Origin of the sequence: Neobacillus cucumis (assembly GCF_002860255.1) — a bacterium.
GTDB lineage: Bacteria > Bacillota > Bacilli > Bacillales > Cytobacillaceae > Neobacillus > Neobacillus cucumis_A.
Genome location: NZ_PGVE01000086.1, coordinates 1 through 57,671, shown reverse-complemented (window position 1 = coordinate 57,671; position 57,671 = coordinate 1). Strand labels below are relative to the sequence as shown.

Below are 57,671 nucleotides of genomic sequence, written 5' to 3'. Positions count from 1 at the left end.
TGTGAATAAAATCGAAGAATATCTACCCTAAAATGTCCGCTATCGAACGAAGCTAGGAGCAAACATAATTCTTTATGATTAAGATCCCTTTCCTTTGTAGTTCTACGAATACCCTGTGCTTTATTGACCCAGTTGACCCGTTCCAGGGCTGCTTGATATTTTTCGCGAAAGCTTGTAAACGAATAATTTTCTTTTTCTAATCTCTCGATTCGTTTTTCCTGTTCTTCTATCCGACGGTCCAATTCACCATGCAATTCCCGTTTCGACATTTCAGAATAATGGTCCACCTGCGTTTGACAAAAGGTTTTCCGGGCTGAATGAATCGAAAATCCCGCTTCATCTTTCCGTGCCGGATTGGATAATCCGGCACGAATGGCAGCCGATTGTGTGACTTTTGCTAATCTCTCTGCCGCCTTATCTTGGTTCATAAGGTTGGTCGCATGAATCCCACTTCGATAATGCAACGGGTTCATGACCGTCTGGTCTTGTTTTTTCAATCTTCCTTTTAATTTTTCAAGATATAAGACATCCTCCGGATTAGTAATTCGAACCCATCGATCCAAATTTCCTTTTTCATTTAAATGAACAGTTGCCGTTCCATCAGTATTAAGTACGATGTCCTTTCCCCGAAGGCTTAATGCGCCTTCAATCCTGGAACCGATTCTGCGCCCCAATTCAATCGCCAAAATTGCCTGACTCTTGTAAGGAGAATGGCTTTGTTTTAATTCTTCGATGACTGCTTTGCAATCGTCATGGGTTGCCTTTAAGACCGTTGAATCTTTCGCCCGGCGGTAGATTCCGTTTGTCTGCCAGTATTCCTCCATTTTTCGCTTATCCAATAACACGACCGGTGCTTTAAAAACGGTTGATTGGGTACTTGCTTTTGTGAAAAAATCCGCCGCATGTGTATAGGCTTTTTGCGTGAATGAATTTGTGAATTCTTCGCGTATGAGCTGCATCATTTTTTCCTTTTCAAATTTGACTATCTCATACTCGCCAAACTTTTCCGAATACTTATTAACCAATGCATGCATTTTTTCTCGGTATCCGGTATAACTCGTTTTGCTCAAACCGTTCTTCTTTTTCCTCGAATTAGAGAACTTTTCATTTTCTGCCCAGTTAAACAGTTTATCCACTCGTTCGTGAGATTTCTGCAAACGTTTTTCTTTTGTTACTGTCTTTCCCATTCAATCACCTCCCAAAAATAGATAATATACAAATATAAAATCAATTGCTGAAACCCTTGGGAGAGTAAGGCGACGGCCGTCGCCTTACTCTCCCAAGGGTTTTCATTGTTACAAAAATCGTTAACAAATCCAAAATAACCAGTACATATCCTATTGCGCTGGTTATGTTCCACTTTTTATCTGCGATAAAAAGTGCATCATAACCGCGCAAAACCGCTCCGCCATCGGCGTTGCTGCCTCCTCAAGCGCGGATCAGCATTGCTGTTCCGCGACTATCGTCGTTTGCATTTGCCTTGTTCGCGATAAAATCGCGAACACTTCGCTAAAAAACCAAAACAGTATTTACATCATTGACCAGACGATGAGCAGCTATGGATGCCAAGCCCCTCTCCAGAATGGAGTTGGTGCCAAGTTTCATACAGAATCATGAAGATTCCGCCAAACTCACTCTTGAGTCACCTCAAGAGCCGGTGCGTTTCAGGAGACGGTGCCCGATACCCGTGCAAATATTGCTTCCTCAGATTGTGTTACGGTCAATTTCTATAAAAATTTCACACTCTCAAATTATTTATTTAAATCTACGTTTTTCTTATTCTAGAAATCAGCAATTCTTAAAACATGTGAAAGGTGTTTAATAGTCTGAGTATCTTTAACTCTTTCAAATTTTTTCGGTAGTATACCTTTAGGGGCTTGTAAAAGCACTAAGTTATTCCACCGCCCATTCTGTTATGTCTGCAAATGCCACAAATTCCTCTATATCGTAGTCCTCTGTTAACCATAATCCTCCTTCCTCGACTTCCGGTTTCATAATCCTTTTACCTTCTGTCTATTATTCTCTTACTAGCTTTTAAAAATAGCGATCCAAAAAATATCGCAATTTTAATCGCCTCACGGCTAATTTGTAAGCTCACGCTTTACAAAGAATTTAAACCACTCACATTATAACGGGAAAATAAAAAAATGGTAAAAAATACCTTAATTTTTATTTTCCTGCTTTTAATTTATTGGGGGTTAATTAATGAACTTAGATAAACTTTTTAATAAATTCAAGGAAATAGAATATACGGATGATATGTATGGAAACAATATAACCGTTTATCCAAACGCACAGCATGAAAAATACGAGGATGCTTTAGACTTAGAGGGAATTATGACAAGTTTTGGAGATTTACCGGCTTAAGAACATGATCCATATATAGACGACGATAAATGATCGCTAAAAAGAAAACAGCTTTCAAATGAGAGCTGTTTTCCTTCTAGCTTTAACTTTCTTTGTTGCCTGTTTTTCCGATCGGAATATCCTTCCCATTTACATCATCAATAACGGCACCAATTTCTCCTTCAGTATAGGTGTCGCTTACTTGTTCATGTGATGTAGCAATTCCTGATGATAAATCGTCACTTTCTTTGTAGTAGCTGGGATGATAAAAACTCCCCGCAAGTTCCTTTTTCGGATTTGCTTTCTTATTTTCCATCATTGTATTCCTCCTTTATTAAGATTTAATGGTACAACCGTATTTTTTCTAATTTCACATTAATTACTCATAAAAAATTTGATAAGGGAATGAACCATGAAAAGAAAAAAATGATTTTCCATCTCGAGAAGAACCAGAACAAGCTTTACATTATCTTCAAGTTCAAATTAACAGGATTCAGTTGCGGAAGAAGCCGAGGAAGTTTGCTCATAGGGGCATGCACAAAAGCCCCGTGTTATTCAACAGCCCATTCTGTTATGTCTGTAGATGCCACAAATTCCTCTATTTCGTAGTCCTCTGTTAACCATAATCCTACTTCTCGATTTCAGTTACCTCGCCACAATAAATGCACCCCGCCATTATCTAAATTTTTTCTCCTTCCTCGACCTCTGGCTTCATAATTTTTTTACCTCCTGTCTGTGTTTTTCTTACAAACTTTTAAAGAAGGTGATTCAAGAGTTCGCCATTTTAGCGCCTCACGGCTAAGTTGTAAGCTCACGCTTTACAAAGTATTTAAACCACTCACATTATAACGGGAAAATTAAAAATGGCGAAAAATACCATAATTTTTATTTTCCTGCTATAAATTTATTGGGGGTGAATTAATGAACTTAGATAAACTTTTTGATAAATACGAGGAAATAGAATATACGTTAAATGATTTGATAGAATATATGAAGGACATACAATATCCGGATTTAATAGTAGAGGAAAAACAGATACCGCAAGAATTAAAAAAGATAGAAGCTCTTGAAAAAAAGGATATTGCTCCATTAACAGGAGGAGAGAAATCTAGATTGCATGAAAATATAGTAGAATATTACGTTTTCGATAGAGATGAAGACTTTACTCCTCTTATTCCTCAAAAATATGTGTCCTATGAAAAAGAAAAATTAGCGCCTGGTCTTTTTGTTGTAACCTCGGAATACGGAATAAAGGGTCGAAAAGGGGATTATAGATTTACAGAAAAAGTTAATGTTCAAAAAGATAAATCTTATTTTCTTTATGAAAATAATCAATACAGTCAGGTTAATCCTCAAAAACAACAGTGGTTAGATCGCCTAGCAGAGAGGGAAGAACTTCGGAAACAATCTGTTGAATTTATTTATTTTTATAAAGATTTACAGAATGCAATTTGGACAAAAAAATTAAATCCATTTGATAAAGGAAAATTCATATATGGATTTTCTCAAGAAATCAATTCGATGGGAGAAATAGAATTTATTGAAACCATGAATTTCTTTCTAAGGATATCTGAACTGTATTTATTTATTCTTCAATTCTTTGGCTCCATAACTAAAGATGAGTTCAGTTATTTATTAAAAGCCATCGATAGACAAAAAGACCGCAACTATAATTGTTATGAATATATCATGCTAAAAGAGGAAGAACTATTATTTGATTTTGCTAGTGTTTTAAATTTATCAAATGGTGATCCATTTTTCGAAACAAAATTTAAAATGGCTGTGCTTTTAACTCCAAGAGAAGAACGATTAGACATTATAACCACTGCGAATTATCATCAAGGATATGTTTATATCGATGTTGAAAAAGGAATTTGCTACCCGAACTTAGGAGAATTAGATAGACGAATAAACTTGTTTCAACTGGCTGCCAATGCTGAAAGTGAAAGGGAAATCGTTAAAAGTATTATAAAAATAGCCAAACAGCAAAAAAAATAGTTGTAAAATTAAAAACTAAGATTATAATACCTTCAAGGATGACAATTAATTAAAATAGACGGCACTTTTGCGCAATGTATACCTCCTCTAATATTTTCAAGTTATAAAAAAAAGACGGGAAGAAATCTTCTCGTCTTTTTAAATATATCCGTGTTCTTTCATACTGTAAGAATCGGAATCTGAAATAATACAATGATCTAATAATTCAATTCCTAAAATTTTACCGGCTTCATTTAGACGCTTTGTTACCTCTATATCTTCTTTACTTGGTTGGCAATTCCCAGATGGATGATTATGAGCGACAATAATACTTGCAGCGTTTGATAAGACTGCTGTCTTGAACGTTTCTCTAGGATGAACAATGCTTGCATTAATTGAACCCCGATGCGCAACGCTTATATTTGTTACGGTATTTTTAGTTGAAAGAGAAATAACAATAAAGTTTTCACGATCCGCATTTCCTATAAATTCTCTAACCAAATCTACAACATCCAATGGACTTCGAATTGTATTGGTTCGGAATGGATACGTTTTTTCCTTTACCATTTGTAAACTAACTACACTTAATCTTCTCATTCTAGTTTTCTCTTCTTTTACTGCTTGCTGCATTAGAGCAACCTCCTTAAATATTTTCTTGTTTAACTATTAGCTCACGCTAATATCAGTCGCAAGGCTCACACCTAAATTGCGACATTGGTTTAAAGCATCCGAATAATAACGACTTTTTTTTATTTGTGTAAAAAAAACTAAAAAATTTATTCTTGATGCAGTAAATATCAGATATTAGAAGGGATTAAAAAGTGGGAGTAAAGCGATCGTTTATCTGCTGCATGGCGTGAAAACTTCTTGTGGTAAAATTGACCCAATTCACGATGTAATCCTGTATAATAGAAACTAGTTATATTTCCAAGCGAAGTCGTTGCTGATGAGAACGTCAGATTGCTTGTGATGGGGGTATGAGATCATGACTGGTTCATCTGAATCAGCTAACGAAAAAATAATAAAAAGTAAAAAACGTGTCCAAAATCACGGGGAAGTGTTTACACCAATAAGGATTGTAAAGAAAATGCTAGACTTACCTAAAATTCGTGAAGCTTGTCAGAACTTAACATCTACTTTCCTAGAGCCAGCTGCAGGTGAAGGTGTGTACCTAGTTGAAGTTTTGGATAGAAAATTGAAGATGATAGCCAAGAATTACGGTGATGATTTAACACGATATGAGAACTATTCGTTACTTGCATTGTCAACTTTGTATGGTGTTGAATTACTTAAAGATAACGCTCAAAAATGCGTCATGAATATGTTTCAGGTCTATTATGATGCGTATCAGCAACAAGCAAAAGAACATGGTAAAAAAGTGAAAAAAAAGGTCTTAGACAGTGCAAAAGTGATTATCTCTAACAACATTGCACAGGGAAACTTTATAACTAAATTATCTGCAGATGGTAGTCCTATAATTTTTAGTGAGTGGAAACCATCAAAACTCCGTAAAAACTCTAAGACAATTAAGGTTCAACGTACTGAATACACCATTGAGGACATTCTAAATGGCGTAGAGAAAGAAAGCGGAGAGGCTTCAACTCAATCGGTAATAACAGTTCAACTCGATTTGTTCGATGTTGAAGAAGTCTCTAAAATAGAAAAAAAACGAATGAAATACGTTCCTGTAAAGATTACTGATGTCTATAAGGAAGAGATGGAGGAAGTCGATGGATAGAACAATAATTAACCCTTATGAGGAATTGGACTTGAAAATATATGCCTACACCTTACCTGAAGTTCCTTCTCATGAAGGTTACATCAAAATCGGTGATACGAATAGACAAGTCAAAAAACGAATACTCGAACAGATTGGAACAGCGGGGCTTAACCCTAATATTCTTTTTGAAAAGATTGCAAAGCGTTCAGATGGCACATGGTTTCATGATAAGTCGCTTCATCGTTTCCTTCAACAGAATGGGGTTGAGAAAAAGGATTTTAATGGTTATGCAGATGAATGGTTCTATTTTAATGGAACACCCGAAAAGGCAGAAATTCTAACCGACAAGTATATCAATCGTGATTATGATGAAATTCAAATTGATAAAACTGATTCAGACTACTCACTTCGGAATGAACAAAGTAGAGCCGTTCAGCTAACGCTTGATTATTACAATAGTGGACAAGAACCGAGGGAATTTCTTTGGAATGCAAAACCACGCTTTGGGAAAACACTTACTTCATATGATTTTGTAAGAAAAACCAATGCAACAAATGTACTAATCGTAACCAACCGACCTGCTATAGCGAACTCGTGGTTTGATGATTTTAAGAAGTTTATTTCTTGGCAAGAAACAGGAATGAAATTTGTATCTGAAACGGATTCGTTGAAAGATAAGGCATTATCTCGTAAGGATTTCATTGATTTTGTTAACTCTACTGACCATGAGAACCCTTCGCAAATCACTTTTATTTCTCTCCAGGACTTGAAAGGTGCGAAATTTGCAGGTGGTGGCTATGAAAAACTTGAATGGGTTGGTCAATTGAATTGGGATTTACTAATCATTGATGAAGCGCATGAGGGTGTTGATACCGCAAAAACGGACGTGGCTTTCAATAATATCAAGCGGAACTTCACTCTACACTTGTCAGGCACACCTTTTAAGGCATTGGCAAACAACAAATTTAATCAAGACCAAATCTTCAACTGGTCGTATGTAGATGAACAAGAAGCTAAAGAGAATTGGGATTATACAACTGGAAGTAATCCATACGAAAATCTACCAACACTAAGCTTATTCACTTATCAAATGAGCAAGATGATTGAGGAACGAGTGTCTAAAGGCTTAACGTTAGACGATAATAGTAATGTTGATTATGCTTTCGACTTGAATGAGTTTTTTAGAGTTAAAGAAGACGGCAAGTTTGAATATGAAGCAAGCGTGAAAAAATTCCTTGATAACATAGCTTCAGGTAAGTTTCCTTTTGCGACAGATGAACACAGAGGCGAATTAAACCATACTTTTTGGCTTTTACCTCGTGTTAACTCTGCAAAAGCTCTTGAAAAGTTGTTAAAATCTCACCCAGTATTTGGTGAGTATAAGATTGTACTTGCGGCTGGTGACGGAATAAGCGTTGTCAATGATCCAAGCCTTGAAGAAGAAGGACAAGACTACAAGAAGAATGAGAAGAGTTTTGATAAGGTTAAAAAGGCAATTTCTGAAAATGAAAAAACCATAACTTTATCAGTTGGTCAACTTACAACGGGTATTACTATTCCTGAATGGTCTGCGGTGCTGATGCTTAGCAACATAAAGTCGCCTAGTTTATATTTTCAAGCCGCTTTCCGCGCCCAAAACCCTTATGAGTTTGTTCAGGATGGTAAACTTTACAGGAAAGAAAACGCCTATATCTTCGATTTCGCACCGGAACGCACGCTATTACTCTTTGACGAATTCGCTAATAACTTATCAAGTGGTAGCTCGAAAACGGGTGAGGAACGTAAGAAGAAGATTAAAAAGCTATTGAACTTCTTCCCAGTTATTGGGGAAGATGATGAAGGTAATATGCACGAGTTGGACGCAACTGAAGTCTTAACTATCCCTACAAAAATTACTTCAACAGAGGTAATAAAGCGTGGGTTCATGAGCAATCTTTTATTTGCGAATATCGCAGGTATTTTTGGTGGAAATTCACCATTCAAGGAAATCCTAGATAAGATTAAGCCTGAAAAGAATAAGCGATTGACAGATAAAAGAGAAGTCAACGTAACAAAGCCAATGATTGATGATGATGGAAATGTTGATGTTCCTACAGATATTGTTATTAACCATACGAAAGATATTTTCGGAGACGCAATTTATAAGCTTATAGAAACAGCAGATATTCCTGAAATACCTGAAGTTACAACTATCACTACTGAAATAACAGACACTTTAGATAGAGGGTTCAGCAAGTTGAAAGAAACATTCAACTTGAATAAAACTCAAACGGATAAAGCAAAAGATGAGGTAACTTCATCGATTCAAGATGTGGTCCAGAAAAACATAGAAACGTATCACAGTCAACTTAATGAAATCGAACATGAGTTTACGGAACAAATTCAAACCGCTCATGAAGCTCATGACGAATATAAAGTAGACCAATTAAAAAAGGAATTTGAACAGAAAAAGGTTGAAGTTAATAAATCTTTCACTGAAAATCTTAATACAGAAGTAAGCGTAACTGTTGAAACTGCGGTCGAAAAGCAAATTGTCAATGAGGAAGAGAAGAAGAAAAAGACCACTGAAGATGATGTTCGGGATCACTTGCGTGGTTTTGCAAGAACTATTCCTGCATTCCTCATGGCTTATGGTAACAATGATACGACTTTGGCTAATTTTGAAGAAAATATTGATGAACCAACTTTTGAAGAATTAACAAGTATTACAGTTGATGAATTTAGAAAGCTGCGTGATGGCTTTGACTATGTAGACGAAGATGGGAATAACCGTAAGGTGTCTGGTTTATTTAATGAAGTGGTGTTTGACGCAAGTATCAAAGAGTTCTTCAACACGAAGAAAAGATTATCAAACTATTTTGACGAAACGCTTACCGAAGATATTTTCGATTATATTCCACCGCAGCAAACAAACCAAATTTTCACACCAAGAAGAGTTGTGAAGTTGATGGTTGATTTAGTTGCAGAAAATAATCCTGATATTTTTAGTAAATACAATGTTAAGTTCATTGATTTATATACGAAAAGTGGACTTTATATCACTGAAATAGTGAAGCGCTTGAATGAAGGATTGAAAGAACAAATTCCAAATTCCGAAGAACGTATTAAGTGGATTCTCGAAAATCAAGTTTATGCGTGTGCACCAAGTAACATCATTTACAACATTGCGAAAAATTACATTTTTGCTGATGATTTTAAAAACATTTCTGACAAAAATATTGTTGAATGTGATTTAACCAATTATGCAAAAGGTGGTAATTCGCTAAAGAAATTACAAGAAGTTTTTGGAGATGAGAATTTGAAATTTGATGTAATAATTGGAAATCCGCCATACCAAGAAATGGATGCTGGAGCACAAGCAAGTGCTAGCCCAATCTATCACCATTTTGTACGATTGGCAAAAGAACTTAACCCGGAATTAATATCATTTATTATGCCAACACGCTGGTATGTTGGTGGAAAAGGATTAGATGATTTCCGAGACGAAATGTTAAATGACATTCATCTTAAAGAGTTACATGATTGGCTTACACCTGAAGATATTTTTCCTAATACTAATATTAGAGGGGGTGTATGCTATTTCTTATGGGATTCCATGTATAATAATAGAGATAATCTAACTCGAGTTGTAACACATGAAAAAAACACAATTGTTAGTAATACTTCTAGATCATTGAAATATAAAGATTCTGATATCTTAATAAGAGACTCTAGTGCTTTTTCTATACTAAATAAAATTGATTGTAGTGGTAATAACAGCCTGATGGAGTATGTCTCTGCTCGTAATCCATTTGGGTTTTCTACTAACTTTACAAAAAATAGTAAATTTAAAAATGACAGTAATGTTATGAATGAACCAATTAAATGCTATGCTAATAAAGGTATAGTTGGGTATATTGAATTAAATGAGATACGAAAAAATTCAATGTATATTAATAAATGGAAAGTGTTAACACCATATTCTAATAATATAGGAACTGAGTTAAACGATGATAATCTGAATACAATTGTTGCTAGTCCTAATTCAATATGTACTGAAACATATTTAGTAATTGGCGCTGAATTAGAATTAAATGAAAATGGTGCAAATTCTTTAGCTAAATATATGAAAACTAAATTTGTAAGATTTTTGCATAGCTTGGCTAAAAATAGTCAACATGGTACTAGAAATACGTATAGGTTTGTTCCTGTACAAGATTTCGCTGATAATTTAGATATTGATTGGAGTACCCCAATTAATGAGTTAGATCAACAATTGTACAAGAAGTACAACCTAACTTTTGAGGAAATTCAACATATCGAATCGAAAATTAAACCGATGTAAGTAAATTAAAACAGACTAGCACTTGCTAGTCTGTTTTAATTTATACACAATTCCTGCTGTGGCTTAAATCCTTTTGCTTTGATGAAAAGTTAAAATCCATTCTGGACTATTCTGGAACATATTTTGTTTTTATCACTTAATGAAACATGCAAACAGAACATAAAATTTGAAATTATACGTAGGAATCTTGGTTACAAAAATAAAAAAACAGCCTTGTCTTGCTCTGTATTGTGGAAAAGCCAGCTATTCTATATACAAGGTCAGGTAGTATTTTTTTCAAACCCCGCTTCGCTGAAAAAAATCTCCACCCTACCCATGTATATAGAATTTTGAACGGTTTTGGCATTCTCGCCAAGCCGATCAAACCCAAAAACGAGGTTTATCCTCCACCTTGTCAGAGTCTAGTATAACCGTTCAAACCGCTTAGTTTTGTTTCTTAAATAGCGCCAGCCTTCACACCCCAAAAAACAAGGGAGAGAAAAAACAAAACCCAACAAACAAGCCCTATACATTACGCTGGATATTATTTTCTTTTAAATACTCATAAAAAGAGCTACGAGATATCTTGGTGATGCTTATGATTTCTTTTACTGTCTTATTACCTTGCTTGTACAATTCAACTGCATGCATTAAACTATCGTTTTTCTCCGTGTATTTACGCGGTTTCCCTTTGTATTTGCCAGTTGTTTTTGCAATGGCGATACCTTCTTTCTGGCGCTGCAACATTTTTTTTCGCTCTTGTTCAGCTACATAAGCAAGCATACTCAAAAATTGGTCTTCCAATAGTTTTCCTATGCCTCCCATGGCTTTGAATTTTCGGCTATCGAAAATTTCTTGATTAGAAAGTACGACGATATCTGCTTTAATTTTTTTAGTGATTTCGTGCCATTCTTCTTTGATTAAATCATAATCCCTACCCAAACGATCCAAATCATCCAAGTAAAGAATATCGCCCACTTCTAAAGAACCTTTCATAGCTTGATATTGCTCACGGTCAAAATTTTTTCCGGTTGCTTTATCCATAAAAATATTCTTATCTTCAATTCCAAGTTCTTTAAATTTTAGCAGTTGTCGGGTCCAATCCTGTTGCTCCGAGCTGACTCTTCCATAAGCTTTTACAGTCATTTTGAATTCCCCCCTTTTTAAATACTTTTATTAGCTAAAATCCTTTAAATAAATCGGACATCTAAAACGGACACTTTAAGATATTGAATCATCGTTTGAAAATACTGTCCGGATTGGGTGTGCCTTACTGGACACTACTTGGTAATTTCAAGGAAAGAATAAAATTCCTTTTTAGAATAATGTGCTGAATATGGTAACAAGAGTTTCCGAAATTTAATCAAGATAATAACCCAATATATGGAATATAAGAATAATTGTACCCTGAAAGGGTAATTTATTCTATATTATGAAGGATTTCACTTAAACTAAAGTAGCCGGTTAGTGCAAGATAGGAGCATTAACATTAATTCAGAATTAATATTAAAGAAATTGGAAAACCATTTACCAGAGTGTCTGCAATAGAAATACTCATGATTATGATCCAACATCTTTCGATAGGGGTAAATGTAATAAAAGCAAGAAAAAAAAGTTGACTGATATTAATAAGTATCTAATAATTGGAGAGACAAATGATTCCAATTTTTTATTACTTATAGATTTATTATGCATATAATATTGACTAAGGAAAATGGGATTAAAAAGAAAGGGGTATCAAAATGAGCTTAAAAGAATTAGAAGGCTTCTTGAATGACGATAAAAAAGAGGGGGGAGTGGAAATAAATTGGGAAAATCATAAACAAGAATGGTTGAAGTCCCTAGATGAATTTTACACTAATATTCAAACTTGGCTAGCACCGCTTGTTGGAGCGAATTTGTCTCTTCAACTTGAGCCAGATGTTTTAGTGGAAGATAAGATTGGATCATACGAAACAAACAAAATGGTTATTTACATCAAAGGAGAAAAAGTCGTGCTGCAACCAATTGGAACTTTAATCATAGGAGCTAAAGGTCGTATAGACATGATTGGTCCTTATGGTAAAGTAAGATTCATTTACGTTGATAAACGGTCAACTAAACCGAATATTACTGTGAGAATAATTGACTCCGCAATGGAAAAAGCTCTGAAAGAACAAAATCCAGTTGAGGAGAAAAAAGAAGAAGATGTAGAATATGATTGGAAAATAGCAACCATGCCACCAAATATTAAATACATCCCGTTAAACGAAGAAACTTTCTCAAGCCATTTGCTTTCGGTGATTAAATATGCCTAATGGTAGTCATCGATTTTCAGGAGAAAATCAGGAAATCAATGACCTAGCTCTAATGTTTCAGATCAACTATCAAGCAGTTAGTGATTATAAAAGTAAAATTATTAAACAAATTAGAGAGGGTCATGAAGTTCCCGAGGAGTTTCTTTTTATGACGTTTGATGAGGTTGAAATTCAATTTACTAAATTATTGAGAGAGATTGAGAATTCCTTTTGTTTGAACTTAATAGCATCAATAGAAGCCCGTTTTAGAATGGACTATATAGTCCGTGCAACTGATAGATTAAGAGATCAATTGAGTAGGGAATTCAGAAATATATACAGAGAATATGAAGAGAAAGTCGGATTAGAAGAATTGATCTTGGAAAAATGGAAAATTCATTACCCTGAAATTAAGAGTTACATAAGTGCGTATATTGGAGCCTTAAAGTATCGCCATTGGTTGGCGCATGGGCGGTACTGGAAGCCTAAGTTAGGAAGAAATTACGATGCGATTTCAGTATTCCCAATATGCGAGGGAGTCATAGAGAACGTTTCCTTTTGCGTATAACTAGGATTACTCAGACAATTCTTCAAATAAATTAAAACCTATAACATAGAAAATTATCATCTATTGATGTGGTTTTTTTATCCCATAATGTGTGTATTTAATCAATTATCACTTATCAATGCTTTTCTTATATAGGGTATAACTAAAAGAACAAGCAATCCAGTTTAGAAGATTGAGAAATGTTGTACTTAAACGGGTGCTTTACCACAATAACAAATAAAATTAAAAAGCCTAATTTATACAAGTTTTTATACACTACTTACATAAATTAGGCTTTTTTATATTCATACAACATACTGCCATAAACAACATTTTTTAACTGCCAAAAACACCTTTTTATTATTATCTACGTCTTCCTTTTCTTTTTGCAATGCTTTCATATCTCTCTGCTGTGACTTCAGATTGAAGATAATCATCATTTAAAATTTTTAGAAATCTTCTTGAATCTTTCGGTGTAAGATTTATTCTTTGTCCTTGTGGATCTACTTCAATATCTAGTTCGTATTTTTCAATGGTCGTTGCCACTTCATTAAAGCCGTATTTTTCATAAACACCGTTTTTCATAATAGCTGCGAGCTTACGTTTTTGAATGGAATCATTATGAACGAACTGTTGAAGAGATTCATGATCAATAAATGAAAAAGTTTCTCTTATCACGTCTAAGGCTTCACCGAATTTTTCTTCATATTGATCCTCATAACTAAAGATTTTTTCAAAATTGTGGTGTTGTGTAATATATATTTCATCATTCCAGATGAAGCAATCGACATTTTCATCAATTTGAAACACATCATGTTCAATTTTTGAAAACTTGCCGTCTTTGAAAAGGACCGCCTCTTTGAATCCTTTTTTCAGGACTTTTCCCTTGCTGTATTTTCTGAACCATACAAGTTTTTTATCATTCAATTCAATTTTTACTCCATATGCCCATAGACTACTGAATGTTTCAGGATCTGAAGTGAAGGGATCAGAATTATTGTTAATGATTGGATCAAGCATGGTGTTAGCAGCAGAAACAGTATTTAGAGTGATATATTGGACGTATTCATTTGATGAATCATCTATTTCATATTCACGAAATTCTCTGTTTTGGCTTTGTATTGTCGCAAGGTGGTTAATCATAATTTCATTTAATTGCTCTGCGATTTCATGAAGTGTTTCCGCAGTTAACACGTTATATATAAAAGTGTCATTTTCTTTTTTTCTCGTAACCATATAAAGATTAGTTGTTTTATCGACCGCCGGATCATTAAATAATCTTAGCAAAGTGTTAATATCAGTTATTGCTGCCATCCTCATCACCTACATATACGTTATCGTGAATTCTATACAATTTAAGCTTTTTATCTCGTTTGACCGTTGTTTTGGTAATTACGGTGTATTTATCATTGATGTCAAAAATTTTATATCCAAACATAATTAAAATTGGGTTTATATAAAAGATATTTGAATGAATATATACTATTGCTAGCACGAAAATTAATAAAGCAAAAGCAATTGTTTGGTTTAGTTTATCAAAGTTGAAAGATAAAAATGGAATAAGGTAAGTTACAATATAGTTCAGAACATCACTATTTTTATTTATAAAAGTATTCGTTTTTTCATTAATTGGTTGAAATGAACGGACTCTTTTGATTAAGGAAAATAAGATAATATTTGGCATGATGAAAAGAGCAAGCATGATAATCACAAGCCAAAATTTATCATTAGGAATGATATCTTTCGCATTTTCGACACCATTTAGCTTTAAATTTAATATAGCGATAATTAAAAAAAGGGGAGAATAAGAACTTAAAAAAAGGATTAATTTTAACCAATTTCTCATTCTCAACACCCCCAAACTAATTTATATATTTATTGTATCACTTTTATAGGTAATGGATAAGATAGTATTCAATTACTCTCCAAATAATGGACCAGAGCTCAGAATTAAATTCTATTTGAACTTTTCTCTTTGATCGAAAATATACCAGTTTCCGAGAATTGACGCATCCAATTGCTTGAATCATTTTGCAATCGAAATAACAGAATTTATCCAGATTGAAATTATGAATAGCTTGTTTTCCTTTTGGAATCCCTAGAATTAGGTCAATTAGTAAAGGAACGAACCAGCATGACCATATTCCATCCGTCAAAACCGCAGCATAAATCAAGCCAAGATATTGAATCATTATTCGCGCTTCTTTCAGGGAATGACAATATTCCACTAAATGGATTTTTATAAAGGAAGTAAAAATTGTTACTTCTGTGACCGCTCAGAAACATTGTTATGACAGTATTTTGATTTAAAGGTAACAAACGGTAACAGAAAAATAAACATACTGTTACCTTGAAAACCGCTGGGAGAGTAGGGTTGTAGAATAAAAGGTAACAAGTAACAACATTTTAAATTGGAAGTATTCTTGTGGAGAAAATGGTCAGTAAAAATCTTTTATATAAAAATATCATTTTTATATGATACTTTGTTACCGTTAGACAATGAAGCTTACAGCCTGAAAGGATAGCCAGGTAACAAAAAGGTTGCGGAAGGTAACAGAGAGTTGTTACCGAAAACGAGAAACCCTTACGGCTCTAGTAATAACACCGGTAACGAACATCTTGTTACCCGGTGATAAAAAAGACGCACTAGGCGTCTTAAATATTTTTATCAGGATCGTATGAAAAGTCGAATCCCCACTCTTTGAGGATGTCGGGATTCAAAGTATTGCAGCGAATATTGTGCCCATTCTTCTTTACTTGTTTTGAAAGATCGAGGACCCAACCTTTTTCCTTCCAATAATTCTTGATTTCGTTTGCATCTTTACCAAGAAACTGATTGACCGCGTCGACAACAAGACAAAACTCTCCTTTCCGGTCAATCGCAATATAATTAGGCGGCTGCGTGCTGTACCAAATTAAATTACGGTTACCGTCTGCCCGCTCAAGGATTTTGAACAGTTGCTGCTTATTTTTATCAACAGTTGCGTTTTCCAGATTCCGTTTATACAATTCGTCGATGAAAGTTAATTCTAGCCCAAAGTTAAAGAATTTATTCACGAGGACGCCAGCTGTATGAACCACCGCATAATGGGAAGCGAGTGTCTTCGCTACATTGTCGTTTCCAGTAATATAGCGGAATAGCTGTTCCTTCTTCGATGTGTATATTTTCTGTATCCTTGCTAATTCATCCTCGTTCATTTCCTTTAATTTTTCGACGAATACCCTTCCGACCACTCCATAATTTTCTCGCATCGCTTTATAAATCGGGTCGGTTGACGTATCTTCACTTATCGGCGTACCCGTAAGGATGACGACTCGTCTTGCTGTCCCTCCGCTCTCCGTGTAATCAAGCAGACTGCTTTCCCCATTCGAAAGAAGGACGTTTTTCCATGTGCTGTTCGCTTGGAAACCTTTAAGGTTACCCCGCCCTTTCGTTTGACCACCAACGAAGAAATAGACCAATTGTTCGAAGTTGGCAGCATTCTGATTTCTTGCATTTTTGCTATCATCCAACAGGATAGGATAACTGTTCAAGAATTCTGCCTTCCGTTCGATCTGGACAAGATTGTCTGCCCAAGAACCTACAAGTCCAAACTTGCCCCAAACGGTGGCAGCGACTTTCAACAACGTCGACTTCCCTTTACCGGCACGACCGCTGTAATCGATGATAAATGATTCCACATCCAGTAAAGCGACTAGGACGGAAGCAAAGGACCCGAGGATGTAGAAGACATTGTCAGGCACATCCCTTACCTTGCCGAACACTTCTTTTCCCCAAGAGTCGACCGTCCCCATTTCTTGAAAAGCTTCGAGGACTTGTTCAGGTCCTCCTTTAGCTGGCTGCACTTTGACAGCATCATCCAGTATATTTGGATGAATCAGATGACCTTTGATGTAACCAATCCGGCTGGATAAATACCCTTGGGACAATTCGTACTCGTCAATATAACGGTCGAAGTATTGAACCAATTCTTTGCTGTTAACATCTGTTACCGCGAGATCATCATCGGCAAGAAGGATGAGTTCTTTCCGGCTCGAAATCTGAAGAGCGGGGACAATCACGTTTTTCCATGCCCCATGATCATCCCATGAAATTTCGTAGAAGGTTTTCCCTGTTTCGAGGTACTTATACTTCTTCGATAGAATCGGAACCTGACGGCAGATTGGAATCCACACTTCTTTTTTCTTTTCGTACCAAAGCTGGTTACCCATTACACGATAACCAAAAACGATGTCCTGAGACTCACTGAACGTAAAGTCTTTGACTTTAGAAATCTCCATTTTAATTCCCCCTATTTTAAAAGAGGGAACGCCCAAAAATATTTTTCCTTAACTTGAAGGAAAACACAGATTTAGTTAGAATATCATTAATAACAAATTGGTTTTCTTTCAATTCTTACTCTGCAAATCAATGCATTGTTTATTTTCATCGTTTTAAAGTTTCGGGACCCGAGCGTTGGCAGCGCCGGGTTTTTTCATTCCCTTGTCAATTTATTTCTTAAGGAATTTCAGAACTCCTCTTATTAATTTTTTGGGTATCCAGACACGTTATCATTTATACATAAGGTTCATTAGGTTGTTGTTTTAATTTTATAAACCACAGAAACCATTTCTTTTTAAGTGGGCTAATAGGTGCCATGCTTGGTGCCCAAATTTTTAAAAATACAAATCACAAGAAAACACTAGGAATCAAGAAACCTTAATACATCAGTACCTCAGGGTATACCAGGGTACTAGAAAAACAGATGCCAGCAAACTTCAAAACTGCTTGGGGCCTGTGTCTAAGATCTTGCGAGTATAAATTCCACTAATTCCTCCCATATTAATGTTTGTAGCGTAATTAATTAATTTCTTAAAAGTTTTTAATAGTGATTTCTTATTATACTGTTGCAAAATGTTTAGTGAAACCGTTTTGACATTAAGTAAAGATTCTGAAATAAAGAGGAATTTAATAATATAGTCATCTTTAATCAAAATTTTACGGGCTGCTAAATAACGAAGGATCTTCTATTTTATCAAAATAGAGGATCTTTTTATTTATTCATAAATGTAGTAAACTTTTCATATCCAATAATTCACAAAAAGATTACAGATTCTATAGGTAGGGGCAATATAATGGATACGGTTGAAAAAAAGCTAATTGTAAATTCCGACAAAGGAAATCTATTAAGTGAATTAGTATCATCAATGAGTGCGTGTGATCGGTATTATTTCAGTGTTGCGTTTATTAACTTTAGCGGACTACAACTGCTTCTTGATCCACTAAAGGAAGCTGAGAAAAAAGGAATTAAAGGGAAAATCATTACCTCAACTTATCTTAATTTTACGGATGCAAAAGCAATGGAAAAAATAAAAGATTTTTCTCATGTTGATTTAAAGGTATTTGTTACGGATAAAGAGATTGGTTTTCATACGAAAGCTTACATATTTGAATATAAAGATAATTACAAGGTGATTATTGGTTCATCGAATATCACGCAAAGTGCTTTGAAAAGTAATATTGAGTGGAATGTTGAAATTATTACAAAAGAAAATGGTCGGTTTATTCAAGATGTTTTAAGAGAGTACGATAATCTTTGGAACATGAGTGTAGAAGCGGATCAAGATTTTATAAAACGATATGAGGAGTTTCTAAAACGTTTTAAGAATACTCAGAGTACACACCAATTGATTTATGAAAATAAACAATATATTGTTCAGAATAGGATGCAGAAGCGAGCTACCGAAAATTTAGAAAGATTGAGAAGCTTTGGTGAGAAAAAGGCGCTTGTTATTGCTGCGACCGGTACGGGGAAAACCTATATGTCTGCTTTTGATGTGAAGAGCCTTAAACCAAAGAGACTTCTCTTCATTGTTCATAGGGAAGAAATACTGAAAAAGGCAAAAGATACTTTTGAATTGCTTCTTCCAAATGAGGGACTTACTTTTGGTTTGCTAACAGGGAATCATAAGCAAAAAAATGTGGATTACGTGTTCGCTACCATCCAAACTATCTCAAGATGTTTTCATGAATTTGAAAAAGATGAATTTGATTATTTAATCATTGATGAAGCCCATCATGCAACAAGCCCGACTTATCAAGCCGTTTTAAATTATTTCGATCCAAAATTTACTCTGGGAATGACGGCTACACCTGAGCGAAGTGATGGTTATAATGTGTTTGATCTCTTTGATAATAATGTGGCATTAGAAGTCCGTTTACATGAGGCTTTAGAGGACGAGCTGGTTATTCCATTTCATTACTTTGGGATAACAGATATCGAGGGTATTGATTTAAGTAATGTCGATATTGATGATATCGTCGAAATTACAAAGAGATTGAAGGTTAATGAACGTGTAGATTTCATTATTGAAAAAATGAATTTCTATGGGCATGATGGTGATAAAAGAAAATGCCTTGGTTTCTGCGCCAGTATCGAGCATGCTCAGTATATGGCTAGTGAATTTAATAAAAGAGGATATAAAAGTGTTTGTTTACACGGCGGCGATTCATCTGAAAAACGCGAACAATATATTAATAGATTAGAGAATGACCATGATGAGTTAGAATTTATTTTTACCGTTGATATTTTTAATGAAGGGGTCGACATTCCTTCTATCAATACCGTTCTTATGTTGAGACCTACAAACTCACCGATCGTGTTTATTCAGCAATTAGGAAGGGGATTAAGAAAGCATGGTGGGAAAAGCTTTTTAACAGTTCTTGATTTTATCGGGAATCATAATAAGACTTTTCTAATCGCACTAGCCTTAAATGGAAGTCGATACTATGATAAAGAAAGTTTGAAAGTTGCCGTAGCAACTGGTTTTGCCAACATCCCAGGTTGCACCCATATCCAAATGGATAAGATATCACAGGAAAGAATTTTAGCTCAGATTGATAAAGAAAATTTTAATTCTATGAAGTACCTGAAAGAAGAGTACTATGAATTTAAAAAACTCAATCAAGGCCGAACTCCTTTTCTTTTAATGGATTATATGAAATTTGATGGCGCGCCTGACCCGGTTAAATTTATTGATCGTGAAAAAACTTACCTACAATTCGTAGCTAAAGTTGAGAAGGATGATTACCTAAAGAAGCTTTTACTAAGCGATGCATTTGAAGGTACTTTAAAAGAATTATCAAGCAAGCTACCACTTAAGCGAATATATGAATTTGTAGTTATTCGGTATTTACTTGATCACGAGGAAATAAATTTAGAAATCGCAAAGCGTCAAATTTTAAAAATGGTCACTAAAGTTGATGACGACAGTGTGATACATGCTTTTGAATGCTTAAATCAGAACTATTACGACAGTGTTCAACTTAAGAACAAACTCAAATTGGTTCAATATAGCGGTGGAAAATTGGTTAAGACTCCAATTTTTAAAGAGTTATTAACAAAAGATGAATACCGGAAATATATTGAGGATATCGTGAACTACGGAATATTCCGCTACGAAAAAGAATTCAAAAAAGAATATTACGGTGTCCCGCATTTTAAACTTTACGAGCAATATCAAATGGTTGACGCTGCTTTACTATCTAACTATCGTAAAATCCATAGTTCCTTTAGAGGTTCTGGACTTCTTACTAATGGTAATGACTATTTCTTGTTTATTGACCTTCACAAAGAAGAGGATATTAAAGAAAGTATAAACTATAAGGATAAATTTATTGATGAGCAATACTTTCAGTGGCAAACGCCTAATTCTACTTCCCAAAACACTGATAGAGGTCAGAATATTATTCATAATACAAGTCGCGGAATAAAACTTCACCTATTTGTAAGAAAGTACAGAGAGATAGATGGAAAAAATGAGCCTTTCATTTATATAGGAACAGGAGATACTGTCCATTATGAAGGAGAGAAACCAATAACTGTTAAAATTAAATTAGAAAATGAAATACCTTCCGTTTTATATACAGAGTTTATTAAAAAAGTGTAGTCTTCTCAATTTGAGAAGACTATTTTTCTTGGATTAATTGTTTTACAGCAGGTATATCCGCAGGAGCCCATTTAAGCGAATCTAAATTCTCCCTTTTTAACCAAATTAGCTTTGAATGCTCACTTGGTGTTGGAGTTCCTTCTACGATTCTACATTTAATTGAAATTAGATCAATGATGAATGTTTCGTATTCATGGATGAAGCCATTAAAGACTTCTTTAAATGTCGCTATCTTACAACTTAGCTCTTCATCAATTTCTCTTTCTAGAGCTGAATAAATGTCCTCATTTGCTTCTACTTTGCCACCAGGAAACTCCCACCTATTTGGAATGCTCATTTCAGGGGATCTAAGAGCACAAAGAATTTCTTGCTGATCGTTTTCTATAATGGCTGCAACTACTTTTACTTGCTTTTTCATGACTGCCTCCTAAAAATATCTTCCTTAGAATGATACCATTTTTATAAGGAAATATCTCTTTTCGTCCAATCAAAACATGTAATATAATCATCCATTTATCAATTAACGCCTTCGAGTACCATAGAAAGTATAGTTAAAAACTTGAATTATGTATTGGAAAAATAATAACTGTTTTAAGAACATAATTACCGAGGTTTCACAGTTTATAATTAGGCAGTATATTCATCTTAAATACAGATACTTTCTATATTAAATTAGTTATAATAGAGTAAAACCTATTGTTGGAGGTACTTTAACATGACTGTTTATAACAAATTAGTCCGAGACCGCATCCCGGAAGTGATCGAAAACACTGGAAAACAATTTTCCACAAGAATACTAAATGATGACGAATACATAATAGAATTAAAAAAGAAAAGCTTTGAAGAATTAAATGAATACGTCAATGCAGAGAATGATAAAGATGCTATTGAAGAACTAGCCGACTTACTAGAAATTATCCATGCATTGGCTGGATACCACGGAGCATCCTTTGAAGAAGTTGAGAAAGTTCGTCAAAATAAAGCAAAAAAACGCGGGGGCTTCCAGGAAAAAATTTTCTTAATTGAGGTTGAGGATGAGTAAGGTTCAGTTATTTACCAAGGAACTCGGAGTACATTTAATTGATAAAATCGAAGGTGCAGTCACTATTTGTGTGCTTTCATCCTTTGTGATGAAATCCGGGGTTCATTTTTTGAAAAATTCTTTAAAGAATGCAGCTCAAAATGGTGCAGATATAAAAATTTGTACCGGAGATTACCTATACATAACGCAGCCGGAAGCATTGGAAAAGCTGCTTACGATTGATGAACGAATCAAGGTACGAATTTGGAAGAGTAATGGGAGTTCCTTTCATCCTAAAGCCTATCTCTTTCAATCTAATAAACATGACGTTTTGTATATCGGTTCATCCAATCTATCACGATCTGCCTTATACCAGGGTGTTGAATGGAATGTTGGAATTAGTGATGCAAAAGATGTCTTCGAAGAAGCTCAAGCTGAATTTTTAAAACTATTTTATGCGGATCAAACAGTCCCCTTAAATAAAGAAACCCTTGTAGAGTATAAAGAAAGTTATGATGAGTATCATCGAAAGAATCCTAATCTCGCTAAAACGTGGAGTGAACTGGAAGAACTGGAGCTGATGCTCCCAAATAAAAAGGAAGATTCAGAACAGATTGGGACAATCATGGAACCTCCTGCTGAATATGGAGAAATTCAACCCAGGTTTGCTCAGATCGAAGCACTTGAAGAATTAAACAAAACCTTAGAAGAAGAGTACAATAAGGCTCTGGTTGTTATGGCAACGGGATTGGGAAAAACTTATTTGGCTGGGTTCTTTTCAAAAAATTTCAAAAAAGTACTCTTTATAGCCCATAGAGAGGAAATACTTTATCAGGCAAGAGATTCTTTTAGAAAAATCATGCCGGAAAAACGATATGGTATTTATAATGGCAAACTGAAAGAAAGTAATGCCGATGCCATTTTTGCTTCCATTTACACCTTAAGTATGAAGACTCATCTTGAACAATTTAGCCAGGATGAATTTGATCTTATTATCATAGATGAATTTCATCATGCTGCAGCGGATTCTTATCAAAGGGCATTAGATTACTTTCAACCAAAGTTTTTATTGGGAATTACCGCAACACCCGATCGAAATGACAACAAAGATGTTTATGCCATTTGTGATGGAAACGTGGCTTTTCGATTAGATTTCTTAGATGCTATCAATCGGAAATGGTTAGCACCATTTAAATATTTTGGTGTGTATGATGATACCGATTATAGTCAGATCACTTGGTTAGGGAACCGTTATGACGAAGAGGAGTTACTCCAAGCACAATTAAGAGAAGAATTGGCTCTAAAGGTACTTCGTGCATGGGAGGATAAGAAACAGTCCAGAACTTTAGGGTTCTGTTCTTCTATACGACAAGCCGACTTTTTAGCCAATTATTTTAATAAACATGGATATCAAACGATTAGCCTGCATTCCCAGCAGGCCAACGATAACAGAAAACAGGCAATAGCTCAACTTTCAAAAGGAGAGATTGATGCGATTTTTACAGTTGATCTCTTCAATGAAGGAGTCGATATCCCAGCTGTTGATACCCTTTTATTTGTACGTCCTACAGAATCCTTAACAGTTTTCATCCAACAAATTGGAAGGGGACTCAGATTACATTCAGATAAAGAAGCTTGTGTGATCGTAGATTTAATCGGAAATTACCGAAACGCGGATATCAAGCTTAGTCTATTTGATACACAGCCAAGTGAGGGGGGAAAAAGAAATTTTCAACCCACATTGCCCAATTTTTGTGAAATAAACTTAGATTTTCAAGTTATTGACCTGTTAAAAGAAATGTCATTGAAACGGCAGCCAAGAAGGGAAAAGCTTTTTAATGATTATATGGAATTAAAGCGGGAGTTTGGTAGAAGGCCATCCTATTTGGATCTCCATTTAAAGGGTGCATCAGATTCAACGCAATATAAACAAGAATTTAATTCATATTTTGGATTTTTAAAATGGGCAGAAGAATTAAGTGATCGAGAAATAGAAGTTTTTAACCGTTATGAAAATTGGCTGGTGGATGTAGAAAAAACTGGAATGGCCAAAAGTTATAAAATGGTCGTTTTATTAGCCATGCTTAATCGAGGCATATCGAAATGGTATATGCCGATCACACCTAAAGAAATCGCACCATTTTTTCATCGATACCTAATGGAGAAAGAACACAGGAAAATAATAGATTTTTCCGACAAGGCTGCGAGAAAATTATGGAATTATGATGAAAAAGGTGTCAGCAAATTAATTGCTTCCATGCCAATGACCAAATGGAGTGGCAGTTCTAAAGGATTAATTTCATTTGAAAATGAGATATTCAAGTTGAATTTTGAAGTTTTAAGTGAAGATGAAGAAATCCTATTTAATTGGACAAAAGAAATATGTGAATACCGTCTTCATTATCATTTTGAGCGGAAAGCAAACAGCACCCCAACCTTACAATAGGTTGGGGTGTTTTGTTTATAGATAATTAATGCTGTTTAAACTTTAGAAAAAGAATTCATTTTTACACGTAAATAATATTTTTTTCCGCCTGGTGGGAAACCTCTCTAGAAATTATTTCATGTAACCTTAAATTGGTTAAATAATAATGAAGTATATTAGAATTTCAATAGATGGAAAAAATTTCATTACAACGTTATCCATAAAGGGATTTTTATTTTAAAAATATTAAAGAACACTAAAGTACATTAAATAAATTGAAGTAATTCTAGATAAATTGAAGGTAGATTTTGTTATGAACTCATTATTAATCTAGTATTTTTTTATTCTACAAAAATGGTTACAGCTTCCTCAAATGGATATATAATTATTTTGATTAACATATTTTTGGAAAAACAAGGAGTGTTTAACAGATGGGGTTTATGGACAGTTTAAAAGCTAATCTTAAAAATGCAAAAGAAAAGATTGATGAAACAGCAGCACTTGATAGGTCTTTATCAAACAAATTAACTTGTGAGGTTGTAAGTGGAGCTAACCATATCTTTACTAAATTTTTTACAATGGGTAAAACTGCAGATGGTTATGCACTTATAAACAGAAAACATAAAATAAAAATTATTACTTGTATTGATTACTCTGAAACTACCATTGGAAAATCTGCTGGTAAAAAGGTAGCAGGTGCAGTAGTTGGTGGAGTTTTAACAGGTGGCGTAGGGGCAGTAGTTGGAGCATTAGCGGTTGGTAATAATAAAAAGAATACTGTTAAATATGATAAGTTGATAGCAGTAGATGAAAATGGATACACTCACGAAGTAATTTTGAAACCTGCATTAATGCAAAGACAAATTATTAATAATAATTATGTAAATTAGGCCGGTCATTAGATGTAGATTGCTAGGTTTACAGGAGAAGCTCTAATCGAAAAATAGTTAAAATAAAATGATTAACCTTGTATGTGAAAAATGGGTAATATTGTATTAATTGTTCGGAGGAGTTTCTATGATTTCTGAAATAATTTCAAAATATCATTCGCTATCCCAAAATTATCCACACCATAGATTTAAGTCATGGGAACATTGCCACTCTTTTTTCTTCCATCATTATAAAACCTTAAGGAATCAGGAGGTTTTTGATCATGGTAGTTTGCATTTAGCTTTCTATCTTGCAAGTTGGGGGATGTTACGTGGTAGTTCATTTCTTCTGCAAAAAGACTATAAAGTCCATACATACTTTCTCAAAAATATTGTCCTTAATCCTGATTATCATAAGTATTTTACTAAAAGTGATATTGCTTATATAGATTATAAGGATATCGAAGGGATTGACAAGCTTATAACGGATACAAAAAGTGCTTATGAGAATAATATTCATGAAATCAATGGAGATAAGGTTCGAGTTAGTGTAACAAATACGTTAGCATCGAAGATATTACTGGGTGTATTTGGTAATGTACCCGCTTATGACCGGTATTTTAAAGATGCGTTATCTCTTTTTGGAATTAGAGTATATTTTGATGAAAATTCATTGATGGAATTAGCCGAATTTTACAATAGGTTTGTGGATGAATTCCAAGGGTTTAGAGATAATTTTATCCAAGATGGAGTTCATTATACTCCTATGAAATTAATAGATATGTATTTTTGGCAAATAGGGTATATGATGGATCATGCTGAAATGTTTAAAGATGAATTAAAAGAAATTACTAGATTTGCTCAACAATATAAATCAATTAACCGACAAAAAATTGTTAAAAAATCTATACAAAAAACATCCAATAATCCATTAAAGCAAGTTGGACTAACAGATTTGATTCGGAACTATATCTTTCATAAACTCTCTGTAGAAAAGAGGGAAGGGAAAGACTTTCTTGATTTGAGATCAGGTGATATCCATAAGGAAATGGGCTTAATGAACAGAATGCCAGCTGTGTGTAATGCGATGATATCTATTGGAGTCTATCGTTTAAAAATATTAAGTGATACACCAAGCGGGATGAGTTCAACTAAGGTTGTAAGGTATTATTTAAAAGAGTAAGGGTGTTTGAGTTTATTAAAAAAGGGAAAGCTCCAATTATATCCCCCGTTGCATGAGTTTGATTTTGGATAGGGATATAATACATATATATATGGTAAGAGGTGAAATACATGCTCGAAAACTTATTACAAAAGCACATGTTAAAAGATACATACATCGACATTTCGTTTAGTAAATACTTATTGTTTAAAGAAACTAAAAACTATGATGAGTCATACAAAATAGAAATTCTTTCTCGTTTAAATGATTTTTTACGTGGGCAGGAGATTAATGACCTCACGGTTGTAGACATTTTAAAAAAGATACAGAAGGAAAATCCTTCTGCTGGAAGTTTTGTTCATTGGAGTAATACCGGGGACTTGGTTAAGTATGCTGAAGCAGAGCCTGACGAAGTGGCAGAACTTTTGAATCAGTTATTTCATTCATCAAAATCATTGGAAGAGCGGATTGAGCTTTTCCGTGAAAAAGGCAAAGAATATCTTACAAATATATCCTTAGGCGCACCATTGTTCGGTTACTTATTAGCTGCATATGATTACAATAAATATCCCTTGTATAAACAAGAGGTTTTTACGGATTTGAAGAAGTCATTTGGAATTGAGTTGAAACTTGGTTCTGTAGGCCACAATTATCAAACCTTTTTCCAAATGTGTGAAATTGCTTTACACCATCTTAAAGTTAGCTATCCAGATTTAACGATGCTGGATATGCAGGATTTCTTCTTTTGCAGCACGCAATATCCACAAATAATGGTAGAGAGTGCTGTTGAGTACTTACATCAAATGGCAGTCGAACTGGGCGAATTTATGAGTCAACCGGAACGGATGTTAAAGACAATCGCAGAACTGGATTCTGAGCAATTAAACAAACTTCTAGAACAATATCGAAATAGTGAAAAAATCAATCTAATTAAGTTTATGGTTTTAGAGAAAATAATTAGATCAGGTTCCGTTAGTCTTAGTGAAATGGAAGAGATTAAGGATCAAGTTAAGGTTCGATATGACAAAAATATTCTGCAGGCGTGGAATAATTTTACGATTCTTTTTCAACTTTATTATGCTGATAAAAAGCAAAAGGTTCAGGAAGAACAGCGAAAAATTCATCAAGCTATCCGGCAAATGGATGAGTTTAAGGACATGGATTTTGTAGAGGATAAGGTGTTAAACGGCTTTAACTGGAACCAAAACTTTGGAGGGTCAGAGTGCTGGGTCGCTGTTTATGAAAAAGGATATAACAGTCATCGAAGTGCACCTCAATTTTTTGTATCCATTGATGAAAAAGGCATTCGCTATGGCTTACTTTTTGGGGATCAGCATCCAAAAAGAGGACAAGAGGATTTAACCATCAGCACAAGTATTGATTCATTTTCTTACGAGGAATTTCATCAAAAAATGGTCGAAGTACTGGGTGCATTTAAAGGGCAGGAAACATTGGGTGATCGAGAGGACAATAGACTAGAACTGTTGCAGCCTGAGATCAATACTGAAACATGGATTGAGCTCCTTCAAAATAAAGAAGTTTTTAAAGAGAGTGATATGATTTACCTAAACAAAATGTATGAGCTAGGCGGAGAGGCATCTGCTACTATGCTTGCAGCAGCTTTAGGAAAACATTTCTCTTCCTTTAATTCCCCTGTTGTTCAGCTGGCCAAACGAGTCCTTAGAGCGACTGATACAGTTGTGTCAAAAAGGGAAGACGGGACAGAGCGTTATTGGAATGTGATTTTTGATGGTGAATATGAAGAGAATTATTTTAATTGGAGATTAAAGCCTAATTTAAAGGAAGCTATGGCATTATTATCTATAGAACATCCTATTGAATTGGAAAAATACACGAAGGAAGACTTCCTGCAAGAAGTATTTTTCGATGAAAAAGAGTACGAAACCATAACGAATTTACTAAAATATAAGAAAAACATTATTTTTCAAGGCCCTCCGGGAGTGGGGAAGACGTTTGTTTCGAAGCGACTTGCTTATTCTTTAATGGGCGTAAAGGATCCAGATCGGGTAGAAATGGTTCAATTCCATCAAAATTACGCGTACGAAGATTTTATTATGGGCTTTAGACCGGATGAGCATGGATTTTCTCTGCAATTTGGCATCTTTTATGATTTTTGCCAGCGGGCTTTAAACAATCCTGAAAAGGACTATTACTTCATTATTGATGAAATCAATCGGGGTAATTTATCGAAGATTTTTGGTGAGCTTTTTATGCTGATTGAACGGGATAAGCGTGATGAATTTGTTACTATGGGTTATTCAAAAGAACCTTTCACTGTACCAAGCAACCTGTACTTAATCGGTACGATGAATACAGCAGACCGTTCCTTAGCTCAATTGGAAGTAGCCCTCCGCCGCCGTTTTGCATTTGTTACACTTAAACCTAGTTTCAATGAAAAATGGCGTAAAACGATTCAGGAGTCAGGTGTTTCCAATGAAATGATAAATCGGATTTTGTTCGCTGTTGAAAAATGGAATAAAGAAATAGCGGGTGATTTTCAATTAGGTAGAGGATATGAAATTGGCCATTCCTTTTTCACCATGAAACCTGAAAATATGGATGAAGATGTTTGGTACAGTGGAATATTGACCTTTGAAATACGTCCTTTACTTGAGGAATACTTCTTTGACAGACCTGAAGTAATAGAGTCACTGATTGAGGGAATTTAGTATGGAACCTTTGTTTAAAGTTCCAATTCGTAATCTTTTTTGTTTGCTCAGCTATATGAACGAAATGCCCGAATTGGTTAAGAGCTTTAATGACATTGATGAAGATTTGATTACCTATGACTTTATCGTTAAACAGTTTTTGAATGAGGTCGAGTCGATTAGGCGCCGTGGCTTTGTAAAGGATTATGTTAATTTCACAGAAGAGACCAGTCATTTAGGTGGGCGGTTGATGATGACTGATTCGATGTCATATATTGTGGCTCGGCAGCCGATCGTTATCTGTGAGAAGGATCAATATTCAGCCAATATTATGTTGAACCAAGTAATGAAAAGCACATTAACAACCATATGTTTCAATCGTTTTGTTAAAGAGGAGACAAGGAAACTCAGCTATTCCTATTTGGAGCTTCTACCAGAGGTAGATTCACCACCACTTACGAAGGAAGCTTTTTTAAAAATATATTTTGGAAGACATAATTTACATTATAAACGGATGGTTCATATCGCTCGGATATTGCATGAATTGACTATACTCTCCCATAAACACGGGAATTGGAGCTTATTTTCGGCAGAAATTGATGAAAGCTCCCTCAATCAAATTTTTGAAAAATTCCTGTTTCATTTTTACAGAATGGAGCAACGTGATTATCGAGTTTCATCAGAAATAATGCAGTGGCAGTTGGAAGGCAATCAAACACATCTGCCAACAATGAAAACAGATGTTTCGTTAACACATAAAGATGGTAACCAAAAAATAATCATGGATGCCAAGTTTTATAAGAACCTTTTTCAAGAAAACTTTGGGAAGGCCTCCTTTCATAGTCACAACCTTTATCAGTTGTTTACCTATCTCATGCATCAGCCAAAGGAATTAAATTTGCGGGGGATTTTAATTTACCCGTTTAATGGGGTGGAGGTTGATGAAACTTTCCATTGGGATAATCGAATGATGGTTGAGATTTGGACCCTAAATTTAGATGATTCTTGGCATGATATTAGAAGAAAATTGCTTTCTCTTCTATCGCCATTCGAGAACATAAACAAGTAGAACAAAAAGAGAGAGCAGCCTATTTTTTTAAGCTGCTTTACTTTTTTATATAATCAGGCTTACTCACATTTGTTACGGTTCTAGTTTTTTCCTTCCTTAATAGCCCAATTTTTTTAGCTGCTTATTTTTTCCTTCAGAACACCTTTTTTGACCAAATTAACGAGGATTCCTTTATTTTTAAACTTGTTGTAAGCTATTAATCTATTTAAATCCTTTTTTCAAATCTGTGAGACCGTTGCTAAGGCAGGAGGCATTTTTAGCACCAACCTGTGCCAGTGAAAATCAGAAAGATTATGGGTGAATTTTCTTCCTTACAATATGACATTTGTATATTACGTTCTTGCTAAGTGACTTGTACAATAAATATTATCCATTCCATTAGGAGAGAATAAAACTATGGCTAACACACACACTTTTAGCAAAGGCGAGGAAGTCGCGAATTCAATTACTCACGGTATAGGTGCTCTTCTTAGCATGGCAGCCTTAGTACTATTAATTGTATCTTCTACATTATACGGAAACGCTTGGTATATTGTCAGTTTTGCTCTATTTGGTTCTACCATGCTCTTAATGTATACATCGTCAACATTGTTACATGCTTTCCCTGAAGGAAGCAAAGTGAAAGATTTATTTGAAATCTTCGATCATTCTTCTATCTATTTTTTTATCGCTGGAACATACACACCCTACATGTTTTTAGTGGTTAAAGGTTGGTTAGGATGGACTATTTTTGGAATCGTGTGGGGACTAGCGATCGGGGGAACTATTTTTAAATCCTTTTTTGTAAAGAAATTTTTATTTACGTCCACTGCATTGTACGTATTAATGGGTTGGTTGATTGTATTTGCCTGGAAACCATTATCGGAACACATGCCGCATGCTGGTTTAACGTATTTAATTATAGGTGGATTGTTCTATACGTTTGGATCTGTTTTCTACATTTGGAGGGGATTCAAATATCACCATGCTTTATGGCACCTTTTCGTACTTGCCGGAAGTATCATGCACTTTTTCAGCGTAATAACACTTTTGCAAAGATAACAGTTCATTAACTCAACTTTAAGTTACCTTTTTACTCACAAATATAAGCCTCTCTTTTATGGGAGGCTTATATTTGCTTATCAGTAGTGTTATTAAAAATTGGAGATACTGAACAAACTAGGTCAACAAGACTAAATAAATAAAATAAACTTATATTATTCCACATTTATTGTTAGTATTCAGTTGTTATACAATTTTTTTGGACAAACTGGAGTTTTCGGAGGGATCCCTATGTTAGAATTATCTCTTAAACAGCCGGAAAAGCTTCGTATGGTTGTGCATGCTTTATCATCAGAGGTTAGATTGAAAATCATTGTTTTATTAAATAAAGGGAATGTGAATATCAATCAACTGTCAGAAAAGTTAAATATACCTGTTTCAACCGCATCTTCCCACATAAAGGTTCTAGAAGAAGCCGGGTTGATCCAAACTCAACTTCGTCCGGCCAGCAGAGGTGCAATGAAAGTCTGTACTCGCAATTTTGATGATATTCATATCAGTTTAAATGATCCCAAAAGTATAAATACTTATAAAATTTACGAGCTTGAAATGCCGATTGGGCAATATACAGACTTCCATGTTTCACCAACATGCGGTATGGCTAGTCAAGATGGAATTATCATACCGGAAGACGAACCGGTTCATTTCTATCATCCTGTTCGATCAAATGCACATCTTATTTGGACAAGAAAAGGATACTTTGAATATAAGTTTCCTTTAGTTATTCCACCTGGAGCAAAAGTACAATCAGTTGAGATATCCACAGAGGTCTGTTCGGAGGCTCCGAATTATGACCATAATTGGCCATCTGACATCACTGTCTGGTTAAATGGGGTAGAAATTGGGACTTGGACAAGTCCTGGTGATTTTGGGGACCGACCTGGAAAATTAAATCCTAAGGCTTGGGGAGAAACAACCCGCACCCAATATGGATCACTAAAAACGTGGAAGGTGTCGGAGGACAGGACAACAATTGACGACATTTACCTTTCCGATATAACCGTTGAACATTTAAGTATAGTAGAGCGTGAATATATATCTTTTCGAATCGGCATTAAAGAAGACGCCGTTCACAAAGGCGGTATAAACCTTTTTGGCAGTAACTTCGGTGACTATCCTCAGGATATTAAATTAAAGATATCATTCTATTAACATTATCCATACAATAGAGAAGTCTTCTTGTTATAAGAAGGCTTTTTATTATTACAAAAATTTTGTATTAAAACAAAAAATTATTGACAACTTATCTGTGTAAGCGTATTCTTTAAATTAAATTTACAGAAAATTTGTAATAAAACAAAATTTTGACAAATAATTTTTATCAGGTAAAGGAGAAGTTATGACATTTCGACAAGAATACCCCCGTCCGCAATTAACGAGAAAAGACTGGCTTAATTTAAATGGTGAATGGGATTTTGAATTTGATGATGAGAATATTGGATTAGAAGAAAAATGGTTTGCTGAAAAAAGAGAATACAAGCAAAAAATTAATGTTCCTTTTGCTTATCAAACGAAGCTTAGCGGAATTCATGATCCGGCATTTCATGATTGGGTTTGGTATCGCAAAGAATTCGACATTCCCGAATCCATGCTTGGTAAACGAATCATCTTGCATTTTGGTGCAGTAGACTACCGGTCGATGGTTTTCGTTAATGGAAGTTTAGTTGGTTCTCATGAGGGCGGGCACACTGCTTTTTCCTTCGATATAACAACCTATTTAAGAGAAGGAAACCAATCAGTTGTTCTCAGAGTGGAAGATCCTTCGAGAGACGAAACCATTCCGCGTGGCAAACAGTATTGGAATGAAAAATCCGCAGCGATTTGGTATACGCGGACCACGGGAATATGGCAAACAGTATGGTTAGAAGCTGTGGATAAAACACATATAAATAAAGTCAGATTCACACCTGATATTGACAATGGAGATATCAAAATTGAACTAGAGGTATCCGGTGACTATTTAAATAAAGATGTTGAAATTGAGATCACCTTTAAAGAAGAACCTATCGTAAAAGAAACCATAAAAATTTATGAGAGTTTTACAAAAAGATCTATCAATCTCTATAATCGAAAAATATTCAGAACGGGATTCCATCATGCCGGATGGAACTGGACACCGGAAACGCCAAATTTATTCGATGTTACGATCAAATTGAAAGAAGAAGAATCAGTACTAGATAATATCACTTCTTATTTTGGTATGAGGAAAATCCATACGGAAAATGGCATGGTCTTTCTAAATAACAGGCCATATTACCAGAAACTTGTTCTGGACCAGGGGTACTGGCCGGATGGTTTATTGACGGCACCAACAGATCACGACTTAAAGAAAGATATTAAATTAGCAAAAGAAATGGGGTTTAATGGGTGCAGGAAGCACCAAAAGGTCGAGGATCCAAGATTTCTATATTGGGCAGATACTTTAGGGTTTTTAGTATGGGGAGAATGTGCCGCTTCTCCTTCCTTTAGTGAGGATGCTGTGGCACGACTCACGAAGGAATGGATTGAAATTATTGAGCGAGACTACAATCACCCTTGTATCGTAACCTGGGTCCCTATAAATGAAAGCTGGGGAGTTCCTTCTATAAGTACAAATGACCAGCAAAAGCACCATTCACTGGCGATGTATTATTTAATCCATTCATTGGATTCTACGAGATTAGTCATTTCAAATGACGGATGGGAATTAACAAAAACGGACATTTGTGCGATCCATAACTATAATCATGGTCACAAGGACGAAGGTGAAAAATACAATGAGTTTCTTCGTTCGATCTCAACGGTAGAACTTTTACTTCGTTCACAACCAGCGGGAAGAAGAATTTATACAAAAGGGTTCGAACATGGTGGTGAACCCATTCTCTTAACAGAGTTTGGCGGGATTGGTTATAAAGTCGGAGAAGAAAATGGCTGGGGTTATACCACTGTGACCAACGAGGAAGAGTACCTGGCAGATTATGAAAGAGTGTTGAAAGCAGTATATGAATCAAGGTCACTGCATGGATATTGTTATACACAGCTAACAGATGTCGAACAGGAGATAAATGGGATTTTGACATATGATCGCAAGCCAAAGTGTGATTTGCGTGAGATTAATCGAATAAATGACATGTGGCACATCACCCAGCGGTAACGGGCATTATGTATGCAAGAACTGATTACCATAAATCAAACAGATTGTATGGATCTTAAGAGAAAAATTTAGTGATGTTTGAACACCTTTTCTCTTATCTAGTAAAAAATACAGAAAATTTAAAAATTATGTTGAAAACGCTGTCATTTCCTGATATTCTAAATTTATCCAAGTAAACATTTAACGTAATTGTAAGTTTTTTTAGTAAATAATTTACTAGAAAGGTCTAAGAGATGGCTACCATAAAGGATTTAGCAAAATTATCAAAGGTATCAGCTGCCACAGTTTCAAGAGTGTTAAATGGTGATGAAACAATCACTGTTCAGGACCAAACCCGCCAGCGAATCTATCAGGCTGCGAAAGAACTGGGATATAAGACCATCCACGAACGCCGTAATCAACAACAAACTTCAAAAAGTAAAAAGAATCCAGCGATAGGTGTTGTCCTTTTTCTTTCAAATGAAGAGGAGTTGAGTGATCCTTATTTTTTAGCGATACGTCAGGGAATTGAGGAAGAACTCATAAAGCAAGGGATTAGTACAACCACTATGATCCGTTTATATGATAAGGTCGATCATCAGAAAGTTCAGGAACTTGATGGCATGATTATTGTTGGAAGAATAAATGGGGAGGCCTTAAAAAAAATAAGCGGTCATATTAAAAACATCGTTTATATCAATCATTCTCCTGATGAGGATATTTACGATTCCGTTGTTGTCGATTTTCAAAAAGCAACAGAAAAAGCCTTACAGCATATGCTTAAAGCTGGTTATAAACGGATCGGTTATATTGGCGGTGTCGAAAGAGAGCATCTAAAAGAGAGAACAATCATCGGGGAGGATCAACGCATTACGACCTATGAGAAGGTGATGAAATCAGAAGGACTCTATGAACCATCCTATGTTTTCATTGGTGAATATACGATGATGCAAGGATATGAACTGATGAAGAAAGCTCTCAAACAGAACGATGTTCCAGAAGCATTTTTTATTGCGAGCGATCCAATGGCAATTGGAGCATTACGAGCCCTACAGGAATTCGGAATTTCCGTTCCATCCGATCTAGCTATCGTCAGCTTTGATGATATTGAAATGGCAGAATTTTGTAGTACGCCTTTAACATCAGTGAAGGTCCATACAAAAGAGATGGGACAAACTGGGGTTAAATTATTATTAGATCGAATTAATGGAAGGGAACTTCCATTGAAAGTAACGGTTCCTACAGAATTAGTGATTAGACAAAGCTGTGGAACCAATCAGTAGAAAGAAGTACCACTTTAAGGAGGTGATATGGGAGAAGTGACAGTATCTTTTATAAGGTTTAATATCCCTATTGTGACGGCCATCACATGTGATAGGGACATTAAACCAGGACTCAAGGACTAAGTAAATGAGTCTCTATTATTATATAGCAGTCTCATTCTACTAGCAACTTTATGAATGCAGCTTAAATATTTGAGAGAAAACTCCTGAATACAAAGGCGTATTCAAAGTCTTGAGAAGCTTTTTGGAGAAGTGCCAGGGTGGGAAATTTTGTTTTTAGCAAGTATGAAAGACGTACAACCTATCCCCCAGGATAGGCTGTCATCGGATTAGCCTGGAAGATGCAAAGAAGTCAGTCAAGAAGGTCATAGACTAGTAGGGAGATAGATAACTAACACAGTAGTAAATTGGTTCTATGGCTCAAATCGAGCTGTAATAGGAAAGAAATTAATGTAGATCATGCTATTGGAGCTCGTTGGTAAAATCAACATACTTATCCGAGATAACGAAATTGGAATAAAAAGATGAAACTAGAAGGGATACATAGAGGTATCCAAGTCGCACAATCTATTGTTTTTTAAGAATTATCATTCTCAAAAAATAGGAGGTAATTATATGAAAAGAAAATCAAATGTTCTCCTTAAGATTGTTCCAGTATTGTTTGCAGGCATGCTAGCCCTTTCCGGGTGCAGCGGCAGTGGGGAAAAAGCATCCTCAGACGGCAGCGGTTCTGGTAAGACCGTAAACCTGACGATGTCTGCTTGGGGAAATCCAGCAGAATTGAAGGTATATCAAAGAGGAATTGATGCCTATACAAAAGAGCATCCAAACGTAAAAATCAAATTAATTCCAGTGCCTAGCGATGGTTATGAGCAAAAAATATTGACGCAGCTGCAAGGTGGAGATGCCCCCGACGTCTTTTATGTAGGTGACGCGACAATGGCAAAGCTTGCGCAAAACGGTTCTGTTGCGGAGTTAGGTGAATATATGCAGACCAGCGACAGTTACGCTAAGCCAGATGAATATGCTGATGGGTTATGGGGAGCAGCGAAGCAGGATGGTAAATATTATGGTGTACCGGTAGACTGTAACCCCTTGTTACTTTACTACAATAAAAAGATGTTCAAGGATTTAGGAATTAAAACGCCTCAAGAATATTTTGACGAAGGTCAGTGGAATTGGAAAGCTTTTGATGAAGTGACGAAGAAGTTAAAAGACGGTGGCAAAAAAGGCTTTATCGCTGAAAAATGGCTGATGGATACGTGGATTTGGTCAAACGGCGGACGTGCCTATGATGAACAAGGTAATTATGTTCTGGATCAGAATGAAAAAGCACATGAGGCTATTCAATTTATCAGTGACTTAACTAAAAAAGGACAAATTATGTACGCTGGTTCTCTCCCTAAGGGGCAAGGTCTAGATGCCATGTTCATGTCCAACCAAGTAGGTATGGTGGCTGCTGGCCGTTGGTTAACTCCAATGTTCAGTGAAAATAAAAATCTTGATTTCGATTACATTTACTGGCCAACTAACACAGGCAACAAAATGGAGCCCGTACAAATTGGTGTAGCCTATATGGCCGCAAATAAAAAGTCTAAACATGTAGAAGAAGCTATGAATTTCGCAACCTACTATGTTTCCAAAGAAGGACAGAAGGCCCGCTTAGAGGGAAATGGTAACGCGATACCATCAGTTAGCGGGATTGACGATATCGTAACAAGCGATAAAACAGTCGAGCACACACAATACTTAATGGATGGTCGTGAAAAAGGCTATGTGAACGGTGCTCCTCTTATGTTCAAAGGTCAAATACCTGGATTGAATAAAGAAGTAGAAGATCAATACGACTTATTGCTTTTAGGTAAACAAGGTGTAGATAAGACCATCAAGAATATTACCGAGAAAACGAAGCAGTTGACAAGCGAATATCAAGCAGGAAACTAATTTTACCAGAGTAAGAGGGAGGGAATGATCACGTTCTATCCCTTCCCTCTCTCTATTCAAATCGATAGATGACAGACGCTTAATATAGAAGCTTTGGCTGCTGGCGGTCTGATTATCATAAATTGAAGTGGAGGGTGAGTTCCATGCATAAACGTCAAAGGGCGTTAGCAGGATATTTGTTTATTACACCGCAATTGATTGGCCTGCTTGCTTTCTCATTATTCCCAGTTGCTTACGCACTTGTGTTAAGTTTCATGAAATGGGACGGTTTTGGTGCTAAAACCTTTGTAGGTTTCGCCAACTATTCAAAGCAGTTTCATAATCCTGATTTTTGGATGGCAATGAAAAATACGGTGTATTACATGATATTAGTTATTCCCGTTGGAATTGTCATTTCCCTGCTCCTTGCAGTGGCTTTAAACAATGTGAAAGGAAAAGAGATCTATCGTGTGTTTTATTTCATGCCTGTTGTTACAAGCTCTGTTTCCATCGGAGTGATTTGGATGTGGATTCTAAACGGTGACTTTGGAATTTTGAATATACTGCTTTCCCATATTGGGATTGAAGGACCAAAGTGGCTGACGGATACACATTGGGTTATTCCAGCTATAGCCATCCTTAGTATATGGTGGGGACTTGGCAATAACATGGTTATCTTTCTTGCGGGATTGCAAGGAATTTCAAGAAGTTATTATGAAGCTGCCGAAATTGACGGTGCAAACACGTTTCAGAAGTTTTGGCACATTACCCTGCCACTTCTTTCACCAACGACGTTTTTTATTGCCATCATGGCCATCATCGGCTCCTTCCAAGTATTTGATCAGGCCTTTGTTATGACAAACGGTGGCCCAGCGAAAGCGAGCTACACACTCGTTTATCATATCTATCAAAAAGGGTTTATTGACTTCAAAATGGGGGATAGCTCTGCTACAGCCATGATCTTGTTTGTGATTATCTTATTCTTCACACTTATTCAATTCAAAATGTCGAAAAGGTGGGTTCACTATGGCGAATAATGTTGTCACAACACTCGAAAAGAACGCCATTCCAGTTATTGAGGCAAAAGTGAAGAAAAAGGTTAAACCGTCTCAAATCATTCTTCATATTATTTTAACGTTTGGCGCAATCATAATGATCTTTCCATTTCTATGGACCGTAAGCAGTTCCTTAAAAGATATTTCACAAATCTTTCTGGTGCCGCCGGCTTGGCTCCCAAATCCCATTAAGTGGTCGAATTATATTGATTCTTTGACTGCGATGCCATTCGGTTTAGCCTACTGGAACAGCTTCTATATTACTGCTGTCGTTGTTTTGTCTACATTACTAACAGCCTCTATGGCCGCCTATGCCTTTGCGAAAATTGAGTTTAAAGGCGCAAATTTTTTGTTCATTCTTTTCTTAGCAACTATGATGATTCCCAAGCAAGTAACGATGATTCCTTTATATATCATTATGGGGAAAATCGGATGGTTAGATTCCCACCTGTCCCTGATTGTACCGGGTGCTTTATTTAACGCATTTGCCGTATTCTTATTAAGGCAATTTATCATGGGAATACCAAAAGAATTGGAAGAGGCAGCGATTATTGACGGTGCTGGCTACTTTAGAATCTATTGGAGCATTATTTTGCCGCTTATTCGTCCATCCCTAGCGGCAGTTGGAATTTTTGTCTTCTTAGGTTCATGGAATAACTTTCTGGATGCCTTAATCTTCTTAAACACACCTGAGAAATTTACAGTACCGTTGCTGCTAAACACGTTCAAAGGTCTGTATGTTGCTGACTGGGCACTGATGATGGCAGGAACCACCATTTCTGTTATTCCAGTATTGATCATTTATATTGTTGCTCAAAAGCAAATTATTGAAGGTGTCACGATTACAGGAATTAAATAAGAAATTAAAAACTAGTGGTGAGTTATATGAACTTTATGAACAGCAAGGCATATTCCGCATTCGAGACGGCTTCGAATCTTCTTCTGCTTAATTTGCTTTGGCTTTTAATGTGTTTACCTATTTTTACGATTTTTCCAGCAACAGCCGCCATGTTTGCGGTTATTAGGCAATCGGTTTTGTATAAGGATTCCAGTGTGATTAGACCTTTTTTCCGGTTTTTTAAGGAAAATTTCAAGCAAAGTTTTCTGCTAGGGATTATCTGGCTGCTTATTGGTTTTTTATTATATTTTGACTTTAAGTTTATGAACCATGTCGGTTCGATCCGTCCTATGTTGCTGCCGATTCTATTCTTTTTTGGAGTGATTTACTCTTTTTCAACCGTCTTTCTGTTTTCTGTCATGGTCCACTACAAAGCAAATTGGCGTTCAGTCATTAAAAATGCGATCTTCATCTCAATTAGTCATTTTCCGACAACCCTTTTGGGTCTGTTGATTCTAGTTGGAACAGCCATCCTTACAATGGCATTGCCTATTACTGGCGTGATTATTTTTAGTATCAGTACGTATGGATTATTTTCCCTTTGCCATCGTTGTTTTCGGAAAATAGAACGGATTAAGGGGGTAGAATCTGTCAAGGAACCATATGATGTAGAATTTTTAGAAATATAAACATTATTTAGGGAGGATTAAGAAATGGAGAAAATTACTTTTATTGGGGCAGGCAGTACTGTTTTTGCGAAAAACGTTTTGGGAGATTGTATGATGGTTCCTGCCCTTGATGGCTTTGAATTTGCTTTATATGATATTGATGAAAAGCGCTTAAGAGAATCAGAGGCTATGCTGACGAATCTTAGGAATCGTTACAATAAATCCATTAGCATTAAAGCCTATTTAGACCGGAGGGAAGCGTTAACAGGAGCTAAATACGTAATCAATGCAATCCAGGTGGGCGGATATAGGCCAAGTACAGTAATTGATTTCGAAATCCCTAAAAAATATGGCCTTCGCCAGACCATTGCTGATACGATTGGGATCGGAGGTATTTTTAGAGCATTACGTACTATCCCGGTACTATTCGACTTTGCGAAGGATATTGAAGAGGTATGCCCTGACGCTTGGTTCTTAAATTATACTAATCCGATGGCTTCATTAACAGGGGCCATGCTTAGATATACAAATGTAAAAACAGTGGGATTATGTCATAGTGTTCAAGTTTGTACAAGAGACTTGTTTAAGACATTAGAGATGGATCCTGAAGGCGTGGAGGAAAAAATTGCTGGAATAAACCATATGGCTTGGCTGCTGGAAGTGAAAAAGAATGGGAAGGATCTATACCCTGAAATTAAACAGCGTGCATTAGAAAAGCAAAAGTCTAAACATCATGATATGGTTCGTTTTGAACTCATGGATAAATTCGGTTTTTATGTAACAGAATCTTCTGAACACAATGCTGAATACCATCCTTACTTTATTAAAAATAACTATCCAGAACTAATTGAAAAGTTCAATATACCGCTTGATGAATACCCAAGGCGTTGTGAAAATCAAATTAAAGGCTGGGAAGAAATGCGGGAATCTCTTACCACAGACTCAAATCTTTCCCACGTACGTTCATCAGAATATGGTTCAAGAATTATTGAAGCAATGGAAACGAATCATGCCTTTAAGTTCGGCGGCAATGTATTAAACACAGGCGGACTAATTAGTAATCTTCCTCGAAAGGCGGTTGTAGAGGTTCCGTGTATAGCGGACCGAAGCGGCATCATCCCTTGTTATATAGGAGAATTACCTGAGCAGCTTGCCGCTTTGAATCGAACCAATATTAATACACAATTGCTGACCATTGAAGCTGCGGTAACAAGGAAAAAAGAGTACATTTACCAAGCAGCTATGCTCGATCCACATACCGCTTCAGAGTTATCATTAGATGATATTGTCTCATTATGCGACGATTTAATAGAGGCCCATGGCGAATGGCTGCCTGCCTATCAAGATAAAAAACAGGTTATCGCAACGAATTAAGGTTAACAATCTTTTACGGTCTAAGGACTCTCAATTGTATAATTGAGAGTCTTTTGTGACTTGGCGGCATGCATATTGAACTCAAGGATAGTCGGAGTTAAAGAAGGTTTATCCTCTTGTATGAATAAGCAAAAAGTAATTAGTTTAAGGAGTTGTCAATTTTGTTGGAAAATAATAAATTACCTTTATTTATTATTACTGGTGCGAGTGGGACGGGTAAAAGTACAGTGGTTCCATACCTTCGTGAGATGCTGGATCATTTTGATGTGTTTGATATAGATGTCATATCGGAAGATGTTGGTGATTGGCAAAAACTTAAAAATGTTTGGTTAAAAGTTGCAAGTAATATCGCTAAAAGCCATCGAATGACTGTCCTTTGTGGAACGATCATGCCTTGGGATGTCGAAAAATGCGATACTTATCAAGATTTTAGTCATATTTATTATCTAAACCTTCATTGTGATGATGCTACTCGTGAAATACGGTTATCTAAAAGAGGCTGGTCACAGGAACTTATTGAGGAACATAAAATTTTTGCAAAATGGCTGCTTGAGAATGCGGAAAAAGCATATTCTCCACCCATGCCTATCGTCGAATCAAATAGTAATGTGCATGAAGTTGCACTGAATATTAAAAATTGGGTGTTGAATGTTTTGGATAACTAAATTTTCGCTTGTAACAAAAGAAAATTTAGTAAATTTTTAGCTAATTTATACATTAGCAACAAATTGCTTTAGTTCATCAAAGGATATTTCCTCAAGAAGGGAATATTGAAATTTCAAGGAGAGAACTCGATGTTAAAAATTGATAAACCTGGAAAGATTATTATTCTTAACGGAACTCCAAGATCTGGGAAATCGAGCATTGTAGCTGTCATTCAGAATACGTTCGAAGGTGTGTGGATGAACGTAGGGGTCGATCGATTCATGACGATGACCCCCGAAAAATATCAGCCTGGGATCGGTTTGCGGCCTGGCGGTGAACGCCCTGACCTCGAACCTCTCGTTACGATTATGTACCGTGCAATGTATGAGACGATTGCTATATATAGCCGATTAGGGCTAAATGTCGTAGTAGATGTTGGTCACCATGAAGGGTATTCCGTCTCATTGGAAATTCTTTCAAATTGTGCCCGAATACTAAATGGACTTCCTGTTTTGTTTGTTGGCGTCCGTTGTCCAATCGAAATTATCATGGAACGAAGGCTTAAAACTGGGTATGTTGGATACACCGCTGAAGGAAATGTACCAAAGCCCGTCAGTTTATGGCAGCAGCTAGTCCACGTACCTGGTATCTATGACTTGGAGGTCGATACATCAGTCCTCACTTCCGATGAGTGTGCTAAATTGATTCACCAGCGACTCGAAGATGGTCCACCTCCGACAGCTTTCCAGAAGATTGAAAGAAGGGAGTTTAACTGAGTCTTTCAAAAAGTAACAAAGAAATACCAAATAGTGATAAAATATTCCGTGAAGGTAGATAATTCAGAATATTGGAAAAGAGGGTAGGTAAAGTGCTTCAACAAAATAATACAACTGATTTTTCTTTAGAATCGCAAATTGAATGGTGGAAAGCGATCGTTTATTCCATTAATGATGGTGTGTTGGTCATCGATCATGAAGGGATCGTTAGACTTATTAACCCGGAGTATACACAAATAACAGGAGTAACTCCGGATATTATTGGAAAGCCGTTAAAGGAGTATCGTCCTGGTGCTCAATTAACTGAAACCTTAATAGACCGAAAATGTAAAGTAGGAGTTTACCGAAAAACAGAGGACAGGGAATATATGGTTGATATGGCTCCTATCATCGTAAACAATCGAATCATAGGGGCTGTATCTGTTTGTAAAAGCTTGACAGAAGTACATAAACTATCTCAAGAATTAAAGAAAAAAGGGGAAAAATTAGAGCAGCTTGAAAAAAGAATGAATTCTCTTTATCAAGCAAAATACACATTTGAAGACATAATCGGCAAAAATGGAGGATTAAGAGAAGTCGTCTATGTTGCAGAAAAGGTGTCTGAATCAGAGTTGCCTATTCTCGTGACAGGGGAGAGTGGTACTGGAAAGGAACTGTTTGCGCAGGCGATCCATAATAAAAGTAACAGATTTAACCGAGCTTTTATCCCCGTCAATTGTGCCGCCATTCCATCTTCTCTTTTAGAAAGTGAACTATTTGGTTACGGAGAAGGTGCTTTTACCAATGCTAAAAAGGGTGGTAAAATCGGACTTTTTGAAATGGCAAACAACGGAACCATCTTCCTTGATGAAATTGGAGACATGTCCTATGACCTTCAGGCTAAACTATTAAGGGTTTTACAAGAAAAGAAAATTCGAAGAATAGGTGAAACGAGTGAACGGGAGATTGATGTAAGGATCATTGCTGCCACACACCGTGATTTAGAGCAGCTTGTCAACAAGAACCGTTTTCGTGAGGACTTATTTTACAGATTGAATGTGATAAGCCTTCATATCCCTCCCCTTCGTGATCGAAAAGAAGATATTCCAGACATTGTCCAATTTCTGCTTCAATCAACGGAAATGAATTTGTTACAGAACAAGTTCTCTCTCAGCTATACAATTGAAAAACAAACAATGAATTTATTACAGATGTATGAATGGCCTGGGAATGTCCGTGAATTAAAGAATGTAATGGACTATGCTACCTGTATGGCGGAGGGAACAGTCATAAAGACCGATCATCTTTCCGAGATTATTACGAAAAAGAGTGTCCCATTAATTGAATCTGGTGAATCTCCGTTAAACCAAACTTTACAAGAAGCAATGGAGGCAGCTGAAAGAAACTTTATTCAAGATACCATAAAAAGATTTGGTCATGACATTGATGAAAAGAAAAAAGCTGCCAAAGTGTTAGGGATCTCACTAGCTACTTTATATAATAAACTTAAACGCCACAAACTCCATTTCTAAACTATTAGAATGAGGACAATGTAATTTCTAAATCATTAGAAATGGGGCAACCTCCCATGATAGTAGGAGTCAAGGAGGAAAAAACAAAGTTTTGTTCTAACTATTTAGAAATACAATGAAGAAATGGAAAATTAGAGTGAGCGCCTATTTTGAACGCGCTTTCTTTTTTTATTTCTGAAAATCTAAATAAATCAAGCCATTTTATCCTATCATCACTTATTTCAAGTTTAAAATAGTAAAATAAAATCATTTTGGCACAGTACTTGCAAGTAATATGGATAGCTTAACAAATTTTGAAAAGGGGGATCGGTGTTTAAGCTTTCATAGTGGTTTATATCAAAGGGGGGATTGAATGTTAGCACTTTTAGGCTATTTAACCATTGGGGTATTTCTCTTTTTCATTATGACAAAACGTCTTTCCGTTATTATTTCGCTCGTTCTGGTGCCGATTGTTTTTGGACTTATAAGCGGAGCAGGAACGAAGTTAGGACCCATGATGCTTGATGGGCTTCAAAAGGTTGCCCCAACGGGAATTATGGTCGGTTTTGCGGTTTTGTATTTTGGTCTCATGATGGATGCTGGTTTATTTGATCCCATCATTTCTCGGATGATTCGCATGGTGAAAGGAGATCCTCTAAAAGTTGTGATCGGTACAGCCATCGTAACCATGCTTGTTGCGTTGGATGGTGAAGGGGCATCTACCTTTATGATTACCATCTCAGCATTCCTCCCTCTTTATAAAAGACTGGGGATGAATCCGCTTATCCTGTCTGGTGTTGTTGCTTTAGGAGCTGGTGTCATGAATATCGCACCGTGGGGAGGCCCAACTGCAAGGGCGATGACAGTCCTTCATGCTGACTCAGTTGAATTGTTTAACCCCGTTCTCCCAGCCATGCTAGGAGGAATCATATGGGTATTATTCTCAGCATTTTGGCTTGGAAAAAAGGAGAGGGCACGACTTGGAATTATGGATGTAAAGAATCTATATGGTGATGTTATGTCGGAACAAGCAGCTGCTATTGAAGGAAAAAGACCACAAATGTTTTGGTTCAATGCGTTATTAACCCTATTATTGCTTATTGCACTTGTCATGGCATGGCTGCCAATGCCTGTGTTATTTATTGTTGCTTTTGTGATTGCTTTGCTTGTGAATTATCCGAAACTACGTGATCAACAAGAGCGGCTAACTAATCATGCAGGTAATGTTGTCATGGTATCCACCATGATTTTTGCAGCCGGTATTTTTACAGGCATTCTTACAGGAACGAAGATGATTGACGCCATGGCTTCCTCTTTCGTTTCCATTATTCCTGCACAGCATGCAGAGCTTTTACCTGTTCTTGTTGCTATTACAAGTATGCCTCTTAGTCTAGTGTTTACTCCAGACGCTTATTATTTTGGTGTGCTTCCTATTATAAGTGAAACAGCTGTACGTTTTGGAATGGACTCCATTGAGGTAGGGCGTGCAGCGATTCTCGGTCAAATGACTACAGGCTTTCCTTTAAGTCCTCTGACGGCTTCCACGTTTATACTGGTTGGATTATCAGGGGTAGATTTAGGCGAACATCAGCGTTTTATTTTTAAATGGGCTTTCGCAACAACCATTGTCATGACCATTATTGCATTAGCAACAGGAGCTATATCTATTTGAGGTGATAAGAAATGATTAGAATTGGATCAGGAGCAGGATTTTCAGGAGATCGACTAGAACCCGCCGTCGTATTAGCGGAAAAAGGACAGTTAGATTATCTTGTATTGGAATGTCTCGCTGAACGAACCATTGCATTGGCCCAAAAAAGAAAACTCTCAAATCCAAGTTTGGGATATGACCCATTATTAGAAAAGAGAATGGAACTTCTCTTACCGATTATCCGTAAAAACAAGGTTCGAATTATTACCAATATGGGTGCGGCTAATCCTATTGGTGCTGCAGAAATGGTCGTCATGATGGCTAAAAGTCTAGGAATCTCCTTAAAAGTGGCAGCGGTTACAGGTGATGACGTCCTGACTCACATCGAATGTCATGATAAGACATTGGAGACCAATACCAATCTTTCCAACTATCAGCCGTATATCTCGGCAAATGCCTACTTGGGTGTAGAGGCTCTTTTACCTGCGCTGGCATCTGAAGCAGATATTATTATCACTGGACGAGTCGCAGATCCGTCACTTTTTGTTGCTCCGATGATTTATCATTTTGGCTGGTCTTTAGAAGATACGAATCGGATCGCGCAAGGAACTGCTGTAGGTCATTTGTTGGAGTGCGGTGGTCAGATTTGCGGTGGATATTTTGCAGACCCTGGGAAAAAGGAAGTCCCGGATTTGGCTAACCTAGGCTTTCCCTATGCAGATGTGTCACCAGATGGAAGCGCTATTATAAGTAAAATAGAGGGAACTGGAGGGATTATTTCTTTAGCTACAGCGAAGGAACAGCTTTTGTACGAAGTAACAAATCCAAATGAATACATTACTCCAGATGTAGTGGCTGATTTCACAACCGTTCATTTAAAAGAAATGAGACCGAATCAAATTGCTGTTTTCGGATGTACCGGAAAAAAGAAACCTGAGAAACTGAAGGTAAGTGTAGGCTACCATGCCGGCTTTATAGGGGAGGGAGAAATTTCTTATGCGGGGTCAAATGCCTTAGGAAGGGCAAAACTTGCAGGAGAAATCATCCACGAACGACTGAAGAATGATTTTACCGAACTTCGAATCGATTATATCGGCAGTTCTTCGGTTCACCGAACCTATTTTGGTCAGAAGGAGGCCCCCTATGAGATTCGTTTGCGAGTTGCGGGTAGAGCCTTGACCAAGGAGAAGGCGTTGAGAATTGGTGACGAAGTAGAGGCACTCTATACAAATGGGCCGGCAGGCGGCGGTGGAGCCCGAAAGTATACGAATGAAAACATTGGTATTGTGTCAACCTTATTGCCAAGAGAGAAAGTCAAACCGTTAATGGTTATGAGGGAGAGTATAAAAAGTGAAGAAAAAATTATATGAATTAGCTCATAGTCGTGCTGGGGATAAAGGAAATACGCTAATCGTATCGATTATTCCCTATAATGAAGAGGATTACCCTTTATTGTGTGAGAGATTAAGTTCCGAAAAAGTAAAAGACCATTTAAAAGATGTAGTAGAAGGGACTGTTATTCGATATGAGGTTCCAAATATTGCAGCGCTCCAATTTGTATGTCAGCAAGCCCTTCTTGGAGGGGTGACGACTTCATTAAGCACTGATACTCATGGGAAAAGCTTAAGCTATGCATTGTTGGAGATGGAGATAGATTGGTAGATATAAATAGCGAACAAGGGAGGAAACAAAGTCATATGTTGAAAAAATTTACAAATATCATGGTACTAACCTTTCTTATTTTACCTGCATTCACATTAACAGCCTTTGCTAAAAATGATGAAAATAAAGGAAAAGTCGCTGCCCCGATTTCCTCATTACCAGAAGGGGCTTATTACAAGGAGCAAACCGTCATCCTAAGTTCTTCTACACCAGGTGTAACTATTTACTATACACTTGATGGAAGCACACCTACAAAGAGTAGTATCTTATACTCTAACCCCATTCAAATACATGAAGATACAACTATTAAAGCCATTGCCATAAGAGGGAATACCAGTAGCAGTGCTTTAACAGTTAGTAAGGGGAATGTTACTAGTGAAATCGCTACTTTCACTTACACTTTCGAAACTAGAGAATCCATTGCTTCGAAATTTTTAAGCTTCACCTATGACTCTATGCCTTATCGACTCTATGTACCTGAAGACTACGATCCACACAAGGTTTATCCTCTTGTTTTATTTTTACATGGTGGTGGAGAACGGGGTAATGATAATATTAAGCAGTTAACAGCTAATGATGGAGCAGTGATCTGGGCAGCACCGGAAAATCAAGCAAAACATCCTTCTTTTGTTTTAGCCCCTCAAGCACGAAATGTACCGGATGGGGGATTTACGGTCACACGAGATTCTAATAACATCGTTAATTTAAGCCGAGTTTTTGAGTTTTCTACTGATTTACAAAAGGCATACGAAATACTCCAACATGTGAGAGAGACCTATCATATTGATTCTAATCGTTTATATTCCACAGGCTTATCCCAAGGTGGATTTGGTACATTTAATTTAAATATCGCTTACCCGAATCTATTTGCTGCAATGGTTCCAATGGCAGGCGGGGCTGATCCAGATAAGGTATATGTACTAGCTAAAAAACCGATCTGGGCCTTTCATGCCGAGGATGACCAAGTCATTCCTGTTTCCTTTTCACGAAATGCAATAGAGGCGATTAAAAATGCTGGAGGAAACCCTATCTATACGGAATATCCTGCAGAGATGAAATATAACCATGGATCATGGGTGCCTGCTTATGAGAATAAAGAGATGATTGAATGGGTATTTAAACAAGTTAAATCTTCAAATTAATTTAAAATTTTTTCAAAAAAGCTAGTTTAATAATTTATATTTAAGGTTTTAAGAAGAGCCCAAATCATTAGTAAAAACGCGGGATAAATTGGGGGCTTTGCCAATTTTTCCTCTCAAATAGCCTGCTGAGAATCATCTGATATTCCTTGACCGGACATGTTGCTGACAAAAAGAGCAGTTTATATTTAAGCTGCTCTACTTTTTTATATGTTTTGGCCTACTCATAGCTCAATATTTTTTGCAGGTTTCTCAAGAGAAAGTTTTTTCCTATTTCATTAAATAAAACCTGTTCATATTGTCTGTCATTGTAATCGGACGGCTGAAAAAATACCGTATCCTTCAGATTTTTCATTCGTTACGGTTCTAGTTTTTTTCCTTACAAATTAGCCCAATTTTTTTAGCTGCTTATTTTTTCTTCAGAACACCTTTTTTCACTAAATTAATGAGGATACCTTTATTTTTAAACTTGTTGTAAGCTATTAATTTATTTAAATCCTTCACAGTGAGATTTGCTGTATTGGTACCTAGTTCAAATTCCTTCGTTCTCTTTATTAATTCAAGGGCAAAATCGATTTGCTTTGGAGACAGTGAATAGTCATCTTGATTTTTTAAATGGACTGCAGAGTTTACCTTTTCCTCAACAGATTGTTCTATCGTTGCGGCATGCTCGCGCAACCTTGCTTCTACTATTGCTTCTATTTCCTCTTGACTGATGGACTTGATCTCAGTCTCTGAAGGTTTTTGAGTAGTATTAAATAATTTATCAAAAATACCCTTTAACAATCTTGACACATCACTTTCATCACTTTTTTCATTTATTAACTATGTCTGTAAAATATTCCTACCATTCTATTATTCAAACAAACATGAAAAAAAACAATACTTTTGTCAGTTTTTTGTGGAAATGATGTCAAAATATTGTTATTTTTTTATGCCTATTTTCCTATTTGTTGTATAATGGAGAAAATTGCAAATTTTGGAGCGTTTATTTATGGCCATTACGATACCTGAAACCATTCGATCAACTGCCACGGCAGGGGAAAGGTTATTTTTTCGAACTCTTAAAACCTTCCTTCCAGATGATTACATCGTTTACTTTGAGCCTGAAATTCAAGGAAAGAGACCGGATTTTGTCATTATTGGTCCTGACCTTGGGATCGTTGTATTAGAAGTAAAAGATTATACGAAAAATACCCTTTTCCAAATTAACCATGATGAATGGCATATTGTCGCGACTTTCGGTGATCAAGCTGTGATCAAAAGCCCGATGAAGCAGGCAAGGGATAATATGTTCCATGTGGTCGATGTGTTGAAAAAAGATAAAAACCTCGTTCAATTGGATGGTAAATATAAATTTCAGTTAAAATTCCCCTACGGGCATGGTGTTGTTTTTACACGAATGTATTCAAAAGATTTTATTAAAGAGGGACTTTATAGTGTGATTGAACCGCACCTTTGTTTCACAAGGGATGAAATCGATCCGGATAAAGAGGAATTTTCCGAAGAGGTCCTCATGGAAAAGATTTTGAATATGTTTGTTGTCCCATTCCGTCTGAAGGAACCACTCACGCTTGAGGACATCAATGCGATTCGCTATCATTTATTCCCTGAGGTTCGGATTAGTGCTGAATTTAAAGCGCCGGTCCCGTATCAAGATCAACTATTATTATCGCTTCATGATATTAAAACCATGGATCTTCACCAGGAGAATTTGGCTAAGCAAATCGGAGATAAGAATCGGTTGATTCGCGGAGTGGCAGGAAGCGGGAAAACGATTATTTTGGCAAGTCGCGCCAAGATGTTGTCGAAACAGAATCCCGACTGGAAAATTCTGATCTTGTGCTATAACATTTCACTGGCAAATGCCATCCAGCAAATGATTCATCATATGTTAAATGAACCGGAGGATTTATTTGATTTTGATCCTACCGCCAAGAAGGTTCAAAATCAAAATATTATCGTCCGCAATTTTCATTCTTGGTTGAAGAATGATTTAAAGATCAGGGAGCAGCAGCTGCCTGCATTCATTAAAAAAATCGAAAGAAAAGAGGCCATTCTTCCGACCTATGATGCGGTTTTGATTGATGAGGGACAAGATTTTGAAGCGGACTGGCTGAAAATCGTCAGCTTACTCATCAATGTAGATACGCAATCACTGTTATTAGTAGAAGATCGGGCCCAGACGATTTATAATCGTAAACGTTCCTACCTTCAGGATACCGGTTTAAGCTTCCAGGGCCGATCAAAGGTATTATCCATCAATTACCGAAACACCCAGCAAATTGTGAAGTTTGCTTGGGATTTTTACCGTAAGCATTCTATGTTCAAGAATAAAGTGGTCAATCGTGATCTCGAAGGGGAAATCATTGCCCCGCAAAGTACCAAACGAAAAGGACCGGAGCCAGGGATTGTAAAGGCTGCTAATTTCTTTGAAGAAATGAGACTAGTTGCGAGGCAAATTAAAAAGCTGCATTTTGAGAGAAAAGTCCCACTTGACGAAATGTTAATCCTGTACCGGGTGAAACGGACGCATCAATATCCGATTATTGATATCATCAAACGAGCTTTAACGGATGAAGGGTTGCCGTTTTATTGGATAACTGAAAATGACGTTTCGAAGCGATCCTTTGAGAAAGAAGACGGTAAGGTTAAGATCAGCACGATTGACAGCAGCAAAGGCCTTGATTTCCAGGCAGTATTTATCGTCAACGTTGGCTCGATGCCATTTCCTTTAGAAGAAAATAGAGAAAGAGAAGTGTCCCTTTTATATATTGGGATGACTAGGGCGAAGGAGTATCTTTGTCTTTCTTACTCAGGTGAATCCGAATTCACCTTGTATCTTGATGGGATTCTACAGGAGAGAAGAGAGAAGAATAAGGGAATCGTGAAAGTTAATTAATACTGAGTATGCGAATATTATAATGGATCTATAAAATAACTAGTACTCTATCCGTTAAGGGTGTTATTTTTTCATAGAATTCATTAAACAATTCTTCGTATTTCCATATCTACATAAATCTAGTGCCAATAGTTCCTACGGTATTTGTTCGAGGTCATCCAGGAACAGAATAAAATAATTGAGAACCACCAAGAAAAATTAGAAGAATTAGAAAAACGAATAGATGAGTTGGAACAAAAGAAATGAACTGGGTCTAATTTATTCTTAAAATTCGTATTTATAGTAAGGATTAAAACGAATTTGAGGTGGATATATGAAAGCCATTGTGTACACAAGGTACGGTCCCCCTGATGTTCTTGAAGTAACACAAATTGAAAAACCAATTCCGAAAGATAATGAAATCTTAGTTAAAGTAAAAGCCACAACGGTAACAGTAGCAGATATAAGGTCACGGAGTTTTACAGTTCCACCTGCTTTTTGGCTGCCTGCACGTATAACACTAGGTTTTAGACAACCCAAAAAAGAGATATTAGGAATGGAACTAGCTGGTGAAGTGGTATCAGTTGGAGAAAAGGTAAAAAAGTTCAAGCAAGGTGACCAAGTTTTTGCGGCATCCTTGGTTGGATTTGGTGCTTATGCCGAATATAAGTGTTTGGACGAAGATGGACCTGTAGCCATTAAGCCTTCCAATCTAACCTATGGAGAAGCTGCTGCCGTTCCTATTGGTGCTCGTACAGCATTATATTTTCTTAAGAAAGCAGGTCTAAAGAGCGGTCAATCGGTTTTAGTTTATGGTGCATCAGGAAGTGTAGGAAGTTATGCCGTTCAGATTGCCAAATATCTCGGAGCAAACGTTACAGGAGTTTGCAGTACCAAGAATGTGGAATTAGTAAAATCTCTTGGAGCTGACAAAGTTATTGATTATACAACAGAGGATTTTTTTAGTACAGACGAAACATACGATATCATCTTTGAAGCGGTAAACAAGAGTTCTTTTTCAGCCTGTATGAAATTGTTAAAGAACAACGGTACTTATATAAATGTTACTGAACCGCTTCCAACTGTTCAAATGCTATGGACTAAATGGACGAGTAGCAAGAAACTATTATTGAGTCGAAATCCTCCTGAAACTTCAGAAGCCTTAAACTTCCTTAAAGAACTTATAGAGATGGGGAAGTTAAAAGTGGTCATTGACAGATCTTATTCGTTTGATGAGATTGTCGAAGCTCACAGATATGTCGAGAAAGGACACAAAAGGGGAAATGTAGTGATAAATGTGGAACAAAATAACTAATATAAATAGTACTAAATCAATTAATTCGAGGGTTGCTGAGGCAGCTTTTTTTATTAAACGAAAATGGTAGTTTAATAAGTAAAAGAGAAGTTAATTTTACAACCTCTCTTTTACTTATCATTCCTTGTGATTTTTAGACTCTACTGCATATATAGATATTCTGAAAGGAAGCTAAACTTTAAGGGTGGAGATTGTTACCGCATCTCATGATCTTTTGCAACAAACGGGTTCAACCAATAGGAAAGTGTGTAAGAATCATATTAATAGGAGATCCCTACACGTGTTTTTTCATAATCGCTTGCTTTTATTTGTTTGTATGTAAATTCTGCTGTATCCGGTACCGATATTTCAGCTCCACCCTTCGGCAAAAAATTTCGGTCGATTCGATATTTGCCAACCCTTTCTCCATCTGGTAAGTACGTAGGACAGACAATCGTCCATTCGAGGGTTGATTGTTTGAGCATATCGTAAACTTTATGATGTTCTTTCGCTGCACGGGTTGACTTCTGCCTAGATTCATTTGATTGATATCGCAGAGAATTTGGCATCGTTCTACTTTGCAGAATACCCGCCGTTCCGATCGTGAGGATTCGTTTTATCCCTTCGTTTTCCATTGCTTCGATGATAAGGGGCATACTATCTGATAGAGTGGTTGTGCCATCCGTATTTAATGCACTAATAACCACATCCATCCCATGCATGGCACGGACGATATCATCTTTTATTAAAACATTCCCTTGAATAATGGTTAAATTTTCATCATTTATTTGTAACTTCTCTGGATCTCGAACTAATACGGTAACATGATGTCTGTCATGAAGGGCATATGTCACTAGTTGACTTCCAACTCGTCCCGTTGCACCGAAAATTAAAATATTCATAAAAATGAGGCTCCTTTTGTAGTTAGTATATTTTACTATAAAAGTTATCTTATTGTCTTGTTCAACGAAATGGGAGGGTTAGTGGAAGAGAGGAAACTTATTCCTTTGTATAGGGTAAAAAAAATAATTATGTTTAGGGAAGTGTGTAGATGGATTACAGATTATTGGTATAGCTCTTTTACTTGTGTCGCACTTAGTAAGATTGAAGGGAGTTGTACCGCATGCAACGGATAAAATTTATGATTAAAGTGTTTCTGAATGAGCCTATGTGGTTCAAAATACTAATTTCTATCACTTTCCTTGCTTCCATTATTTTAAGCAGTTCGTTTTTTTCAAATCATACTTATTTACGAAGTGGTTCCAAGTTAGCAGCCGCTATCTTCTTTTGTGCTTACGCTATTAAATTTAGGAGGAATTTTAAAACGGCTTTCCTCTTCTATGCTTGCTCTGTATTATGCATTTTCCTCTCCATTTGGTCATTATTTTAGTTTTATAATAGATTGAAATGAGCTTGTAAGGATGAAAATTAATTGACTCTATTTAATCGAGGCATAGTTGAAGAAGAGAAATATCTATCTTAACCTGTTCACTTTACTGCTTTAACGCTTTATTAACAAATTTCGGAACGATATTAACAAAAATTCAAGGATATTAACAAAATTCCAAGGGATATTAACAAAATTTGATATCATTTTAACAAATTCCAAGTAGGCACATTTCTGCTTTTTTTTAAATGGAATGATGGATATATAATACATACATTGTGAATTTAAAGAGTAAAATCACCGATACCATAAAGTACATGGGCAGTTATCAAGAAGTCCAAATATTTGATGATGGAAGTGTTCATATCGCCGTTAAATATTATTATGGGCCAGTATATAACAAAAATGTTTAAGAAATAAGACCCAAAGTGTAAATGAACGTTAAGGATCAGTTTGTTCATTTTTGAAAAAATGGAGGAATTTTATCTATGTCGATACCTACAATTTTAATACCAGGTATTCAAGGTACCAAGCTTCTCAATACAAACACACTGGATTTCGATACCATTTGGTCAACGATCCAAAGTAGGTATGAAACGATCTATGACCTCCTTTTAAAGCAGGACAGCCGTTTTGAGGTCAATCCTAAGTCAATCATCGAACGAGGGGATGTTGAGGATGTTGCCTATCGGGAAATCGTTCACGTACTTGAACGAAAAACCAAGCAGCCAGTTTATATTTTTGGGTATGATTGGAGGCAATCTTCACTTGATACAGCCAAACGTTTAGCTAATTTTGTTGAATATCTTAAGGAAAAACTTTCTGTAAAAAAGTTTAACTTTATTGCCCATAGTATGGGAGGAATGGTGCTAAGTAGCTATTTAAAGACACTACAAGGAAATTATGATTCCATTGAACATGTCATATTTGCTGTACCTCCTTTTAAAGGGTCTATCCATGCGCTTATTTCTTTAACGATGGGCGAGGGTGGTATTCGCTTTCCCATGTTTAATTCGAGTGATGAGTTCCGGAAAATTGCCCGTACGTTCCCTTCTGTTTTTGAGATGTGTCCTACCTATCAAAAAGCGGTTATATTTGAAGATGGGGCTAATTTTGATATTTTTAACCCTGATCATTGGCAATCGAACATCGGCGATGATGACTGGGGGATGTTCTTCAATCGAATCAGTCACATGAAAGCCTTTTGGGACCTTCAAAATCCAGCCATGATGGATTTAAAGGAGCTTCCACTTGAGGTGAGGAAAAGGTTTCTTATTCTAATGGGAATGGGAGAAAGAACTAAGAATAGAGTCATTGTTCAACCGAAAAGCCCTGATGGAAGGGTGAAGAATTTTTTTAACTTTGATTCACTAGATTCCGAAGGTGATGGCGATGGGACTGTTCCGTTTGAAAGTGCTTCTATTTATAAAAATGACATTTTGACACTTGGTATCAAGAAGAAATGGATTGATTTTTCCTTTCACGCCCTTTTCTTGAATGATGGTAGAGTTCAAACAACCATTACCCGATTTTTATTGAATCAAACGTCCGAACATTCCAATGGATCCCCATGGTGGACAGTCATAGATGACTCAGTCAACTTGATTTCAATTGAATCATAAGATGGCAAATATTCAGTTAGGGGGCGGTTCTGATGGATTTCTAAATCTATTTAAAAGGTGCTAAAAATAAAAAATCTCTTAAGGGGGTTTTTCATCGCTTATATTATATAATAATATTATGTAAACACAAATAAACGAGGAAGCACCGTGACCAAAAAAGAAACATATGTTCCTATTTTTGTTTATAAATGGTATACTTGAATGGCAATAGAATAGGATTTCTCAAGTGTGGTCGGCACACTCCCAAACAGAAAGGGGGTGATGCTGAATGACCGTTTTTGAATCATTAATGTTTGCGATTGGTTTTGCGAGCTTAATCGTAACCATTCTGTCATTTAGATCAAAAAAATAATCCACCCTTGAGTTCAGAGGCTCTGGTGGATTATTTCTTCCTTAGCTGATCCCCTTTGAGGGAACCGTCTATTGCTGACCGGACATGTAGCAGCATGTTCGGTCTTTTTTAATTTATTCATATTTAGTTTCATTATAACTTATATCATAACAATCTCCAAATTTTTTAAAGCACACATGATATAACCTATTAATTTGAGAACAATAAAGTCGATGGGCTTTTATGTGATAAAAACAGACGATTCTCAACACAGTGAAAATTAAAATTCAAGTTTATGTCGTTTGATGTCTGAGTTATAATTGGATGTAAGGCTGACATAGTCTTTGATCAGGTGTCCGAAATCTTCCGCTAAGCAAAAGGTGCATAGTGTTAGAAGATCAGCCTAATTTTGGGTTTTACAAATAGTGGGGATTATTATACTAAATTTAACCGAGCAGAGGAGAAGAACACATTGTCAATCGAATTGTTATCAAAAAATACAGCAGGTGTTTTTAGTACTTTAATTAGGCAGCCTCATTGGGAAAAAGTAGAGTTGCAAGAAGGGATTAAAAAGGTTTTGTTACAAATAAGGGAAAGTGCAAGCTCTCAGGAAGCGTATTTAGAGTCACTCTTAAGAAATGTTACCTTTCAATATGCAAATACAAATACTGCCATCTCTTTTTTAACACAGTGTATTGAAGAAGAACAGTTTTTCTCTCAGGAAAGTTTCCATTCAATTATGATAAATGTCCCCAAGCAGGTCCAAGATTCTAATTTCATAGCTGAAAATATGCCTAGGTTTAAGGAATTAGTTTACAAAGGATCGACGATGGAAGAGCAAGTACTCCATGCAGAAACGTTCTTTTTCCATACCAAGCTGGTTAACGACTTGATGGTTGAATTTATAGGGACCTTCCTGCAGCCGAATAATAGGGAATTTATGGTGAACTTCTTGGAATATTCTTCTCAAGTAGTCATTGATGCTGTTATGCATTATTGCCAAACCTATTCTAATCTTATGATAGAAGAGCTAAACTCGACTTTATCCATTCAATAGAATGCTGGCTCTGTGGTAAAAACAGTAGAGTTATACGTCCACTATGATCAAACTAGTGTAGTTGCCATAGTGCCTAACCCACATTTTTTATTGAAGGCGTGCCCAGCAAAGCCGTTAATTGCTAGTTGG

The 57,671-nt window shown here is 36.2% G+C and carries 44 protein-coding genes and 1 pseudogene (1 of these 45 running past the window's edge); 34 read left to right on the top strand and 11 right to left on the bottom strand.

The features are described from left to right. On the bottom strand, positions 1 to 1,187 hold the 5' portion of the coding sequence (locus tag CVD27_RS22720; RefSeq protein ID WP_101650703.1) for a hypothetical protein. It extends 34 nt beyond the left edge of the window; 1,187 of the gene's 1,221 nt are visible here — the first part of the coding sequence; the start codon lies at positions 1,185 to 1,187; the stop codon falls past the left edge of the window. Positions 1,188 to 2,256: 1,069 nt separating this feature from the next. Between CVD27_RS22720 and CVD27_RS27800 the strand changes: the two are divergent. Then, positions 2,257 to 2,367, top strand: a pseudogene (locus CVD27_RS27800) (yteA family sporulation protein); the annotation flags it as partial. Positions 2,368 to 2,449: 82 nt separating this feature from the next. On the opposite strand, the gene CVD27_RS22715 reads toward CVD27_RS27800, so the two are convergent. Further along, positions 2,450 to 2,662 (bottom strand): YozQ family protein, encoded by a 213-nt coding sequence (locus tag CVD27_RS22715; RefSeq protein ID WP_101650743.1) that lies wholly within the window; start codon positions 2,660 to 2,662, stop codon positions 2,450 to 2,452. Between the two features lie 605 nt (positions 2,663 to 3,267). On the opposite strand from CVD27_RS22715, the gene CVD27_RS22710 reads away from it, so the two are divergent. Beyond that, the gene (locus CVD27_RS22710) at positions 3,268 to 4,344 is read left to right on the top strand and encodes a hypothetical protein (protein ID WP_101650700.1); all 1,077 of its coding nucleotides are present in this window, start codon (positions 3,268 to 3,270) and stop codon (positions 4,342 to 4,344) included. A 138-nt stretch (positions 4,345 to 4,482) separates the two neighbouring features. On the opposite strand, the gene CVD27_RS22705 is transcribed toward CVD27_RS22710, so the two are convergent. Further along, the gene (locus tag CVD27_RS22705) at positions 4,483 to 4,953 is read right to left on the bottom strand and encodes a JAB domain-containing protein (protein ID WP_101650699.1); all 471 of its coding nucleotides are present in this window, start codon (positions 4,951 to 4,953) and stop codon (positions 4,483 to 4,485) included. A 355-nt stretch (positions 4,954 to 5,308) separates the two neighbouring features. Here CVD27_RS22705 and CVD27_RS22700 point away from each other — a divergent pair, with 355 nt between their 5' ends. Both CVD27_RS22700 and CVD27_RS22695 read left to right on the top strand, forming a co-directional pair. Beyond that, positions 5,309 to 6,061: a methylase gene (locus CVD27_RS22700; protein ID WP_101650698.1), complete on the top strand. Its 753-nt coding sequence runs from the start codon at positions 5,309 to 5,311 to the stop codon at positions 6,059 to 6,061. After that, entirely contained in the window at positions 6,054 to 10,367 is a 4,314-nt protein-coding gene (locus tag CVD27_RS22695) for an Eco57I restriction-modification methylase domain-containing protein (protein ID WP_101650697.1), read from the top strand. The genes CVD27_RS22700 and CVD27_RS22695 overlap by 8 nt, the downstream gene beginning before the upstream one ends. A 504-nt stretch (positions 10,368 to 10,871) precedes the next feature. Here the strand turns inward: CVD27_RS22695 and CVD27_RS22690 are convergent. After that, positions 10,872 to 11,492: a recombinase family protein gene (locus CVD27_RS22690; protein ID WP_101650696.1), complete on the bottom strand. Its 621-nt coding sequence runs from the start codon at positions 11,490 to 11,492 to the stop codon at positions 10,872 to 10,874. A gap of 596 nt (positions 11,493 to 12,088) precedes the next feature. Between CVD27_RS22690 and CVD27_RS22685 the strand changes: the two genes are divergently transcribed. Further along, a complete protein-coding gene (locus tag CVD27_RS22685; RefSeq protein WP_101650694.1) occupies positions 12,089 to 12,643 on the top strand; it encodes a hypothetical protein in 555 nt (184 codons plus the stop codon). After that, the gene (locus tag CVD27_RS22680; protein ID WP_101650692.1) at positions 12,636 to 13,190 is read left to right on the top strand and encodes a hypothetical protein; all 555 of its coding nucleotides are present in this window, start codon (positions 12,636 to 12,638) and stop codon (positions 13,188 to 13,190) included. The genes CVD27_RS22685 and CVD27_RS22680 overlap by 8 nt, the downstream gene beginning before the upstream one ends. A gap of 342 nt (positions 13,191 to 13,532) precedes the next feature. On the opposite strand, the gene CVD27_RS22675 is transcribed toward CVD27_RS22680, so the two are convergent. The 3 genes from CVD27_RS22675 to CVD27_RS22660 all read right to left on the bottom strand — a co-directional run bounded on the left by CVD27_RS22675 (position 13,533) and on the right by CVD27_RS22660 (position 17,450). After that, positions 13,533 to 14,483, bottom strand: a complete 951-nt coding sequence (locus CVD27_RS22675; protein ID WP_180960405.1) for a Kiwa anti-phage protein KwaB-like domain-containing protein — start codon at positions 14,481 to 14,483, stop codon at positions 13,533 to 13,535. After that, a complete protein-coding gene (locus CVD27_RS22670) occupies positions 14,467 to 15,015 on the bottom strand; it encodes a hypothetical protein (protein ID WP_101650689.1) in 549 nt (182 codons plus the stop codon). Before CVD27_RS22670 ends, CVD27_RS22675 begins: the two co-directional genes overlap by 17 nt. A gap of 809 nt (positions 15,016 to 15,824) precedes the next feature. Continuing rightward, the gene (locus CVD27_RS22660; RefSeq protein WP_101650676.1) at positions 15,825 to 17,450 is read right to left on the bottom strand and encodes a DUF927 domain-containing protein; all 1,626 of its coding nucleotides are present in this window, start codon (positions 17,448 to 17,450) and stop codon (positions 15,825 to 15,827) included. 834 nt (positions 17,451 to 18,284) lie between these two features. On the opposite strand from CVD27_RS22660, the gene CVD27_RS22655 reads away from it, so the two are divergent. Next, entirely contained in the window at positions 18,285 to 21,098 is a 2,814-nt protein-coding gene (locus CVD27_RS22655; protein WP_101650675.1) for a DEAD/DEAH box helicase, read from the top strand. Between the two features lie 19 nt (positions 21,099 to 21,117). Here the strand turns inward: CVD27_RS22655 and CVD27_RS22650 are convergent, their stop codons facing one another. Next, the gene (locus CVD27_RS22650; protein ID WP_101650673.1) at positions 21,118 to 21,516 is read right to left on the bottom strand and encodes a (deoxy)nucleoside triphosphate pyrophosphohydrolase; all 399 of its coding nucleotides are present in this window, start codon (positions 21,514 to 21,516) and stop codon (positions 21,118 to 21,120) included. A 297-nt stretch (positions 21,517 to 21,813) separates the two neighbouring features. Here CVD27_RS22650 and CVD27_RS22645 point away from each other — a divergent pair, with 297 nt between their 5' ends. The 22 genes from CVD27_RS22645 (at position 21,814) to CVD27_RS22535 (ending at position 48,973) form a co-directional block, all read left to right on the top strand. After that, positions 21,814 to 22,140 (top strand): nucleoside triphosphate pyrophosphohydrolase, encoded by a 327-nt coding sequence (locus CVD27_RS22645; RefSeq protein ID WP_101650669.1) that lies wholly within the window; start codon positions 21,814 to 21,816, stop codon positions 22,138 to 22,140. Beyond that, complete coding sequence (locus CVD27_RS22640) at positions 22,133 to 24,565, top strand: DEAD/DEAH box helicase family protein (protein WP_101650667.1); 2,433 nt, start codon at positions 22,133 to 22,135, stop codon at positions 24,563 to 24,565. The genes CVD27_RS22645 and CVD27_RS22640 overlap by 8 nt, the downstream gene beginning before the upstream one ends. Before the next feature lie 410 nt (positions 24,566 to 24,975). Further along, complete coding sequence (locus CVD27_RS22635) at positions 24,976 to 25,434, top strand: hypothetical protein (RefSeq protein WP_101650666.1); 459 nt, start codon at positions 24,976 to 24,978, stop codon at positions 25,432 to 25,434. A gap of 127 nt (positions 25,435 to 25,561) precedes the next feature. Further along, positions 25,562 to 26,596, top strand: a complete 1,035-nt coding sequence (locus CVD27_RS22630) for a hypothetical protein (protein WP_101650665.1) — start codon at positions 25,562 to 25,564, stop codon at positions 26,594 to 26,596. 110 nt (positions 26,597 to 26,706) lie between these two features. Beyond that, complete coding sequence (locus CVD27_RS22625; RefSeq protein WP_101650663.1) at positions 26,707 to 29,265, top strand: AAA family ATPase; 2,559 nt, start codon at positions 26,707 to 26,709, stop codon at positions 29,263 to 29,265. Between the two features lies 1 nt (position 29,266). After that, positions 29,267 to 30,313: an McrC family protein gene (locus CVD27_RS22620; RefSeq protein WP_101650661.1), complete on the top strand. Its 1,047-nt coding sequence runs from the start codon at positions 29,267 to 29,269 to the stop codon at positions 30,311 to 30,313. 396 nt (positions 30,314 to 30,709) lie between these two features. Then, positions 30,710 to 31,354, top strand: coding sequence for a PAQR family membrane homeostasis protein TrhA (gene trhA / locus CVD27_RS22610; RefSeq protein ID WP_101650659.1), 645 nt, complete (start codon positions 30,710 to 30,712; stop codon positions 31,352 to 31,354). A 231-nt stretch (positions 31,355 to 31,585) separates the two neighbouring features. Further along, a complete protein-coding gene (locus tag CVD27_RS22605; RefSeq protein ID WP_101650657.1) occupies positions 31,586 to 32,506 on the top strand; it encodes an ArsR/SmtB family transcription factor in 921 nt (306 codons plus the stop codon). Between the two features lie 187 nt (positions 32,507 to 32,693). Beyond that, on the top strand, positions 32,694 to 34,487 hold the full coding sequence (locus CVD27_RS22600) for a glycoside hydrolase family 2 protein (RefSeq protein ID WP_101650655.1): 1,794 nt from the start codon (positions 32,694 to 32,696) through the stop codon (positions 34,485 to 34,487). Positions 34,488 to 34,720: 233 nt separating this feature from the next. Continuing rightward, the gene (locus CVD27_RS22595; RefSeq protein ID WP_101650653.1) at positions 34,721 to 35,749 is read left to right on the top strand and encodes a LacI family DNA-binding transcriptional regulator; all 1,029 of its coding nucleotides are present in this window, start codon (positions 34,721 to 34,723) and stop codon (positions 35,747 to 35,749) included. Between the two features lie 615 nt (positions 35,750 to 36,364). Beyond that, entirely contained in the window at positions 36,365 to 37,693 is a 1,329-nt protein-coding gene (locus CVD27_RS22590) for an ABC transporter substrate-binding protein (RefSeq protein WP_101650651.1), read from the top strand. 143 nt (positions 37,694 to 37,836) lie between these two features. Then, complete coding sequence (locus tag CVD27_RS22585) at positions 37,837 to 38,709, top strand: carbohydrate ABC transporter permease (RefSeq protein ID WP_101650648.1); 873 nt, start codon at positions 37,837 to 37,839, stop codon at positions 38,707 to 38,709. Beyond that, positions 38,699 to 39,586, top strand: coding sequence for a carbohydrate ABC transporter permease (locus CVD27_RS22580; protein ID WP_101650646.1), 888 nt, complete (start codon positions 38,699 to 38,701; stop codon positions 39,584 to 39,586). The genes CVD27_RS22585 and CVD27_RS22580 overlap by 11 nt, the downstream gene beginning before the upstream one ends. Before the next feature lie 35 nt (positions 39,587 to 39,621). Next, positions 39,622 to 40,254 (top strand): YesL family protein, encoded by a 633-nt coding sequence (locus CVD27_RS22575; RefSeq protein WP_180960404.1) that lies wholly within the window; start codon positions 39,622 to 39,624, stop codon positions 40,252 to 40,254. Positions 40,255 to 40,278: 24 nt separating this feature from the next. Then, on the top strand, positions 40,279 to 41,607 hold the full coding sequence (locus CVD27_RS22570; RefSeq protein ID WP_101650641.1) for an alpha-glucosidase/alpha-galactosidase: 1,329 nt from the start codon (positions 40,279 to 40,281) through the stop codon (positions 41,605 to 41,607). A 161-nt stretch (positions 41,608 to 41,768) separates the two neighbouring features. Then, positions 41,769 to 42,272 (top strand): AAA family ATPase, encoded by a 504-nt coding sequence (locus CVD27_RS22565; protein ID WP_101650639.1) that lies wholly within the window; start codon positions 41,769 to 41,771, stop codon positions 42,270 to 42,272. 129 nt (positions 42,273 to 42,401) lie between these two features. Continuing rightward, complete coding sequence (locus CVD27_RS22560) at positions 42,402 to 43,028, top strand: chloramphenicol phosphotransferase CPT family protein (RefSeq protein WP_101650637.1); 627 nt, start codon at positions 42,402 to 42,404, stop codon at positions 43,026 to 43,028. Positions 43,029 to 43,120: 92 nt separating this feature from the next. Further along, positions 43,121 to 44,539 (top strand): sigma-54 interaction domain-containing protein, encoded by a 1,419-nt coding sequence (locus CVD27_RS22555; protein WP_101650634.1) that lies wholly within the window; start codon positions 43,121 to 43,123, stop codon positions 44,537 to 44,539. Positions 44,540 to 44,891: 352 nt separating this feature from the next. Then, complete coding sequence (locus CVD27_RS22550) at positions 44,892 to 46,190, top strand: CitMHS family transporter (RefSeq protein WP_101650633.1); 1,299 nt, start codon at positions 44,892 to 44,894, stop codon at positions 46,188 to 46,190. An 11-nt stretch (positions 46,191 to 46,201) separates the two neighbouring features. Further along, positions 46,202 to 47,539: an acyclic terpene utilization AtuA family protein gene (locus CVD27_RS22545; RefSeq protein ID WP_101650632.1), complete on the top strand. Its 1,338-nt coding sequence runs from the start codon at positions 46,202 to 46,204 to the stop codon at positions 47,537 to 47,539. Next, positions 47,520 to 47,831: an AtuA-related protein gene (locus tag CVD27_RS22540; protein ID WP_101650631.1), complete on the top strand. Its 312-nt coding sequence runs from the start codon at positions 47,520 to 47,522 to the stop codon at positions 47,829 to 47,831. The genes CVD27_RS22545 and CVD27_RS22540 overlap by 20 nt, the downstream gene beginning before the upstream one ends. Before the next feature lie 35 nt (positions 47,832 to 47,866). Beyond that, entirely contained in the window at positions 47,867 to 48,973 is a 1,107-nt protein-coding gene (locus CVD27_RS22535) for a chitobiase/beta-hexosaminidase C-terminal domain-containing protein (protein ID WP_101650630.1), read from the top strand. A gap of 405 nt (positions 48,974 to 49,378) precedes the next feature. Here CVD27_RS22535 and CVD27_RS22530 read toward each other — a convergent pair whose 3' ends face one another. Then, complete coding sequence (locus CVD27_RS22530; protein WP_257984461.1) at positions 49,379 to 49,765, bottom strand: ABC transporter ATP-binding protein; 387 nt, start codon at positions 49,763 to 49,765, stop codon at positions 49,379 to 49,381. A gap of 199 nt (positions 49,766 to 49,964) precedes the next feature. Here CVD27_RS22530 and CVD27_RS22525 point away from each other — a divergent pair, with 199 nt between their 5' ends. Next, on the top strand, positions 49,965 to 51,872 hold the full coding sequence (locus CVD27_RS22525; protein WP_101650629.1) for a 3'-5' exonuclease: 1,908 nt from the start codon (positions 49,965 to 49,967) through the stop codon (positions 51,870 to 51,872). 313 nt (positions 51,873 to 52,185) lie between these two features. Next, complete coding sequence (locus tag CVD27_RS22520; RefSeq protein WP_101650628.1) at positions 52,186 to 53,166, top strand: NAD(P)-dependent alcohol dehydrogenase; 981 nt, start codon at positions 52,186 to 52,188, stop codon at positions 53,164 to 53,166. Between the two features lie 260 nt (positions 53,167 to 53,426). Here CVD27_RS22520 and CVD27_RS22515 read toward each other — a convergent pair whose 3' ends face one another. Continuing rightward, entirely contained in the window at positions 53,427 to 54,047 is a 621-nt protein-coding gene (locus CVD27_RS22515; protein WP_101650626.1) for an NAD(P)-dependent oxidoreductase, read from the bottom strand. A 763-nt stretch (positions 54,048 to 54,810) separates the two neighbouring features. On the opposite strand from CVD27_RS22515, the gene CVD27_RS28895 reads away from it, so the two are divergent. Together CVD27_RS28895 and CVD27_RS22510 are read left to right on the top strand one after the other, a co-directional pair. Next, positions 54,811 to 54,945 carry a hypothetical protein gene (locus CVD27_RS28895; protein WP_257984460.1) on the top strand — a complete coding sequence of 45 codons (135 nt, stop codon included), beginning with the start codon at positions 54,811 to 54,813 and terminating at the stop codon, positions 54,943 to 54,945. A 75-nt stretch (positions 54,946 to 55,020) separates the two neighbouring features. Continuing rightward, positions 55,021 to 56,154, top strand: a complete 1,134-nt coding sequence (locus CVD27_RS22510; protein WP_101650625.1) for a lipase/acyltransferase domain-containing protein — start codon at positions 55,021 to 55,023, stop codon at positions 56,152 to 56,154. A 182-nt stretch (positions 56,155 to 56,336) separates the two neighbouring features. On the opposite strand, the gene CVD27_RS28890 is transcribed toward CVD27_RS22510, so the two are convergent. Then, on the bottom strand, positions 56,337 to 56,489 hold the full coding sequence (locus CVD27_RS28890; RefSeq protein ID WP_180960403.1) for a hypothetical protein: 153 nt from the start codon (positions 56,487 to 56,489) through the stop codon (positions 56,337 to 56,339). A gap of 468 nt (positions 56,490 to 56,957) precedes the next feature. Between CVD27_RS28890 and CVD27_RS22505 the strand changes: the two genes are divergently transcribed. After that, positions 56,958 to 57,542, top strand: coding sequence for a hypothetical protein (locus tag CVD27_RS22505; RefSeq protein ID WP_101650624.1), 585 nt, complete (start codon positions 56,958 to 56,960; stop codon positions 57,540 to 57,542). Positions 57,543 to 57,671: the final 129 nt, after the last annotated feature.

Bases quoted from the DNA above. Each gene is read 5' to 3' on its own strand.
- CVD27_RS22715 (WP_101650743.1), bottom strand. From the start codon at position 2,662: ATGGAAAATAAGAAAGCAAATCCGAAAAAGGAACTTGCGGGGAGTTTT.
- CVD27_RS22710 (WP_101650700.1), top strand. From the start codon at position 3,268: ATGAACTTAGATAAACTTTTTGATAAATACGAGGAAATAGAATATACG.
- CVD27_RS22705 (WP_101650699.1), bottom strand. From the start codon at position 4,953: ATGCAGCAAGCAGTAAAAGAAGAGAAAACTAGAATGAGAAGATTAAGT.
- CVD27_RS22700 (WP_101650698.1), top strand. From the start codon at position 5,309: ATGACTGGTTCATCTGAATCAGCTAACGAAAAAATAATAAAAAGTAAA.
- CVD27_RS22695 (WP_101650697.1), top strand. From the start codon at position 6,054: ATGGATAGAACAATAATTAACCCTTATGAGGAATTGGACTTGAAAATA.
- CVD27_RS22690 (WP_101650696.1), bottom strand. From the start codon at position 11,492: ATGACTGTAAAAGCTTATGGAAGAGTCAGCTCGGAGCAACAGGATTGG.
- CVD27_RS22685 (WP_101650694.1), top strand. From the start codon at position 12,089: ATGAGCTTAAAAGAATTAGAAGGCTTCTTGAATGACGATAAAAAAGAG.
- CVD27_RS22680 (WP_101650692.1), top strand. From the start codon at position 12,636: ATGCCTAATGGTAGTCATCGATTTTCAGGAGAAAATCAGGAAATCAAT.
- CVD27_RS22675 (WP_180960405.1), bottom strand. From the start codon at position 14,483: ATGGCAGCAATAACTGATATTAACACTTTGCTAAGATTATTTAATGAT.
- CVD27_RS22670 (WP_101650689.1), bottom strand. From the start codon at position 15,015: ATGAGAAATTGGTTAAAATTAATCCTTTTTTTAAGTTCTTATTCTCCC.
- CVD27_RS22660 (WP_101650676.1), bottom strand. From the start codon at position 17,450: ATGGAGATTTCTAAAGTCAAAGACTTTACGTTCAGTGAGTCTCAGGAC.
- CVD27_RS22655 (WP_101650675.1), top strand. From the start codon at position 18,285: ATGGATACGGTTGAAAAAAAGCTAATTGTAAATTCCGACAAAGGAAAT.
- CVD27_RS22650 (WP_101650673.1), bottom strand. From the start codon at position 21,516: ATGAAAAAGCAAGTAAAAGTAGTTGCAGCCATTATAGAAAACGATCAG.
- CVD27_RS22645 (WP_101650669.1), top strand. From the start codon at position 21,814: ATGACTGTTTATAACAAATTAGTCCGAGACCGCATCCCGGAAGTGATC.
- CVD27_RS22640 (WP_101650667.1), top strand. From the start codon at position 22,133: ATGAGTAAGGTTCAGTTATTTACCAAGGAACTCGGAGTACATTTAATT.
- CVD27_RS22635 (WP_101650666.1), top strand. From the start codon at position 24,976: ATGGGGTTTATGGACAGTTTAAAAGCTAATCTTAAAAATGCAAAAGAA.
- CVD27_RS22630 (WP_101650665.1), top strand. From the start codon at position 25,562: ATGATTTCTGAAATAATTTCAAAATATCATTCGCTATCCCAAAATTAT.
- CVD27_RS22625 (WP_101650663.1), top strand. From the start codon at position 26,707: ATGCTCGAAAACTTATTACAAAAGCACATGTTAAAAGATACATACATC.
- CVD27_RS22620 (WP_101650661.1), top strand. From the start codon at position 29,267: ATGGAACCTTTGTTTAAAGTTCCAATTCGTAATCTTTTTTGTTTGCTC.
- trhA (WP_101650659.1), top strand. From the start codon at position 30,710: ATGGCTAACACACACACTTTTAGCAAAGGCGAGGAAGTCGCGAATTCA.
- CVD27_RS22605 (WP_101650657.1), top strand. From the start codon at position 31,586: ATGTTAGAATTATCTCTTAAACAGCCGGAAAAGCTTCGTATGGTTGTG.
- CVD27_RS22600 (WP_101650655.1), top strand. From the start codon at position 32,694: ATGACATTTCGACAAGAATACCCCCGTCCGCAATTAACGAGAAAAGAC.
- CVD27_RS22595 (WP_101650653.1), top strand. From the start codon at position 34,721: ATGGCTACCATAAAGGATTTAGCAAAATTATCAAAGGTATCAGCTGCC.
- CVD27_RS22590 (WP_101650651.1), top strand. From the start codon at position 36,365: ATGAAAAGAAAATCAAATGTTCTCCTTAAGATTGTTCCAGTATTGTTT.
- CVD27_RS22585 (WP_101650648.1), top strand. From the start codon at position 37,837: ATGCATAAACGTCAAAGGGCGTTAGCAGGATATTTGTTTATTACACCG.
- CVD27_RS22580 (WP_101650646.1), top strand. From the start codon at position 38,699: ATGGCGAATAATGTTGTCACAACACTCGAAAAGAACGCCATTCCAGTT.
- CVD27_RS22575 (WP_180960404.1), top strand. From the start codon at position 39,622: ATGAACAGCAAGGCATATTCCGCATTCGAGACGGCTTCGAATCTTCTT.
- CVD27_RS22570 (WP_101650641.1), top strand. From the start codon at position 40,279: ATGGAGAAAATTACTTTTATTGGGGCAGGCAGTACTGTTTTTGCGAAA.
- CVD27_RS22560 (WP_101650637.1), top strand. From the start codon at position 42,402: ATGTTAAAAATTGATAAACCTGGAAAGATTATTATTCTTAACGGAACT.
- CVD27_RS22550 (WP_101650633.1), top strand. From the start codon at position 44,892: ATGTTAGCACTTTTAGGCTATTTAACCATTGGGGTATTTCTCTTTTTC.
- CVD27_RS22545 (WP_101650632.1), top strand. From the start codon at position 46,202: ATGATTAGAATTGGATCAGGAGCAGGATTTTCAGGAGATCGACTAGAA.
- CVD27_RS22535 (WP_101650630.1), top strand. From the start codon at position 47,867: ATGTTGAAAAAATTTACAAATATCATGGTACTAACCTTTCTTATTTTA.
- CVD27_RS22525 (WP_101650629.1), top strand. From the start codon at position 49,965: ATGGCCATTACGATACCTGAAACCATTCGATCAACTGCCACGGCAGGG.
- CVD27_RS22520 (WP_101650628.1), top strand. From the start codon at position 52,186: ATGAAAGCCATTGTGTACACAAGGTACGGTCCCCCTGATGTTCTTGAA.
- CVD27_RS22515 (WP_101650626.1), bottom strand. From the start codon at position 54,047: ATGAATATTTTAATTTTCGGTGCAACGGGACGAGTTGGAAGTCAACTA.
- CVD27_RS22510 (WP_101650625.1), top strand. From the start codon at position 55,021: ATGTCGATACCTACAATTTTAATACCAGGTATTCAAGGTACCAAGCTT.
- CVD27_RS28890 (WP_180960403.1), bottom strand. From the start codon at position 56,489: ATGACAGAATGGTTACGATTAAGCTCGCAAAACCAATCGCAAACATTA.